The following is a 57,671-nucleotide window of genomic DNA, read 5'->3' as shown; positions in this document are numbered from 1 at the left end:
CCCCGGGTCAGCGTGACCTCGCCGGCCTTCGGCGCGCCGGGCGCCTTGCGAACGGCGAACTTGCCGTCGGCGGTGTTCGACTTGTACTCGATGACGTCCTGCTCCATCTTGAGGCCGGTGACCTCGGTGATCTGGCGGATGACGATGCTGTCCACCTCCAGCCCGAACGAGTGGCCGACGGCGGAGTCGAAATCGGGGAGCGGCACGACTGCCTCCTGACGCTACGGGGACTACTCGTTGACCAGGCTGGTGCCGCCGGACATCTGCGCCAGCTGGAAGATCACGAACTCAGCGGGTTTCACCGGCGCGACGCCGATCTGGCAGACCACCTGGCCGGCGTCGATGCTCTCGGCCGGGTTGGTCTCCCGGTCACACTTGACGAAGAATGCCTCGTCGGGGGTGAGCCCGAACAGCGCGCCCCGCCGCCACTCGTTGATCAGGAACGCGCTGATGGTGCGGCGGACGCGGGCCCAGAGCATGTCGTCGTTGGGCTCGAAGACGACCCACTGGGTGCCGTTGAGGATCGACTCCTCCAGGTAGTTGAACAGCCGCCGCACGTTCAGGTAGCGCCAGGCCGGGTCGGACGACAGCGTGCGCGCGCCCCAGACGAGGATGCCCCGGCCGGGGAAGGCCCGGATGCAGTTGATGCCGCGTGGGTTGAGCAGCTCCTGCTCCGCGCGGGTCAACTGGGTCTCCAGGGCGACCGCGCCTCGGATCGGCTCGTTGGCCGGCGCCTTGTGCACGCCCCGGTTGCCGTCGTTGCGCGCCCACACCCCGGCCAGGTGGCCCGACGGCGGCATGAACCGGTTGGTGCCGGTCAGCGGGTCGAACACCTTGATCCAGGGGTAGTAGAGCGTCGCGTACTTCGAGTCGTAGCCGGCCTGGTCGGTGCGCCACTCCTTCACCTGCTGCGGCGACAGGCCCGGCGGCGGATCCAGGATCGCCATCCGGTCACCCATCAGCTCACAGTGGGCGATCACCGCCGACTGCACGGCCTTCACCGACTCCAGGTCGATCGCGCCGCGCTGGTACGCCCCCATCAGATCGGGCACCGCGACCATGGTCACCTCGTCGACGGCCTCCAAGCCCCCGAAACCGGTACGCTCCGCCGCGTCGCCCACGTATTCGTCCGCCGACACCGTCTCCGGCGCGCCCGCGGCGGGCGGCTCGGCGGTCAGCGCCACCTCGCCGCCGGACGGGCGGGCCAACTGGCCGGCCGGCGCCGCCTCCTCGATTGTGATCAGCTTGGACCGTTCGCGGACCTGGGTCACCACGTTGTCCTTGCCGCGTTTGGTGGTCACCGACTCGAACGTCTCGACCACCTGGCCGCCGCGCTTTACCACCAGGTTGAACCGGTCCTCGGTGGCGCCCTCCGGCGGGTCGGCGACCTCGACCGTGATGTCGTCCGGGGTGCCCTCGGGCAGGGCGCGGGCGACCACCCGGTAGGTGCCGAGGATCGCGGCCGGCGCGGCGGGCAGGGCCTCCTCGCTGGCCGCGTCGCCGCCGACCCGCACGATGTACGCGGCCCCGCCGCCCTGCATGAAGTAGCCGTAGACGGCGTGGCCCAGGTAGCAGTCGGGGGCGAACTCGCCGAAGATCTGCGAATACTGGCTCCAGTTGGTCACCAGGGTCGGGGTGTTGAACGGCCCCTGCGCGGCGAAGCCGACGAACGCGGCGACCGCTGTGCCGACGCCTTCGATCGGGCGGGAGCCGGACACCTCCTCGACGTACACGCCCGGTGCCAGGTAGTTGGGCATCACGCCTCCTCGTCCCTCGATCAGGGTCGAGTCGAGCGTCCCGCGTGCACGTTGGGGTTCAAACGTCCAGGCGGACGCGTGATCGGGAAAAGGTGCGTGCCCGATGAGGCAGCCTGCCCGACTGCAGGCGTCACTCCCAATCGATCTCGCGCAGCGCGGCTATGCCGTCGTCAAGCTCGGCGATGACCTCACCGTCGCTGCTCTCCCCCGCTAGCGAGAGGATGCGCGGCGACAGCTCGATCAGGGCAGCGATGAAGTCCCGCCAGGTTGCCTCGGACAGCGACGACTGGCTATCGGTGATGAGACCGAGGACCCGGTCCGGTGAGCCGTCGAAGGAGATTGAGAGCTCCGCCAGGTGTTCTTCGGACTCGAAGTCGAAGCGGATGACGTTGACGTTGGGGAGGTAGCGGACTCGGAGCATCGCGTCGTCGTTCTGGTAGGTGTGGTCTACCCAGCGCCACCCTTCACCGCTCTCCGCCTGCCATCCCTGGCTCTCCAGCCGGCCTTGGATGTCATCGATCAGGTCACTCTGCTCGGGCGATGTCGTCATGCGTCAGGTACCAGCCTTGATCGCTTCCATCTTCTCTGCTTCGGCGTTGATATTGTCGACAATGGGCTTGAGGCCGTCAAGCCGTCCCTGCAGGGCTTTCTTCGAGATATCATCCAGTTCTTCGCCACCGTACTCACCCAGCACCTCTGCCAGCGTGGGCACCCTCAGAACATGTCCATCGCTTCGGAGCTTGATCATGGCATCGATGCTGGCCTGCTTCTCTTCAATCGTGCCTTTGCCGCGGTAGAGGCCGATGATTGACAAGCTCAGGTGGACATTTTTGGTGGATGAATACAACTGCAACCGTCCGCCGCACCGCTCGCAGGGGCTCTTGGTGATGGTTACATCGAGGCGGTCTCGCTCGCCCTCTGGTGCGCGGGGCAGTCGGTCCCGGTTTGCTTCGATGAAGGCGGTGAGCACGTCCTCGGCATGGTGATCCTTGTCGAAACTCTCCTGCCGGGGCAAGGCACGGCCGTTCCACCTGCCCACCAACGCCGTGTGCGGAATTCCGGTCGCGCGTCCCGTCTTCTTCGAGACACGAACCGCAAAGTCTTTCTTGAGAAACTTCGTGGCCTTGCCAAACTCGGTCGTGGTGCCCAATTCGGAAGGTGACGCGGCCACGTAGACGTTGAACTTTCCGAACCCGCCCGGTTTGACCTCGATGCTGCGCAGTCCTAGCGGGCTGTTGACGCGGTGGGCGTCCCGCACGGCAGCACTCAGTTGATCCGCCGAACCCACGCCGGAGCCGATCCTGCCACGCAGTTCCCGTGCCGCCTTTGCCTTCACCTCGCTCGGGCTAAGGCGGCCATTGCGTGACGGCTGATCCGGCGACCCTCCGTCGCTTCGCTGCCGTCTGGTCTTCTGCTTGATCTTCGACCAGAGTTTCTTGCCCAGTCCGACGATTTTTCCGACGACCCAGTCGACGGCTTTCATGACCGGCTTGGCGAGGGCCTTGAAGAACTTTTGGACTTTCTGGGCGAGCCCGCCGATGCCGAGCACCGCGGCAAGCACCCCGATCAGCACCGGCACCGAGCGCGCCAATGCCTTCTCGATCAGCGCCGGCACCCCGCCCTTACCGCCGCCGGCGATCGCGATGATGGCGTCGAGGACCGAGTTGACGAACTCGATGATCTGGGCGCCCTGGTTCACGATGAACGTGACGAAGTCGATGATCATCTTGACGGCGCGGATGAACGCCGACGCGGGGTTGAGCAGGCTGATGATCCAGGTGATGCCGGCCATCAGGATGGTCGGGATCAGGTACTCGCTGATCTTGGCGAACAGGTTGGCCTTGAGGTCGCCGACCTTCTCCTTGATCTCCTCCCAGATGCCGCCCAGCCCTTGGGCCTGCACCTTCTGCGCGAGGGGCACGGACGTTTCGACCGCGCTCATCGCCTGCTCGGGCACGCCGCGTTTGACGATCCGGCCCCGGATCGCCGCCCAGGTCAGCCCGAGCAGGGAGCCGATCATCATCACGATGCCGCGTAGGTCGAACTTCGCCGGCAGCTCCAGGCCGGCCCCGGCCATTGCCCCGGTGAGCCAGCCGACGAGGCCCTTCTTCAGGTGTTCGCCGATGTTGGCCAGGAACGCCTGCAGGCCCGCGCCGACCGCGGAGACCAGGTTGCCGAGGAAGCCGATCGGGTCCTTGATGATCGCCATGACCGCCTGTGCGGCCTTGGCCAGGACGCCCATCAGCATGTCCTTGAGCTGCAGGATCGTCTTGATCACGCCGGCAACCGCGTCGACGGCCTTGGCGACGAGGCCCTTGTTCTTCTCCTTCTCGGCGGCGATCTCCTCGTCCACCGATTTCAGCGCCTCGTTGTACTTCGAGGCGAGGGTCTGCACCAGCTCGGTGCCCTTGTTGTTGACCTGCTCGGTCAGCTCGTCGAACTTCCCGGCGAATTCGCCGGCCGCCTCCTTGCCGATCGCCTGCAACTCGGGGGAGAGGCTCTTCACCGCCGCCTGCAACTCGTCGCGGCCGGTGGCGATGCGCTGCTTGGCCCGGGTCAGCTCGGCGCCGATGGTGTCGGCGACGGCGGAGATGACCTGCTGCATCTGGTCGACGTAGCCCTTGCGGGCGACGACGAAGATCTGGTTGGCCTCTTCGGGCAGCCCGGCGAACTTGTCCTTGAGCCACCGGCCCTTGCCGAGGATTCCCGAATACCGCTTGTCCTTGTACTCGTCCATCCGCCGCTTGTGCTCGGCGGTGAACGCGTCCCGGGCGGCCTTCTCTCCCTTGGTGAACTGGTCGTCGACCTGTTTGTCCAGGCCGGACAGGATTCCCTCGACGTCCTTCTTCGTCGCGTCGAAGACTTTCTGCAACTTCGCGGTGACCTCGGCGCGTTTCCGCTCGTCCGCGGACTTGGCGGTCTCCTTGCCCGCCCCGACCTGGGCGCCGGCCTGCTTACGATCGGTCGCCAGCGCGGTCATCGCCGCCGTCCCGGCCGCCCCGGCCGCCGCCTTCGCTCCGGCAAGGGTCTGCGTCTCGGCGGCGCGTACCTGGCCGGGCGCGGTGTCCGCGTGCTGCTCGGCGGCGTTCTTTTCCTTCAACGCCCCGGTGAACTCTGGCTCGTTCGACGTGGCCAGTTGCTCCTCGGTGACCTGCGCGTCGGCCATCTGCTGGTCGACCTGCTTTGGCCCGTCCGAGAAGTCGGTCGCCGCCGGCGGGGCCTTGTCCGGTACGGCCTTCGCCGGATCCGGCATGCCCGGCACGCCGGGCGGCTTGTCCGCCACCAGTGGGGTGACCGGCTTCTCGACCGCCTTCGACGTGTCCGGCGGGGCCTTGGTGGTGGTCTCGATGGCGTTGGCCGACGCCTTCTTGCCGTCGGTGACCTGCCCCTGCACCTGCCCCTTGACCGCGTCGGCCTTACCCGAGTCGCCGAACTTGGCGGCCTCGTCGAGGTTCTTGGGTGCCTGGGCGGCGATGGCCTCGTTGACCGCCCGGACGAACGCGACCTTGTCGAACGCGCCCGGCTTGGCGGCGTTCATTTTCTCCGCGTTCGCCGCCTTGCCCTGCGCCTCCTTGTCGTCCTGCGGCGGCTTGGCCGCACCCTGCGCCTTTGCCGCCTCCGATTTCGCCGGCGGGTGCGCCGACAGCAGCTGCTGTTTGCCCCGCACGTCCGCCTTCAACTCGGTGAACTTCGGATCAGCCTGCGGCCCGGGACGGTGCACCGGCCCGGCGTCGGTCGCCAACCGCTGCACCGGGGCGGCCTCCACCGGCCCGGCGACGGCCGACCCCGCAGCGGGGGCAGCGGAGGCAGACGACGGGCCGGCGGCGGTGCGCTGGGCGGGCACGACCGCGCCGCGCGCCGCGCCACCCGCACGCCTCGCGGCACCCGATCGGGCCGCCGGCGTACGCGTCGTCGCCGCGCGCCGCTGGGCGACCAGCGCCGCCACCGCCCGGTTTCCCGCCCCGGACTGCAACCGCTGCACGGCCGCCCGGCTGAGCGGGCGGGCCTCCGGCTCGCGTACACCGGTGGTGGGCTCCGGGTCGACGGTCGCGCGTGGCGGTGGGGTCGGCGCGGCGCGGCCCGGGGGACTGCCTCGCTCCTCGGCCGGTGCCTTCACCGAAAAGCGCCCGTGAAGCCCCCGGCTTTGGCCGTGGGGAGGTAGAGGCGTTCAGGCGTTCCGCTGGTCTTGGACATACCGTTTGACCGCCTCCGAGGTCGCGCCGCCGACAGTGGCCACGAAGTAACTGTTGGTCCACAAGGTCGGCAGCCGGGTCTTCAACGTGGGGAACTCTTGACGTAGCAGCCGCGAGGAGCGGCTCTTGATGGCTTTGACGAGCCGGTGAACACCGAACTGCGGATCGACAGTGACCAGAAGGTGAACCTGGTCGGGCATCGTTTCGAGTTCGACGACTGGCGCGTCCCGCTCGGCGCACACCTCGGTGATGATCTGCTTCAGCCGGGCGTCGACGGGGTCGGTGATGACGGGCCGCCGGTATTTGGGGCACCACACGACGTGGTAGGTGCATCGGTAGACGACGCTGTTGTTTGACCTGATCTCATCCACAATGGGCAGCATATAGTTCAGTGCAGTATGCTGTCCGATGTGGAGGAAGCGGTGCGCTACACCTACCGGCTGCGCCCCGGCGCGACCGCGGTAGCCGCACTGACCGCCGAATGGCATCGCTGCCGCTGGCTGTGGAACGAAGCCGTCCACCAGCAGACCCAAGGCAACCGCCCGACCGTCACGAAACTGCACGCCCTGTTGACCGAAGCCCGCGCCCACAGCGCGTGGCTGCGGGAAGGGTCCGTGGTCGCCCAGCAGCAGGTGCTGCGGGACTACGCGCAGGCGTTGGCGACCTCTTTCAAGGTCAAAGGCCGGGGCAGGCCGGTCCGGAAGGCGCGGAAGAAGACCCGCCCGTCGTTGAACTACACCCAGCGCGGCTTCTCGATCAAACACGACCGGTTGTGCCTGCCCGGCAAGGTGACCATCCCGGTGGTGTGGTCCCGTGACCTGCCCGCCGACCCGACCAGCGTCCGCGTCTACCAAGACTCCCTCGGCCACTGGTATGCGTCGTTCGTGACCCGCCGCGAACCGGCCCGGCTGGCCGACGCCGACGGCGGAATCGGCATCGACTGGGGCGTCAAAACCGTCGCCAACACCACCGACCCGGGTTTCGACCTGCCGCACCCCGAGTACGGCAGGCGAGCAGCGCGGGCCCTGGCCACGGCGCAACGACGCATGGCACGGCGGGCACCGAAGCCCGGCCAGAAAGCGTCCCGAGGCTACCGCCGGGCCCGCCTCGAAGCCGCGAAGGTGTATGCGAAGACCACCCGGCAGCGGCAGGACACCGCCCGCAAGTGGGCCAGACGAGTCGTAGAAAACCATGCCGTCATCGCGGTCGAGGACTTCAAACCGAAGTTCCTGACCAAGACGAGCATGGCCCGTAAAGCAGCCGATGGGGCTATCGGCGCGACCAAACGTGAACTGATCGACCGTGGTAAGCGGGCGGGCCGGAAGGTGGTGCCGGTGCCGCCCGGCTATACCACGATGACATGCGCCAACTGCCACGCGAGAGCCAAGCAGCGGCTGGTGCTGTCGGAACGGATCTTCCGATGCGAGTCCTGTGATCATGTCCAGGACCGTGACCGGAACGCCGCAAGGGTGATCCTTGCCTCGGCAGGTTTGAACCGAGCTGGTGCCGACGGTGTAAGACACGTCCTCGACTCCTTCGGAGTTGATGCCGTGCTACCTGAGCCAGGAATCCCCCGCCTTTAGGCATGGGGAGCACTCAACACATGCCTCCGGGTCGGGTTCACCCGGCGCGCGGGTCGCTGCTACTCGGCGGGCTCCTCTTCCTCCTCGCCGGCCTCCTGCCGCTGGACGTACGTCTGCGCCGACTCGTCCTCCTCGGACATCTCCTCTTCGCGCTGCACGCTCGGGTGGTCGTGCCCGTCGTGGTCGACGGCCCGCTGCACGGCTGCCGCCGGGGCGGGCGTGGCCGGGGCGGACATCAACCGGTCGGCGTTGGCGACGGCCTCCCGCTCGAAGCGGTCGGACGGGTCGCTGACCTTCACCCCACCGCCGGTGTCGGTGCCGTCCACCGGCCCACTGCGCTGCTGCACCACGTGGGTCAGCTCGTGGGCGAGCATGTGCTGACCGCTGGACGAGGCCGGGTCGTAGCTGTCGCGCTGAAAGACGATGTTCGAACCGACGGTGTACGCCTGCGCGTTGACCGACTTCGCCGAGTCGTGCGCCGCCCCGTCGGTGTGCACGCGCACATCGCCGAAGTCCGCCCCGCCGAAGCGGGCCTCCATGTCCGACCGGACGTCGGTCGGCAGCGGCGACCCGCCGCCGGAGTTGACCACGTCGTGCACGGGGGAGCGTTCCTCGACCAGCTCGCCGACGGCCTGGTTGCCCACCGCCCGTTGCAGGCCGAGCAGCCCCGACGCGCCGAGGACATCGGGCCGGCCGGTGGTGGCGGCCTGGTACATCAGCGCGTCGTTGTCCCGGTCGACCGGGCCGATCCGATCACCGCCGGGGCGTACTGACGCCTCGGAGTCGAATTCGCGATGTCCGCGCATGCCGGGCCTCCTCGCTCGGGCGAGCCGACCCGTCCGACGGCCGGACCTCCCGCGTCGACCGTCCCTTGCCGGCGGTCCTGCCACAAGCCACGCCGGGCCGTCCGTGAAGGCAGCCCGAGCTGCCCATCTGGGCAGCGCTGCAACGTTGACCGGGTTCGCTCTTGCCGATCATGAAGTTGTGGTGCCAGGGAAGTGGTAAACGTCCACTTTGTCAGGTGCCACAACTCCATGATCGACGCATGGCCCTGCGGCGGTGACCTGCTCTACGTGAGCGAGCGGAGCAGCGGTCGCGTCTCCGAGTCGGTCAGACGGCCAGCCCGAGGTAGGGGCCGAACTCGCTCTCCAGCGTCAGCCGGCCGAGCTTGCGGTATTCCCGGCCGACCGCGCCGATCAGCTCGGCCATGCCCACCGGCCGGCCGGCCTCGGCGGCCAAATAGCCGGCGGTGATCGCGGCGGAGCGGATATGCCCGCCGGCCAGCTCGAACGCGCCGGCCAGGAAGGCCAGGTCCAGGTCGGGGGCGCGGGGCACCCGGTCGCCGAGGCAGCGGTCCCACAACGCCCGCCGGGCCGGCTCGTCGGGCACGGGGAAGTCCACCACCACGTCCAGCCGCCGGGTGAACGCCTCGTCCAGGTTGGCCCGCAGATTCGTGGCCAGCACCGCCAGCCCGTCGAACGTTTCCATCCGTTGCAGCAGGTACGCGCTCTCGATGTTGGCGTACCGGTCGTGCGCGTCGCGTACCTCGGAGCGTTTACCGAAGATCGCGTCCGCCTCGTCGAAGAGCAGCACCCCGTTGACCCCGGCCGCCTCGCCGAAGATCCGCTCCAGGTTCTTCTCCGTCTCACCGACGTACTTGTCGACCACCGTGGCCAGGTTGACCGTGTACAGGTCCAGCCCGAGGGTGCCCGCCACCACCTCGGCCGACATCGTCTTGCCGGTGCCGGAGTCCCCGGCGAACAACGCCGTCACCCCGTGCCCGCGCCCGCCGCCGGGACGCATCCGCCACTCGCGCAGCACCCGATCCCGGTGCCGGGCCCGCCCGGCCAGCTCGCGCAGCAGCGACATCGCCGGGGCGGGCAGCACCAGGTCGTCCCAGCCGACCTGCGGCACGATCCGCCGGGCCAGCCGCTCCAGGCCCGCCGCGTTCTGCGTACGCGCCCCCGCCCGCAGGTGCGCCTCGCCGACCGGCTCGTCGGACGCGGTGGCGAGCTGCACGGCCACCGAGGCGGCACGCTGGATCGCCGGTGCGCCCAGTACGAACTGTGCGGTGGCGGCGGCCGGGTCGAGCCCGTCGGCGAGCCGGTCGGGCAGCGCCGCCCGCCACACGGCGGCCCGGTCCGCGGCGGCCAGCGGCGCGACCTCCACCTGCAGCGGCGCCAGGGCCGTCCACGCCGGATCCCACGGCTGCGTTCCGTAGGCCAGCACCCGCACCGGGCCGGCGATCAGCCGGGACCAGATGGCCCACGGCTCGCCGCCGTGCACCGGCCCGACCACCAGGCCCGCCCTGGCGAGCAGTGCCTCCCGTACCAGGATGGTGGCCAGCTCCGCCGGCTGCGCCTCGGCCGCCAACCGGGGCAGATCCACGGCGAGCGCCCGCTGCCCGGACCGGTGGAGCGCGGCCGCCGCCAGCGCCACCGCGCTGCCGCCCGGGCTCTCCCGCAGGTACGCCAGGCGAACCCCGGCCCGCTGCAGCGCGCGACCGAGCGGCTCCGCGTCGGGCGGGGACGGTGCGGACGGGGCGACCGGCTCGGCGAGGCCGACCAGCAGCGGCTCGGGTGCGTCCGCGCCGAGCAGCCAACCGCCCACCCGGTCCGGCACCCACAGCCCTCGGCTGAGCACCGGCCGGTCGGGGGAGTCCACGCGCAGCAGCGCCAGGTCGATCAGCGGCGCGCCGGCGGTGAGCCGGAGCCGGGCCGACGCGGCCGCCTCGGGCAGCCCGCAGAGCCGCAGCGCCAGGCCGATCGAGGGGCGGCGGCGGGTGACGTCGTCGTTGAGGTATCCGTAGAACTGCTCGAACCGGCTGTCCACGTCGGGGGCGAGCGCGACCAGCAGCAGCGCCTCGTCCAACGGGGCCAGCCCGGCGGCGGCGGCCAGCGCGGCCAACCGGTCGCCGGTGGTGTCGGGCATCCCGGTGGCGTCGAGTGTTGGGGCTGTCGGATCGTCGGCCGGGTCGGTGGGCCACGGGTCGAACGGTTCGCGGGCCGCGGCGAGGGCCGCGTCGACCGCCTCGTCGGAAAGGTAGAGGCCGCGGAACGGGTCGTCCGGCTGCGGGTCGCCGTCCCGGCGGTGCGCCACCGCCGCGCGTACCGCCAACTCCACCCGCTGCAGACGGCGCAGCAGGGGCACCACCTCCTCGACCACCGCTCACCCTCCGCTACGAGCCGGGCGGTGCCGGATTCGGTCGTCGCCGTCGCCGGTGCGGTCGGCGACCTCGGCGACCAGGCCCTCGCGGGCGGGCGGCCCGACCGGCACCTCGCGGCCGCTGTCGACCGGGGTGCTGACCACCACGTCCAGGGACGGTTTCAACTCGCCGCCCAGCGCGGTCCAGACGTCGGCGAAGGCGCGGTCCTCCGGGGGCGGCAGTGCGACGGTCATCGGCACCGGCATGTTGATCGCGGCCACCGAGCCGGTCAGCACGGCCGGCGGCAGGGCGTCGAAGCGCAGGAGGCACAGCAGGAGCGAGGAGAGCAGCCGATGCTCGTCCTCCGGCCGCTGCGTCCACGCGGTGACCAGGTAGGACAGCTTCACGTAGCGGGGCGGGGCGACCCGACGGATCACCTGGCCACGCTCGTCGTACTCGTTGATCAGGCCGCGCGAGCGGCGGCGGAGGTCCTCGCGGATGTCGTAGAGGTAGAGGTTGATCGTGGGCGCGTTGCGGCGGGCCGCCCACTCCTTCGTCGGCGCCTCCAACACGATGTCCACCGTGGCGCTCGGCAGGGCCTCCTCGCGGATCAGCCGGCGCAGCGCGTCGTCGATCTCGTGGATCATCCGGTCACCCCCGGCCGGCGAAGGCGGGCGGGCCGAGCCCGCGCGGCACCACCAGGAACGGTTCGGGTGCCCGCACCGGGGCGAAGGCGTGGCCCGAGACCCGGCCGGCAGTCAGGTCCCGCAGCCCGAGGGCATCTTTGCGCAGCACCAGAACCTGGGTACGGAAGCTGCCGTCCGCGTCGGCCACCGCGTCCGGGGTGGTGGTGATCCCCGGTGCCCAGCGCAGCCGCACCCGCGCCCCGGGTGGAAAGTCGGTGCCCACCGCGGCGGTGACGAAGCCGGGCGGGCCGATCGTCGTCTCGAGGCGTACCTGCGGCGCCCGCACCCGGATCGGCGCCTGCGCGGTACGCGTCGCCGGCACCCCTCGAACGGTGGCGCTGAGCCGGCCGGTGATCGTGGCGGTGACCGCCGCCCGCGCGGGCAGCACCACGGTGATCACCTGCTGTGCGCCGGGGCCGAGCGTGTCGAGCCGGCAGAGTCGACCGTTGGCGGTGCAGCGCGGGTCGACGGTGAGCGGGGGCAGCAGCGGCGCCGGCGCGGTGACGTCCAGCCAGATGTTGTCGGCCGGCAGGCGAGTGGTGTTGCGGACGGTGAGGGTGACCGGGATGGGGTCACCGCCGAGATAGCCGGGTTGGCCGCCCACCGAGACGGTGAGGCTCAGGTCGGGGACCGGCAGCCGCTGGAACGTGGGCTCGCTGCCCACCTCCCGGATCACCGTGGTGGCCGGACCCCCGCCACTGGGCAGCAGCACGATGTCCGAGGGCTCGGCCATCGGCACGGCCAGCGTCCAGACGCGTTGCAGCGCCACCGCGATCCGACGCCCGTCCGGGGACCAGGCCGGATCCTCCGCCCATCGGCCGTCCCGGTCGGCCGCCGCGAGCGGGTGCCGGGCACGGGTGCCGTCCGGCGCCACCACGCACAGGTCGTGGCCGCTGTCGACGAACGCGATCGCGGTGCCGTCCGGTGACCAGGCCGGAGCATTGTCGGCGGATCGGCTCGGGCAGGGCTCATCCACCCGCGCGCTCAGGTCCCGTTGGTCGGTGACGGTCAGGGCGTCGGCGATGTTGCCGTCGAGGCGGGCGAGCCAGATCCGGCTGCCCGATATCTCCGGGTCGGCCACGACGATCAGCGCCGTGTCGGATCCGGTGCGGCCGGCGCTGTCGGTCGCTGTGCAGGTCACCACGGTCTGCCCGATCGGGAACAGGGAACCGGACGGCGGGTCGCACCGCACCGGCAGCGGCCGGCCGTCGGCGTCCACCGCCGACGCCTGGTATCTCACCCGCGCGCCGTCCGGCCCGGTGGGTCGCACCTGCACGTCGTCGACGCGGACCAGTGGCCTGTCGGGCGGGGCGACCCGGACGATCAACTCCTGTACGGCGTCGGAGCGGGCCTCGGGCGGTTCGAGGTCGAAGCGTACGGTGCAGCGCAGCACCGAACCGGGCACCGCGGTGGGTGCGACCGAGACGTTCTCCTCGAAGACCGCCGGCTGGCCGGCGGTCGCCCGGGCCGGGTCGGGGCTGAACCCGACGGAGAGCCCATCCTCGCAGGTGGCGCTGGGTTTCACGGTGATGCTCAGTTCGCGGATGGCCCGCTGCACCGCGTCGATCATGTCGGCCGGGTCGCTGTTGGCGGTGAGCCGGCCACCGGTGGCTGCGGTGATCCGTCCGGCCGCGCCGTCGTAGTTGAGCCCGCGTTCGAAGTCGGCGCCGACGATGGGCACGCCGATCAGCGCGATCCCGGCCGCCTGCAACTCGCGGATGAGATCGGCCTCGGCGATGGTGCCGTCCTCGGACGCGGTGATGCCAATCCTGGGTGGTGAGACGGGGACCGTCTTGTCGACACTGTCGGTGTCGCTGATCAGCACCACGACCTTGCTGCTGTCCGGGCGGAAGTTCATCCGGTCGTTGCGGGCGAGTTGCCGCAACGCGTAGAACCAGTTCTCTGTGCCGTACGGGCTCTGTGCGGTCAGGTCACTGACCGCCTTGTAGACCGCGGCGTCCTGGTCGGTCAGCGCCTGCCGCGGGAAGTACATGAGCTCGTCGTAGTTTCCTCGATTGTCGAGTCCGGTGAACGTGGCGAGGCCGAAGCGGGCGTCGGGGCGGCTTTTGCGGACGCTGCCGATCACCTCGGGCAGCCGCGCCTTGAGCTGCCCGATGACGCTCGAACCGCCCTCGCCCGGCTGGGACATCGAGGCGGTGTCGTCGACCAGGAAGACGATGTCCGGCCGGGGGGGAATGTCCGGGGTGCGCACCGACTGCCGCACGTTGAACGTGTCCCCGGGCCGCGCGGGCCGGTCCACGAGGGGGGCGGCCAGGTCGCTGTCCCGGGTCGAGGCGTTCCGGGCGAAGGCCAGCTGCCGGCCGTCCGGCGACCAGGACGGCTCGGTGTCGTCGCCGGTGAGGTATGCCGGCATCGGCACCTCGGCAAGCAGCCGCGCGTCGGCGACCGCGGCGACCAGGATGCGGGACGATTCGTAGCCCTCCGACGGCTCCCGGCTGAAGGCGATCGCGTCCCCGTCCGGCGACCAGGTCGGGTCGGTGTCGCGGTCGCTGTCGACGGTGCCGGGCGGGGCGAGGATCTGCGGGTTGGCGCCGGTGGCGTCGGCGACGACGATGCGCGCGCCACCGTCGGGCTGGTCGGCGCTGTAGGCCAGCCGGAGGCCGTCCGGGCTGAACGCCGGACCGGTCTCGGACCGACCGGGCCGGGCGGTGTGGTTCCGGCGGTCACCGCCGGCGGCGTCCGCGCTCCACACGTCGGTGGTGTAGTCGGCTTCGGTGGCCGTCCAGAGCAGGTCGTTGCCCTGCCAGGCGGGCTGGTGCTGCGGCAGCGGGCCGGTGGCGACCGGGACGACCCGGCCGTCCCGGAGCACGTAAACGTCGCCGGCCGGGTCGTCGCGGGTGGTGGTGAAGGCGAGCTGGCGGCCGTCGGTCGACCAGGCCGGCTCCGCGGCGTCGCCGGGGCCGGGCACCGCCCGGGTCACCGGGCCGCCCGTCGCGGCCACCGTCGCCACCGTACGCAGGCTCGGGCTGGCGGTCGGGGCGAAACGGGTGGTGGTGAAGGCGAGCCGTCGACCGTCCGGCGACCAGGCGGGTTGCCCGTCGGCGGCCGGGCCGTCGGTCACCCGCACCGGGGTGCCACCGGCCGCAGCCATGAGCCAGATGTCGCCGGCCGGGTCGTCGCGGGTGCTGGCGAACGCGATCTTCGTGCCGTCGGGGGACCAGGCCGGCCAGGTGTCCTCGGCCGGGTGGTCGGTGAGCCGGCGCAGCCCGCCGCCGTCGACGCCGACGACCCAGATGTCGGCGCTGCCCGCCCGGTCGCTGCTGAAGGCGACCCGCCGGCCGTCCGGCGACAGGGCGGGGTGGGTGATCGTGCCGGGGCCGCCGACCAGTCGCAGCGGCCTCGACCCGGGCCGGCGCAGGTAGAGCCCGCCACCCAGATCCGCGCCCCCGTCGGCCGCCTTCCGCCCCACCCAGACCACCCGGCCGGCGCGCGCGTCGGCCTCCTGCTCGCCGTTGCCGAGCTCGGCGTCAGCCAGCAGCGGCCGTGGTTCTCCCGTGCCGGCCCGGCTGATCATCAGGGTTGGGCGCTCGGGGCTGGTGTAGCCCAGCCGGTAGTCGACCTCGGCCGAAGGCGACGTGGGGGAGGGCGGCATCGGCGGGACCGGGGGCTCGGGGGCGGCCACGGCCGGCCCGGCCAGCAACGCGAACACCACGGCCCCCCAGCGGCGGTTGCCCCAGCGCACGACACCTCCCGTGGTCACCCGTGCCAACACGGTGGCTGCCCACGCGCGGTCAGGTGGTGACAGTCGGTGCCGGCCTGCGGGCAGGGTGGCTTGCCCGAACGGGCAGCGCGGCTCAGATCAGACCGTTACGCAGCGCGTACGCCACCGCGTGGCAGCGATTGCGCAGGTGTAGCCGGTTCGTCACGTCGTGCAGGATGTTCTTGATCGTCCGCTGCGAATAGGACAGCTTCGCGGCGATCTCCGCGGTGTCGAAGCCGTCCGCGACCAGGCGCAGCACCTCCACCTCCCGCTCGGCCAGCCCGGAGAAGGTCAGCCCGCGCGGCCCGAGCACCTCCCGTTGCAACGCCCCGACCTGCTGCAACAACCGGCCAAGCAGGTCCGGCGGCACCGCGCCCTCGCCGGCCGCGGCGGCCCGGATCACCGCGACCAGCCGGTCCGCGTTCGCCTCCGACCTGCGTACGATCCCCGCCACCCCGTGCTCCACTGCGGCGACCAGGCCGGCGTCGTCCACCTGGGTCACCACCAGGACCAGGGCCGACCTGCTCCGGCTGCGCAGCGCACGCAGCGCGCGCAGCGTTGGTTCGTCGATGCTGTCGCTGATGACGACGGCGACGGCGGCCTGGTCCGCTTCGGACTCGTCGAGCAGCAGCACCTCGGGGCGGGGCCGGAGCTGGCTGACCACGCCGGCCCGGGAGATCACGTCGGTGGAGTAGAGGTGGACGGGCAGACGTCGCATGCGTTCCCCCAACAGCGGTTGTCCGGACGGCCATCGCGCTGAGTATCGCCGCGCGCACCAATCGTGCAGTCAACGTGGGTTCAACGGCCCTCACACGTTGCCCCAACGTCTTCCTCTACGCCTGATTGATCCGATGGGGTCGCTCCTAGAGTCGCGGCCATGACGACCGACGCGAACCTGGATACCGACCTCGTCGAGGTCAGCCCGGGCGGCGAGGCGAGCTGCCGGCTGGAGGTCCGCAACGGCGGCCCGATCGTCGAGGCGTACGTGATCGAGGTGCTCGGCGAGCCGGCCGGCTGGGCCAGCGTGGACCCGCCCACCGTCTCGGTCTATCCGGGCTCCGCCGAGTCGGTCACCGTCCGCTTCCACCCGCCCCGCTCGGCCCAGGTGGTGGCCGGCGAGCGGCCCTTCGCGGTGCGGGTGATCCCGACCGAGACCCCGGACGCGCAGGTCGTGCCGGAGGCCACGGTGCGGGTGTTGCCGTTCGCCGAGATCGCGCCGGAGATCCTGCCCCGTACCTCCCGGGGCCGCCGGGGTGGCCGTCACGAACTGTCCGTGGCCAACCGGGGCAACGTCCCGCTCGGTCTGGCGTTAGGCGGTGGCGACCCGGACAACCGGCTCACCGTCACGATCCGCCCGCCGCAGGTCACCGTCGCTCCCGGCGCGACGGCGTTCGTCCAGGTGCGGGCCCGCACCCGCCGGCTGCTCTGGCGCGGCCATCCGGTCACGCTGCCCTTCCAGGTCGGCGTCACCTCCGACGACACGCCGCCGGCTACCCTCGACGCCGCCACCGTGCAGGAGCCGGTGTTCCCGCGCGGGCTGGCCCGCATCGTGGCGGCGCTGCTGGTGCTGGCACTGCTGGGCGTAGGTCTCTGGTACGCGTTGCTGCGCCCCACGGTGAAGTCCCTGGCCGAGGAGGCCGCCCAGCAGCAGGTCGCCCCGGTGGCGCAGCAGGCCAGCGCCGCCGACGCCCGCGCCCAACAGGCGGACAGCAAGGCCCAGCAGGCGGTTGACGCGGTCGGGCCCGGGGGCGCCTCCCCGCTGCCCACCCCGAGCAACCCGGTGCGACCGCCCTCGCCGACGCCCAGCGCCGGCGTGCCGGGCATTCCCGCCGGTGGTGATTCCTTCAGCCGGCGGCTCGCCGTCACCGCAGGGGTCGGCGCCACCCGTACCGACCAGTACACCGTGGCGGCGCGTCGGGTCTTCGTGCTGACCGACATCTTCCTGCAGAACCCGCAGGGCGACGAGGGACGCCTCGACCTCGTGGTCGACGGCAACACCGTGCTCACCGTGGCGCTGAACAATTTCCGCGACCTGGACTACCACATGGTCTCGCCGATCGAGGTGCCCGCCGGCCGCGTCATCAGCCTGCGGTCCGTCTGCCGACGAGCAGGTGCCACGTTGGACGGCGCCGGGGGCGGGGGCGGCCAGTGCCGTGACTACGCCCTGCTCAACGGCTACACCCGCAACGCGAGCCCCGCCCGGCCGTAGCTCGTCGCCCCGCCCGGCCCTCTTGGCCAGGTAGTGGCGGGCCGCACTCCGGCCGTCGGCAGCGGGCATTATGACCCGTCGGCGATCGGTCCACACTGGTCGGACGGGCGGGTTTGGATGCGTTCGGGATCGGATTTCCATCCGCCCAGATCTGGCCCCTGCAGAAGGATGTCGATATCGTTACCGGCCAATTGGACGGCGGATGATCAATTTTCGTCGGCCGTCCTTTCGCCCCGCCCGAGAACAGGAGGAGCGCTCGTGGCCTCACCCGTCGATTCGACGGTCGCCGGCGACGACGTCGAGCCGCAGCGGCCCATTCCGCGATTTCTAACCGAGTTCACGCCCACCCGGTGGCGGCGTCGGCTGAGCCCTTTTTCCCGCGTACCGAAGCATTCGAAAATGGGCGAGACCTGGCACGTGGCGGCGAAGACCGCCCCGGACGAGTTGGTCATCGTCGACCGCCCGCCGGACATCGACCCCGACGGCGCCGAGGCTCGCACGTACACCCAGTGGGCGGAGCTCGTCGATCGCGCTGCGGCCTGGCTGCACAAGGCGGGCGTGCGACCGTGGGACCGGGTGGCGATCCTCAAGGCCAACCACCTGGACATCGTCATCCTCGGGTGCGCCGTCGCCCGCATCGGCGCGATCCCCTGCATGTTCTCTGGCTCGTACGGCCCCGAGGCGATGATCCCGATGCTGGAGCGGCTGGAGCGGCCGTTCCTGCTGACCGACCGGAAGCACCTCGACAAGTGCGGCATCACCCCGGAGGTGGTGGCGGAGCACACCGTACGGACGATCAGCGTCGACGCGGCCGCGGACCGCCCGGACGTGCCGCACCTGGACGAGTTCAAGGACGCACCGCCGGTCCAGCCGAACATGCGCGAGCTCAAGGAACCGGTGGTCATCACCCACACCTCCGGCACCACCGGCGTGCCGAAGTTGGTGATGCACTCCGCCGAATCCATCTACGCGATGGCGATCGTGGAGACCGAGCGGTGGCCCCGGTTCGGGCTGCGCCGCAGCGACACGGTGGCGTTCTGCGATCCCTACACCCACGAGCGGCTCACCACGATGCAGCTGGCGATGGCCACCGTCGGTCCCCGGGTGCTCTTCCTGTCCGACCCGTTCTCGCCCCGCGTGCGGGAGCTGTTGGCCGAACACAAGCCGACGCTGGTGGAGGCGCTGCCGAACATCTACCTGGCCTGGGAGCCGCTGACCCGCGACCCCGCCGGGCTGTTCAGCAACGTGCGGGAGTACGTCAACTCCTTCGACGCCATCCACACCCGCACGATCCGAACGTTCATGGCCGCCACCAAGCGCCGGTTTCCGATCTGGGTCCAGTCGTGGAGCCAGAGCGAAAATGGCGCGCTGTGCATCCGCCCGTTCTTCCGCTTCGTGGTACGCCGCAAGGCGCACCGGCCGCCGCCGACGCAGCTGATCGGCTGGCCCATCCCGTTCCACGCCAAAATGCGCGCGGTGGACCCGGAAACCGGCGAGGAGGTCCCGCGCGGCCAGGTCGGCCTGATCGAGATCGACCAACCGGGGCGGTGCCTCGCCTACGTCGGCGAGCAGGACCGGCACGACCTGAAGTGCAACGGCAACTGGTGGAACACCGGCGACCTCGCGGTCATCAACAAGTGGGGGGCCGTGCGGATCGTGGACCGGGAGATCGACCGGATCCCCGGCGGCAGCGCGATCGAGTTCGAGGACCTCATCCTCGACCGAATCGACTACACCACCGAGGTCGTCATTCTTCCGGTCGCCGGTGACCTGCCGGTGCCGGTGGTCAGCACGACGGACGATGTCCCGCTGGACATGGGCGACTGGGCGCGGGCGGTCGCCGACCTGACCCCGATGGCACCACCGATCCAGATAAGGTGGGACGAGTTCCCTCGTACCGGCACTTGGAAGATCCGGCGGGTCGCGCTTCGGGAGCAGTTGCTCGCCGATGCCCAGGCGATCGGCATCGGACGCTGGACCTGACCTTCTGATCACCTCGACCGTGGTGCCGGTGCTGACTGTGCCGGCGCCACGGTCGTACCGCCGACCACCCGCCGCCAGCGAAGGGCACGCGCGATGTTGGATCTCCTCGGCCGGCTTGCCCACCGGGCGCGTTGGTGGGTGATCGCCGGTGCCGCCGTGTTCCTGGTCGCCGCGGGCGTCTGGGGCGCCGGCGCCTTCGACGACTTGGCCGTCGGCGGGTTCACCTACCCGGCGAGTGAGAGCTCCCGCGCCGACCAGGTCGAACGGGCTCGGCTCGGGCGTCACGACGCCGACGTCGTCGTGCTGTTTCACAGCGACCGCGTGACAGCGGACGATCCCGCGTACGCCGAGGCCGCCCGGCGGGTGCTCGACGGCCTCCCGGCGAATCGGGTGGAGGGGGTCACCGACTACTGGCGGGCGGGAGTTGCGGCCCTGGTCAGCGCCGACCGGCAGGAGAGCTTCGCGGCGGTGCGGGTCGCCGGGGCCACCGAGAACGAGCGGCTCACCAACTTCCTGGCCATCCGCGACAGCCTGACCAGCCCCGACCTCGACGTTCGGGTCGGCGGGCCGCTGGCGCTGATCGACGACGTCAACACGCAGAGCAAGGCGGACCTGACCCGCGCCGAGGCGTTGGCGATGCCGATCCTGTTCCTGCTGCTGGCCCTCATTTTCCGTAACCTGCTGGCGGCGCTGCTGCCGGTCGCGGTCGGCGGGCTGGCGATCGTGGGCTCGCTGGCCGGCCTGCGGCTGCTGGCGCAGTTCACCGATATCTCGATCTTCGCGGTCAACGTGGTGACCCTGCTCGGCCTCGGGCTGGCCGTCGACTACAGCCTGTTCATGGTCAGCCGGTTCCGCGAGGAACTCGGCGCGGGCCATCCGGTTCCGGCGGCGTTACGGCGGACGATGGTCACCGCGGGCCGCACGATCGTCGTGTCCGCGGTGACCGTCGCGCTCGCCCTGGCCAGCCTGGCCGTCTTCCCGCAGGTGTTCCTCCGGTCCATCGCCGTCGGCGGGGTCGCCGCGGTGCTGCTGGCGGGCTTCTTCGCGATGACCGTGATGGCGGCGCTGCTGGCCCTGTTCGGGCAGCGGCTGCGGAGGCGCCGCCGCCGGCCGGTCGACACCGACCCGGACTCCGGGATGTGGGCGCGGATCGCCCGGACGGTGATGCGCCGACCCGTACTGGTCGGAGGCGCGGTCATCGTCGTGCTGGTGGTGCTGGGCCTGCCGTTCCTGCGCATCTCCTACGGCTGGCTGGACACCCGGGTCCTACCCGCCTCGGCGGCGAGCCGGCAGGTCCAGGACGCCATCGAGCGCTCGTTCCCGGACAGCGTCACCCGGCCGATCGAGGCCATCGTCACCCTGCCCGGCCCGGCGACCGGGTCGGCCGGCCAGGAGGAGCTCACCGCGTACGTGGACCGGGTGGCCGCGCTGCCCGGTGTGCGGCACGCGGACGTCACCGGCCTGGCCGGCGACACCGCGCGGGTAACCGTACGGTTCGATGCGCAGCCGATCTCCCAGCAGGGACGGGATCTGGTCGCCGCGGTGCGGGGTGTCGCGCCGCCGCCGTCCGGCACGGTGCTGGTCAAGGGCGACGCCGCCGGTTTCGCCGACCTGATGGACATGCTCAAACAGCGGTTGCCGTGGATGGCGCTGCTCGTCGTGGTCACCACGTTCGTGTTGTTGTTTCTGTCGTTCGGCTCGCTGGTGCTGCCGGTCAAGGCGATCCTGATGAACGTGCTGAGCCTGACCGCGGCGTTCGGCGCGGTGGTGTGGATCTTCCAGGATGGCCACCTGGACGGGCTGCTGCGGTTCACCTCCACCGGCAACATCGACGTGGTGCAACCCATCCTGATCTTCGCCGTCGCGTTCGGGCTGTCGATGGACTACGAGGTGTTTCTGCTCTCGCGCATCCGCGAGCACTACGACTCGAGCGGTGACAACACCGAGGCGGTCGCGGTCGGGTTGCAACGGTCGGGTCGGATCATCACCAGCGCGGCCCTGCTGCTGGTGGTGGTGATCGCGTCGTTCGCGACCGCCAGCGTGCTGGTCGTGAAGATCGTCGGTGTCGGGCTCGCCCTCGCCGTCGTCGTCGACGCGACCATCGTCCGGGCGCTGCTGATGCCGGCCACCATGCGGCTGCTCGGTCGGCTCAACTGGTGGGTGCCCGGGCCGCTGCGACCGGTCTACCGACGGTGGGGGATCCGCCCGGAGACCGACCGACCGGAGCAGGCCGTTTAAAAGATCAGCGCCCGGCCGAGGCCCATGTCGGTGAGGCGGGTGGAGTGCACGATGCTGGTGACTTCGACGGCCTTCTGGATGCGTTCCTCCGGCGAGGTGTCGACCAGCCGCCGCCCGTCCCAGATCTGGTAATCCCCGATCATCGCCCGGTGCGGCGCGATGCCCTCCTGGAACCAGTTCTCCCAGCGGGTGAGCTGGTCGGCCACCGGCAACTGCTCCCACAGCCGCATGCCGGCGCGGATGAGCTCCACGAGGCGATCCCGCTCCTCGGGGTGCCGGCTCAGATGCTCGCGGATGATCGACGTGCCGACGGCCAGGTGGCGTACCTCGTCGATGGCCGCGCCCTTCTCCATGTCCGCCATCCGGGGGTCGATCGGTCGCCACTTCCGCTCGCTCAGCTCGAACGACGGGGCGAGGAACCCTTCGACCAGGATCGTCAACAACACCACGCCGCCGACGAAGTCCTGCTGCTCGCGCACGATCGGCATGCCGAGCTCCTCCAACGGATCGAGGATGGTCGCCTTGTCGGTCGCGGTCTGCTCGGCGATCACGGCAGCGACATCGTTCTCGTCGACGCCGAGGTTCCGCAGGTGGTTGCGGAAGATCATCGAGTGTCGGGTCTCGTCCATCAGCTGCGTGGCGTAGAACTCGGCGGTCGTGGAGTCCGGCGCGCACGCCACGAGGTGACCGATCGCGCGGGCTGCCCGCTCCTCGGCCAGTGCGCGGAACGCGACCTCCTGCACGAGCGCGTCCCGCAGCGGACCCGGCTCGTGGAGGAAGTCCGGGGTCACCAGCTCCGGCGGGTAGCCGACGACGTTCCCGCGCAGCGTACGCTGCGGCACGTTGGCGAACCAGTACCGCAGGTCGCACTCGCCAGCGGTGAGCCGGATGCCCTCCGCACCGTCGAACAACGAGGACGCCTGATCCCAGTCGGCGGCGTCGTCGGCCGTCACCCCGGACCGCTGCTCGGCGCGAGGTGCGGCCGGCTGCGGAGCGTACGTGACCGCCTGCGGGCGCGGGCCGGGCGCGGCGACCGGCGTCGCCCGGACCGGTTCGGGCCCGGCGACCGGGGCTGCGGCCTGCGCCGGTTCGGGTGCGGGTACGGGCCCGGACGCCTCGACCGGCGGGGCCACGGGCGGCTGCGCCGATGGCGGCTGCGCCGATGGTGGCTGCGCGGCGGGCGCCGCCGATGGTGGCTGTACGGCGGACGCCGGGGTGCCGTCGGCCATGATGAACGGGCCGGTGCCGTCGAGATAGTCGACCAGCGGCGCCGCGACGCTGGCCCGCGACGGCGGGTGGAACGCGACGCACTGGCACGCCGCGACCAGGTAGGCCACCTCGGGGGAGCGGATGAACGACATGCCCCCGAGCATCTCGACCGCCTGCCGGGCGGCGTCGGTGATGGCGTCCTGCGCGCCGTAGCGGGCCATCAGGACCCGGGCCAGCGCGTCGTTGTCGGTGTCGCCGTCCCGCATGGCGCGGGCCGCGCCCTCCAGCAGCTGCGTCGCGGTCTCCAGCCGGGTGCCCAGCGCGGCGCGGTCGCTGATCGCGCCGCGCCCGGCGGCCAGCGCGCGTTCGACGAGGGCGCTGGCCATGCCCAGGTACGAGGCGGTGATGAGCAGCTCGAACCAGATGAACCCAACGGTCTGCAGCTCGTCGAGCATCCCGTCCGGGCCGTTCTCGGTCGGGATGACCAGCTCTTCCTCGATGAATACGTCGGTCAGCCGGACCTCGTCGCTCTCCGCGCCGGCGAGCACGTTGCTGCCCCAGAACGGGTGCCGGGTGACGCCGCGCAGCGTGGCGGGCATGAGCAGGAACGCCGTCTGCTGACCGCCGTCCGGCGCGGGCACCGCCACGCTGGCCGTCAGCAGGTCCATCGAGTGGCTCAGGCTGCACGGCTTCTTCGACCCGTTGATCCGGTAGCCGCCGTCCACCGGCGTCGCGGTCATCGTGGGGGAGAGGATCCCCTGGGCCGGGCGCCCCTCGGCGAAGCCCGACGAGACCAGCAGGTTGCGGCTGGTGATCGCCTCCAGCAGGGCCCATTCCATGCCGGAGTTCTTGATGCTCTCGGCGAAGGTGAACAGCGTGGCCACGGAGAAGTGGTGCATCGTGGTCGCGACCGCCAGCGACGGCGCGTGGGCGCCGATCGCACGGGTCACCCGTACCGCGTCCAACGGGCCGGCGCCGAGCCCGCCGTAATCCTTCGGGATCACCAGGCTCGGGCCGCCGCTGGCCCGGAACACCGGCAGCGTGTCGCCGCCCGAGGCTTCCCGCTGCGCGAACGGGACCTTCGACAACCCGTCGAGCAGCCCCGGCAGGTACGACTCGCAGAGGGCGCGGGCCTGGTGGAGCGATCGCACTGGGATACCTCCGGGGGCGGGCGGTCAGTGGGGGAGAAGCGCGCGGGCCGCCGCACGGCGCAGCTTGCCCGACGGGGTCTTCGGCAGGCTGCCCGGCGGCAGCACCACGACCGACGCCGGACGGGCGTCGACGTCGGCGACGATCCGGGCGGCGACGGCGTCGGACAGCGCCCGCTCCGCCGTTGGGTCACCGGCGAGCCGCGACTCGACCAGCACCGCGAACGACTCCCGCGCCACGCCGTCACCGGCCATCCGCCGCACCGCCGCGACGTTGCCGTCCCGGACGCCGTCGACCCCGGCGGCCGCGCGCTCGATGTCCGTCGGGTAGATGTTGCGGCCGCCCATGATGATGACGTCCTTGCGCCGCCCGCAGACCACGATCTGACCGCCGGCCAGGTAGCCCTCGTCGCCGATGTCCAACCAGCCGTCGTCGTCCAGCGCGGGGGTCGGGCCGTCCTCCGTGAGGTAGCCGATGGTCACCGACTCACCGCGCAGCTGCAACCGGCCCACCTCACGGTCGCCCAGTTCGGCGCCGGAGTCGTCGACCACGCGGACGGCGACGCTCGGGAAGGCACTGCCGAGCATCGGCAGCCGGCGGACGCCGCTCGGATGGTCGTCGCGTACCGGCACCGCCCGCCGGTTCTTCTCCAGTTCCAGGGCGTCGACGGTGTCGAGGAGCATCGGGTCGGACAGCGCCGACAGCGAGATGACCAGGGCGCTCTCCGCCGCGCCGTAGCAGCAGTTCACCGCCGTGGGCCGCAGGCCGAACCGGGCGCCGGCCGCGACGAACGCCTCCACCGTGGCCGGGTCGATCGGCTCCGCGCCGTTGCACAGGGCCTTCAACCGGGACAGGTCGAGCGATCCGGCGTCGGCGCGCGCGAGCTGCCGGGCCAGGATCGCGTACGCGAAGTTCGGCGCCGCCGTGATCGTCCCGCCGTACCGGCTCATCAGTTCCGCCCACACCATCGGACGGCCGAGGAACTCCGCGGGCGTGACCATGACCAGGTCCATGCCGGTGAACATGGGCAGCAGCAGGCAGCCGACCATGCCCATGTCGTGGAAGAGCGGCAGCCAGCTGACCACCACGTCGTCGTCGCCGCACCGCAGGTGGGTCGAGCTGTCCACGAGGTTGGCGTGGAGGTTGCGGTGGCTGATCCGCACCGCCTTCGGCTCGGCGGTCTCAACTGCAGCAGCGCGGTGTCGTCCTCGGCGGCGGGCACCACGGTGAACTCCCCGTCGCTGTCCAGGTCGCCGATCATCCGGTGGGGGATGCCCCGCTCGCGGAGCACCCCGGCCATCGCCTCGAACGGGGCGCCCACCAGCACCAGGCGCGCGTCGATCATGCGCAGCACGCGGAGCGTGTCGTCGCGCCAGACCGACAGATCGGTACGCGGGGTCGGCTGGTGCAGCATCGTCACGCTGCCACCGGCCAGCCACGTACCCTGGGCGGCCCGCGCGACCTCCGCCGGGTCACCGGCCAGGACCGCGACCGCCTGCCGGCCGGTCAAGCCAGCCGCGACCAGCGCCGCCGCCGTGCGTCGCGCCGCCTCGTGCACCTGCCCCCAGTCGCGTCGCACCGGGTTCGCCGGAGCGCCGGTGACCATGCCGCGCGGCGACCGGGCGGCGGCGTCGACGAGGGTGTCGACGAACCGGCTCACATCAGTCTCGCCAGAATCATGGGCGACAGCGTAGACAGGGCGATCGACGAAGACCATAGGTCCTTTGTGGAGACCGTACGGGCGATTGTGTCGGCTACCGTCGACGACGGACGATGGATCGCCGCCCGGTGGGTGACCGCGGCGCTGAGATTGAAGATCGCGGAAGGCGGCCGCCCATGGGTGACTCGCAATGGTGGTTGGAGCTCGTGCGCACCCAGGCGGCCGAGGTGCTCGGCCGGCCCCGGGGGGACGTCTCTCCCAACGGCGCCTTCGTCGACCTGGGTTTCGACTCACTCACCGCGCTCGAACTGGCCGACCGGCTGTCCGAGGCCAGCGGGTTGCCCCTGTCCGGCACCCTCGCCTTCGACTACCCCAACCCCGCCGCCCTGGCCGAATACCTGGCCTCGCAGGTCGGACGCCCGGCCCCGGAACGCTTCGCCGCCACGCGGGGACCGGCCGGCGAGCCGGCCGACCAGCCGGCGGGCGCGTCGGAGCCGATCGCCATCGTGGCGATGGCCTGCCGTTTCCCCGGCGGAGTGGCCACCCCTGAGGATTTCTGGGACCTGCTGGTCGACGGCCGCGACGGCATCGGACCGTTCCCGACCGACCGGGGCTGGGACCCGGCGGTGTTCGATCCCGACCCCGACCGGCCCGGCTTCACCTACGCCCGGCACGGTGGCTTCCTCTACGACGCCGGCGACTTCGACGCCGGGTTCTTCGGCCTGTCGCCCCGGGAGGCGCTGGCCGCCGACCCGCAACAGCGGCTGATGTTGGAGATCACCTGGGAGGCGTTGGAGCGCGCCGGCATCGACCCGCGCACGCTGCGCGGGAGCCGCACCGGCGTCTACGCCGGCGTCATCGCCGGCGACTACGCGCCGCGCCTCGGCGCCGTCCCACCGGAGGTCGCCGGCTTCCTACTGGCGGGCAACGCGTCGAGCGTCGTCTCCGGCCGGGTGTCGTACACGTTGGGCCTGGAAGGGCCCTCGCTCTCGGTGGACACGGCCTGCTCCTCGTCGTTGGTCGCGCTGCACCTGGCCGCCCGGGCGCTGCGTACCGGCGAATGTGACCTCGCCCTGGCCGGCGGGGTGAGCGTGATCGGGACGCCGCTGGTGTTCACCGAGTTCAGCCGCCAGCGCGGGCTCTCCCCGGACGGGCGGTGCCGGTCGTTCGCGGCGTCCGCCGACGGAACCGGGTGGGCCGAGGGCGCCGGGGTGCTGGTCCTCGAACGGCTCGCCGACGCCCGCCGCCACGGCCGGCGCGTCCTGGCGGTGCTGCGGGGCAGCGCGGTCAACTCCGACGGGGCGTCCAACGGTCTCACCGCGCCGAACGGTCCGTCCCAGCAAGGGCTGATCGCCGACGCCCTGGCCGACGCGAGGCTCGACGCGCCCGACGTGGACGCGGTGGAGGCACACGGCACCGGCACCCGGCTGGGTGACCCGATCGAGGCGAAAGCGCTGATCGAGGCGTACGGGCCCGGCCGGCAACGTCCACTCTGGCTCGGGTCGGTCAAGTCGAACATCGGACACGCCCAGGCGGCGGCCGGCGTGGCCGGCGTCATCAAGATGGTGCTGGCGCTGCGGCACAGCCGGCTGCCCCGCACGCTGCACGTCGACGAACCCACCCCGTACGTGGACTGGTCCACCGGCCCGTTGCGGCTGCTCACCGACGAGCAACCCTGGCCGGCCGGCGCCCGACCGCGCCGCGCGGCGGTGTCGTCGTTCGGGATCAGCGGCACCAACGCGCACGTCATCGTCGAGGAGGCGCCGCCGGGCGAGCCCACCGCCCCGGCCGACCACGCGGGCGGGCCGGTGCCGCTGGTGCTCTCCGCGCGGACCGTTCCCGCGCTGCGCGAACAGGCCCGGCGCCTCGACGCGTTCCGCTCCGCTCACCCCGACCTGCCGGCGCGCGCGGTGGCGGCCGCGTCGGTCCGGCGTACGACCTTCGAACAGCGCGCCGTCCTCCTCGACCGTGACGGCCTCGCGGCGCTCGCCGCCGGGCAGGACTCCCCGGCCGTGATCACCGGCACGGCCGCCGAGGGCGGGCTGGCCCTGGTCTTTTCCGGTCAGGGAGCGCAGCGGCCCGGGATGGGGCGGCAACTCGCCGCGACCGAACCGCGGTTCGCCGCGGCTCTGGACGAGGTCTGCGCCGCGCTGGACCGTCACCTGGACCGTCCCGTCCGCGCGGTCATCGACGGCGACCCGGACCTGCTGGACCAGACCGAATACACCCAGCCGGCGCTGTTCGCCGTGGAAGTGGCGCTGTACCGGCTGCTGCGGCACTGGGGGGTCCGGCCGGACTTCGTCCTCGGCCACTCGATCGGGGAGGTCACCGCCGCCCACGTGGCCGGCGCGCTGTCGCTGGACGACGCCGCCCGCCTGGTCGCCGCCCGGGGCCGACTGATGCAGGCGCTACCCGCCGGCGGCGCGATGGTGGCGATCCAGGCCACCCCGGACGAGGTCGAGCCGTTGCTCGCCGATCCGGCGGCGCGGGTCGGGCTCGCCGCCGTGAACGGCCCGACCTCGGTCGTCATCGCCGGCCCGCAGGACGCGGTGCGGCGCGTCACCGACGTGTTCGCCGCGCAGGGCCGCCGGACCAGTCGGCTCCGGGTCAGCCACGCGTTCCACTCCCCGTTGATGGAGCCGATGCTCGCGGATCTCGGCAAGCTGGAGGCGGACCTCACCCACCGGCCACCGCAGATCCCGCTGGTCGCCAACGAGACGGGCCGGACGGTGGACCTGATCACGGCGGGGCACTGGAGCCGGCACGCGCGGCAGCCGGTGCGGTTCGCGCAGAGCGTGCGCCGGCTACGCCAGCAGGGGGTGACCCGCTTCCTGGAGGTCGGGCCCGGCGGCACGCTGTCGGCCATGGTGCTCGACTCGGTCGCCGACCTGGACGACGCCGACGACTCGACCGCCCCGACCGTCGCCGTGCCGCTGCTGCGTACCGGGCGCGACGAGCGGGGCTCGGCCCACGAGGCCGTGGCCCGCTTGTTCGCCGGGGGCGTGGACGTCGACTGGGCCGCGCTGATCGGTGACGACGTCCCGCCCGTCGAACTGCCCACCTATCCGTTCCAGCGCAGCCGATACTGGTTGACGCCATCGGCCCGGCCCGTCGAGACCCCGGAGTCGCCGGGCGGGCTGCTGCTGACCGGTGAGCTGTCGCTCGCCGCCCAGCCGTGGCTCGCCGAGCACCGTGTGGGTGGCGCGGTCGTCGTACCGGGTGCGCTGCTGGCGGAGCTGGCGGCGCGCGTGGGTGACCACGCCGGCTGCCCCGAGGTGGTGGAGCTCCTGCTGCAGGCGCCGCTGGTGCTTCGGGAGGCCGGCGGCGTCGAGACCCGGGTGGTCGTCGCCGGGGCGGCCGGCGATCCGACCCGCCCCCTGACGATCCACGCTCGCCCGCCCGGCGGCACCTGGACGCGGCACGCGACGGGCACCGTCGCCCCGGTGCGGGCCAGCGACGCCACCCGGCTGCGGCTCTGGCCGCCGCCGGGCGCGGCGCCGCTGGACACCGACGGGTTCTACGACCGACTGCGGGCCGGCGGCTACGACTACGGCCCGACCTTCCGCGGCGTCGACCGGGCATGGCAACGGGGCGACGAGATCTTCGCCGACGTGACGCTGCCCGACGCCGACGCGGCCGAGGGGTACCTGCTGCATCCGGCGCTGCTCGACGCGTCGCTGCACGCCCTCGGTCTGCTCGGCGACGCTAGCGGCGCCGGCGGGATCGCGCTGCCCTTCTCCTGGGCCGGCCTGCAGGTGCACGCCCGGGGCGGCACGGCGCTGCGGGTGCGGCTGACCCGCGACGGCGACGGCGTCGAGGTGGTCCTCGCCGACCCGTCCGGTGCGCCGGTCGCCACCGTGCGGCACGTCGCGCTGCGGCCCATCACCCCCGACCGCCTCGCCCTCGGGCCGTCCGCCGGTGATCCGGTCGGCGGGTACGAGCTGCGTTGGGTGACCGCCGCCGCAGGCCCAGCCGACCAGCCCGTGGTCTGGCTCGACGAGCTGGCGGCCACCGACCCGGTGCCCGACGTCGTCTGCGTCGAACTGCCCGCGGGCGGCGACGACCCACACCGCACCGTCGTCGCCGCGCTCGACCTGGCACAGCGCTGGTTGGCCGACCCGCGCCACAGTGCCGCCCGGCTGGCGGTGGTGACCCGAGGGGCCGTCGCCGACGAGCCCTGCGACCTGGCTCAGGCGGCGGCGTGGGGGCTGCTGCGGTCGGCGCAGTCCGAGCAGCCCGGCCGGTTCACGTTGATCGACCTGGACGACGACCCGGCGTCTCGGCAGGCGCTCGCAGCGGCCGTCGCCACCAGCGAACCGCAGGTCGCTGTCCGCGCGGGTGCGCTGCTGGTGCCCCGGCTGCACGCCCCCGACAGCCCCGCTTCGGAGACCCGGGCCGCCACCGAACCCGGGCCGCGACCGTGGCACCCGGAGGGAACCACCCTCGTCACCGGCGCGACCGGCGCCCTCGGCCGCCTCGTGGCGCGACACCTGGTGCGCCGGGGCAGCGCCCGGCATCTGGTGCTGGCGTCCCGGCGCGGACCCGACGCTCCCGGCGTCGCCGACCTGGTCGGCGAGCTACGGGTGCTCGGCGCGGCGTCGGTACGCGTCGTCGCCTGCGACGTCGCCGACCCGGAGGCCCTGACCGACCTGCTGGCGTTGATCCCCGCCGAACACCCGCTCACCGCGGTGCTGCATCTGGCCGGGGTGCTGGACGACGGGGTCGTCGAGTCGCAGACCCCGCAGCGGGTGGCCGAGGTGCTGCGGCCGAAGGCGGACGGCGCACGACAGTTGCACGAGCAGACCCGGGACCGCGACCTGGCCGCGTTCGTGCTCTTCTCCTCCGCCGCCGGTCTGTTCGGGTCGCCCGGGCAGTCGGGTTACGCGGCCGCCAACGCCTACCTCGACGCCCTCGCCCGGCACCGGCGCGCGCAGGGGCTGCCGGCGCAGTCGCTGGCGTGGGGCCTGTGGGAGCTGCCGGACGGGATGGCCGAACAGGTCAGCGCGACCGGCCTGCGCCGCATGCGGAGAATCGGGCTGACGCCGCTGTCGGCGCAGCGCGGGCTGGAACTGCTGGACCGGGCGCTCGACACGGACACGCCGACGCCGGTCCTCGTTGACGTGGACCGCGCGCTGCTCGACGGGCACGACCGGCGGTCGGTGCCGACCGTGCTGCACGACCTGATGGCCGCGGACCGCGTACCCGATGAGGACGTTTCCGGGGCTGCGCGGCCGGCCACGGTCGACCCGGGTGCCGGCACCCGGCCGGGAGGTACGGATCTCGCCCGGGTCCTGTCCGGGCTCGCGCCCGCCGAGCAGGACCGGTTGCTGCGCGAGACGGTGCTCACCGAGGTCGCCCGGGTCCTCGGCCACGCCTCGGCCGCCGACCTGGACAGCGCCCGGAGCCTGCCCGAGCTCGGATTCGACTCGTTGACGGCGGTGGAGCTGCGCAACCGCCTCGCCGCCGCGACCGGGCTCACGCTGCCCGCGACGGTGGCCTTCGACCACCCGAGCGTACGCGAGTTGGTCGGCTACCTGCGTGGTGAGCTGCTCCCCGAGCAGGCGTCCACCGCGCTCGGTGTGCTGCAGGAACTGGCCCGCCTGGAGTCCAGCCTGACCAACCTCGCCATGGACGGGGTGACCCGCCAGCGGCTCGCCGACGCCGTCAACCGCCTGCTGCCGCTGGTCGACACGGCGCCCGACCGGGTCGACGCGGCGCAGGACGATTTCTTCGACCTGCTCGACTAAACGAGTAGTTCCGAAGTCGGCGAGGACCTCGCGACCCGCAGCCGGCCGCCACCGAGTCGCGAAATGGGGCCTTGAATACCGGAGCCGACCGAGGCCACCTCGCCGGCGATGTCCCAGCCCAGCAGGAAGGGCGGTGGCACCGGACCACCGGGGATCATCCCGGCGCGGGCTGCGAGGTCGGCGGCTGTACGCAGACCGCCTGCACCCGGATCCACGTCGACCATTCCGAAAGTGTCGGAAACTCTGTCAGTCCTCGTCGGTCGGGCGGGGCTGGCGGTACTCCTTGATCCACTGCTCGATCTCCTCGGCCAGCCACACCTTCATGCCGCGCAGTTCCTGATACGGCTTTGGGAAAGTGGGATACCGGGCGAGCTGCTGGAACCGCTGCCGCGAGACGCCGAGGCGCTGAGCGATCTCGTAGGGCCCCATGAGCTGCCCTGGCCCTCGGTCCATTCCCTGAAAGTAGGCAGACAGCTGCTAGTCTAATGGCTATTGCCAGTTGACTAATCCATCGGTTGACCAGGAGCATATCTCTATGCCGCGAAAGCGCCTATACCGGGATCTTCTGGCCCCGGGTCAGGGGGAGAGCCGATGACTGACCATGGACCGGTTCTGCCCGTCTGGACTTGCGCCGGGTGTGGCGCGCCCTGGCCCTGTCCCACACGTCGCCGTGAGCTGCTGGCCGAGTACGACGGCGCTCGGGTGTCCCTGTCGATCTACATGGCCTCGCACTTGGTGTCCGCCACGCAGGACATGGGCTGGGCTCCCGCCGGCGCACTGCACCGCCGGTTCCTCGGGTGGGTGCGGTCTTGAGCCGAGTCGATCCGGGAGACGAGAAGTTCCACTACTCCGACAACTCGCACAGATGGATACCGCCGGACCCCGCCTTCCCCCAGGAGGTGTGGGATGAGATGGTCCGGCGCACAAGGAGAAGCACCTCCGGCCGCCGACCCGACCACGCATCGTGCGCCGTTCGATCTGACGATTACCCCGGCACCCATCGCGGGCACCGGGAGGTCGCTGGTAGAGGCGCTCAGGTCGCCGTAGAGGCGGAGAGGCCTACCAAGAGGCGTAGGCGTTGAACAGGCAACGGAGGTTCATGCGCCGGCGCCAGGCGCGGCACGGTCGGCTGCCTGCTCCCACAGGTCGAGCAGGAGCCGATTCACCTCGTCGGGCCGTTGTTGGTGTGGCGCGTGATCCGCGCCTGCGATCTGGTGGAAACGGGCATCGATCCGCTCGGCGATGACTCCTGCCGTGGCAACCAGTGCGTCTCCGGTTGTTGACCGATAGTCCGCTGGCGCCGTCTCCCACGTACCGGCCAGCACCATCTTCGGGTAGCTGGTCGGGCGGAGAGCGTTGACCGGCACGTCGGCTTCCCAGCACGGCCGCTCCCGCATGGCTGTCCGCGCCGCCCGCAGGGCGAACTCCCGTGGCTCGGGCACCCTCTCGTCGCCCGCGCCGTACGACGCGCGCAGGTAGTCCTCTGCCGTCGTGGACTGCGAAGCGGCCACGTAGCGCCGGTTGGCTTCGAGTGCGGCGGCAACAGTGGGATGGTCGGCAGTCACGGCGAGCGCGGCCGGCTCGATGAGCGCCAAGGAACTGACTCGTTCCGGGCGGCGAATCGAGGCCAGCATCGCGACCAAACCGTCACGTGTATCGGCAGCACAGCGATGATCGTACCGGGCGTCGAGTTCGGCGCACCCTCGTCCGATCTGCTGTGGACAGCCGGTCCGGACCGCTCAGCCGAGCGGGGCGGCCTCCACCACGATGACCTCGATGCCGGAGCCGAACAACCCGAGCAGGATGTCCCGGATCGAGTCGCGCATCGCCGCGCACGCCACCGGGTCGATCAGGCTCGCCAGGGAGGCGATGCCGAGGTCGAACCGGCTGTCGAACTCGACCCGCACCCCGTCGTCGGTCTCGACCACGAGCCACGTACCGGAGAACGTCGCGAAGTCACCCGTGACCTGATCGAAAACGATCCGGCGGTTGACCGGGTCGATCTCGTCGCGTTCGGTCCAGACCAGGATGCCCCGGCGGAAGTTCACCTCCCACTTCGACTCCACCTCGGTGGAGCTGACCCGGGTCACCCCGACCGTCCGCACGGCGTCGGTGAACTCCGGGTACGCGGCGAAGTCGGCCAACCGGTCGAACGACTCCTTGGCGTCCGCCCCGGGCAGCAGGGCGTGCATGATGACCGAGCACTCCATCGCTGCGGGCCTCCTCAGGTCGGGTCGACGTTCACGGCTTCAGCCCCCGGATCAGGTGACGCAGGCTGACCCGCCACGCGTCCTCAACCTGCGTCGGGGTCATCGCGTCCGGTCCGCCGGGGATCGTCCCGAACGACGTCGGCAGCAGCTCAGGAATGATGACCAGCCCGCAGACCGCCACCACGCCGTCCAGCCGAGCCAGGTCCTCGGGGGCGAGGACGTCCGCGAACGCCGGCCGGACCAGCCGATCCACGATCGACGGATCGGCGATCCGGCCGGCGGGAATGTCCCTGCCGCACTCGCGGGCGGTCTCCGTCACCAGTTCGAGGTAGCGCTCGACCGGGAGGCCGGCGGGTCCCGCGGTCAGCCAGTACTCGCCCGTGCGCAGGTCGGCGTCGACCACGGCGCGGATTCCCCGCGCGACCATGTCCTGTGGGACGAGGTCGAAGAACGTGCCGGGATGCGCCGGGATGAACGGCAGCTGCTGGGTCACCAGGTATTCGGCGAGCAGGTGCACCCCCTGGTGCTGCCGGATGGCGCCGGTGCGGGAGTCGCCGATGACGATCGCCGGCCGGACGATCACCGCGTCGATGCCGCTGTCGCGGACCATCCGCTCGCCGAGGTATTTCGAGGTCACGTACTCGTCGGTCCGCGCGGCCACCTTCTCCGTGCCCAGCCGGCCGCCGCCACCGGCCTGGCCGTACCGGGACACGTAGGCGGTGCTGACGTGCACCAGCGTCGCCTCGGCCTCAGCGGCGAACTCCATGACCCGGCCGAGGCCCTCGATGTTGAGCCGGTCCACCTCCGCCTGGTCGGCGGAGAAGTTGACGATAGCGGCCGAGTGGATCACCACGTCGACCTCCGTGCACAGCTCGCGGTAGGCGCGGCGATCCAGCCCGAGTGCAGGCGCGTGCAGGTCCAGCCGGACCACCCGGTCCGAGCCGGCGGGCAGCCGCCGGTGGGCTCCGGCGATCACGTCGTAGCCGGAAAGCTCGGCCAGGACGGCGGTGCCCACGACGCCGCTGGCCCCGGTGACCAGGACCGTACGCCGGGTCATGCGGATGGTTCGCTTTCCGAGGCGGGGAAGCGCGCGGCCAGGGCGACGCTGGCCCGCTCGAACCCCGCGACCAGCCGCGCCTCCTCCTGCGGGGTCATCGTGGCGGGCGGGGTCAGCCGCAGCACCGGGTGCGCGTTCATCGAGTGGTTGACGAGCACGTCGTTGTCGAGCAGATCCATCAGGAACTCCGCGGCGTGCAGGCCGGAACGGAACTCCACGCCGATGAGCAGCCCGGCCCCGCGTACGTCGGCCACCAGGTGCCCGATCGGCCACAGCCTGTCGGTGATGGCCGCGAACAGCCGCGCGCCCAGCGTGGCCGCCCGGTCGACCAGCCGTTCCCCGTTGATCACCTCGACTGTCGCGCGGACCGCGGCCATCGCCAGGGGATTCGCGGAGAACGTCGACGTGTGCAGGTAGGGGTCCTTGTCGAACGGCGCGAACGCCTCCTCGGTCGTGACCGTCGCCGCGACCGGCACCAGCCCGCCGCTGAGCGCCTTGCCGACCAGCAGGACATCCGGCCGTACGCCGTCGCGATCCGCTCCCCACCAGGTCCCGAGCCGCCCCAGCCCGGTCATCACCTCGTCCAGGACGAGCAGCCCGCCCCGCTCGCGGCAGAGCGCCTCGACCGCCTTGAGATAGCCGGACTCGGGGATGATCACCCCGCCCTCGCTCTGCACCGGCTCGACGACCACGCAGACGTCCCGGTCGACAACGGCGGCCAGTTCGTCCAGGTCGCCGAAGCTGACGTGGGTGACCTCAGGCAGCAGCGGGCGGAACGGATCCTGATAGAGCGACCGTGCGGTGAGCGACAGCGCACCGACCGTCTTGCCGTGGTAGCCGCTGTGCATGGACACCAGCCGGTGTCGCCCGTTCGCCCGGGCGATCTTGATCGCGGTCTCCACCGCCTCCGCGCCCGAGTTGGAGAAGTGCACCTTGACCAGGCCCTCCGGCGTCACCGAGGCGAGCGCCTCGGCGGCCCGGGCGGCGGGCTCGTTCAGCAGCACGCGGGTGGACAACGCCTGCTGTTCGAGCTGGTCTCGCACCGCGTCGAGCACGGTCGGATGCCCGGCGCCGACGAAGAACACACCGTAACCGGCGCAGTTCACCAGGTGACGCCCGTCCGCGGTGTGCACCAGCGCGCCGGTGGCGCCGACCTCCAGTGGTGTGTCGAGCATGGCCGCGACCCGCCCCAGCCCTTCGCCGAGATGGCGGCGGTAGAGATCGAAGACACTGGAGGTCACGGGCGGAAGTCTGCCCGAACGGAGGCACCTGAACAATTGTCTACTCAGGACGAAGCCGATGGCCGAACAGCCGAGCTGCTTGCACTGACCGTGCTCTATGGTGCCGGCGTGGACACGTACTGCGAGATCACCTACGCCGTCTCCGATCGGATCGCCACGATCTCGCTGAACCGCCCCGAGGAGCGCAACAGCTACACCCCGCGCATGGCCGACGAACTCGCCCACGCGTTCGACCGCGCCGACCACGACGACGACGTCCGGGTCGTCGTCCTCACCGGCACGGGGGAACACTTCTGCGCCGGGCTGGACATGTCCCTGACGGAGTTCGACACCCCCGACGACCCGGACGCCGACTGGGCGGAGCCGGCGGGTCGTTGCTCGATGCGCATCTTCGCCATGAACAAGCCGGTCATCGCCGCGATCCGGGGCGCGGCCGTCGGCGCGGGCGCCACCATCATCCTGCCGGCCGACTACCGGCTCGCCGCCACCGACGCGCGATTCGGGTACGTCTTCAGCCGACGCGGCATCTACGCCGAAGGCGCGTCCACCTGGTTCCTGCCCCGTCTGGTGGGCCTGGGCCGCGCCCTCGACTGGATGATCAGCGGGCGGGCCTTCGACGCGGCCGAGGCGCTCTCCGCCGGTCTGGTGCACAGCGTCCACGAGCCGGAGCACCTGCTCGACAAGGCCTACCAGCTCGCGCGGACTCTCGCCGCCAGCACTGCGCCGGTGTCCGTGGCGGTCATCCGGCAGATGCTCTACCGCACCAGCGCCCTGGACTCGCCGTACCCGGCTCACCGGCTGGACTCCCGGCTCTCCGCCGAGGCGCTGCGCAGCCCCGACGCGCGGGAGGGCTTCGACTCCTTCCGGCAGCGCCGCGCCCCGGTCTTCACCGGGCGGGTCAGTAGCGACCTGCCCGACCACCTGCCCTGGAGAAGCTGATGAGCCCGGAGGCTGCCGGGCCCGGCCCGGAGATCGCCGAACAGATCACCGTCGCGGCGTCCGTGGCCACGGTCTACGCGGCGGTGGCCGACGTGCGGCGGATCGCCCGGTGGAGCCCCGAGTGCGTCGCGATCTGGGTCACCCGACGCGACGGCGGGCAACCCCGACGCTTCGTCGGCTGGAACCGGCGGGGCCCGTACCTCTGGTTCACCACCTGCCGGGTCGTCACCGCGACGCCGAACCGCGAGTTCGCCTTCGACGTGACCACCTTCGGCCAGCCGGTCGCCCGCTGGGGCTACCGCTTCACCGAGACCGACGGCGGCACGCAGGTGACCGAATACTGGCAGGACCGGCGCAACCAGGTGGCCCGCGCCCTCGGTCGGATCTTTACCGGTCGGGTGGCGGGGGATCGTCCGACCGTCAACCGCGACGGCATGCGGGAAACCCTGCGCAGTCTGAAGCGGGAGCTGGAAACGGCCTAACCGACCCCGTGCGCGGCCGCAGGCGACCCGTCGAGCCGGGTGCCGATGAGGTCGGTCTCGGTTTACCCGGGTGTGCCGTGGGTAAGGCGCGCGGGTGCGTCAGGGACCTCTCGCAGAAAGCTACCCGGGGGCCGTGGCCCTCGTGGTCTGTTCCCTGGTCCCGTACCTGGTCCTGACGGTGGCCGTGCTCCCGCTCGGCGAGGCCATCTCGACGAGCCTCGGCATTTCCCGCCCCGCGTTGGTGGTGACGGCGAGCCTGTCCGCCGGCGCGTACGCGGTCGGCACTCTGCTGGCCGCGCAGTTCGCCATGCACTTCCCGCCGCGACGCATGCTCGTCGGCTACGAGGTCTGCTTCTTCGTCGCGTCCATGCTCGCGGCCTGGGCCCCGAACGCGGCGGTGTTCATCGCGGCGTTCATCGCCCAGGGGCTGCTGACCAGTCTGATGCTGATCGCCGCGGTCCCCCCGCTGGTCACCGCCTGGCCGGCGACCAAGATGCCGGTTAGCGCCGGCATCCTGAACCTGTGCATCTTCGGCGCCGTGGCCGTCGGTCCGACCATCGGCGCACTGCAGGCCGCCGCCGGTAACTGGCGGGTGCTGTTCTGGAGCGTCGCGGCGGTGGCGGGCCTGGCGCTCCTGTTCTCCGTGCTGACCTTCCGCGACACCCCGCCCCAGGACCGCAGCGCACCGTGGGACATCGTCGCGCTGACGCTGGGGGTCACCGGCTGCGGCGCGGCCTTCTACGGCGCGGGCCGACTACAGGCCAGCATGAGCGCTGACGTGCTGTCGGTGGCCCCTCTCATCGTCGGAGTCGCCCTGATCGCGTACCTGGTCGTCTACGAATACCGGCTGGCCAACCCGCTCGTGCCGGTCAAGGCGCTCGCCACCTCGGTCCCGCTGGCGGGGATCTTCGCCGCGCTCACCGCCAGCGCCGCCGCCTTCGGCGCCATGGAACTGCTCCTGGTCGTGCTGCGTACCGCCAGCACACCGGTAACCGCCGCGCTCATCTTCCTCCCCGAGTTCATCGCCGCCATCGCCGTCGCCGGGCTGTTCGCGGCACTGTTCCGTACCCGGTTCACCCCGCTGCTGATCGTGGCGGGGCTGCTGATGGTGGTGGCCACTGCGGCGCTGCTGCTGGGAACACTGCCGGCGATCGGTCCCGCCCTCGCGGGGGCCACCGGCCTGCTCGGGCTGGGCGTGGCAGCGGCGGTCTCGCCAGCACTTTTCCTGGCGGGCCTGTCCCTGCGGGCGAACATGCTGCAGCGGGTGTTCGCCCTGATCGAGCTGCTGCGGGCGGTGACCGCCTTCCTGACCGCCCCGATCCTCGTGTTCCTCGCCGCGACCCTGGGCAGTGACCAGACGTCGGGCACCCGTGATGCGCTCTGGATCTGCCTCGCCATCGCCGCCGTCGGGCTCGCCGGCGCCACCGCGCTCTACCTGTCGGGCCGCCCGCGACTCGAAACGCCGGACCTGGAACGCTGGCAGGGCCGCGGAGAACCCGCCTGGGAATCCCCGCCCCTGCTCAGCGCGCTGCCGCGCAAGCGGCGGTAGGCGGGTAGAGGACACCGGAGACCGGTCCTTACCGTCGCCCGTGGCGGCGGCAGTCGCCGGTGGCATGATCACGAGATGAGCGCCTCCCACGACCGCGATGACCGCCAGCCGGAGTGGGACGCCGTCCGGGCCGAGGACGACCGCTACGTCGGCTGGCGTGACCTGACGGCATGGCGGAGCACGCTCGGCCGGCTCATGGTGACGCTGACCCGTCGGGCGGCACGTCGCGTCGGCAGGTACCCGGCGCTGGCACTGACCCTGCTGATCGGCGTCGTGCTCGTCGTCGCGCTGACCGCCGCGTCGGTGGAAATCTATGAAGCGGTTGCCGAGGCGGACGGTGTCGCAGGCCTTGACAAGCCGGTCCTGCAGGCGGCCATCGCCGCTCGCACACCGTCGCTCGACACGGCGGTCACCGGGTTCACCACCCTCGGCGGTCCGGTCGTCATGCCGATCCTCGCCGCCGTCGCCGTGATCGGTCTGGCGATCCGCCGTCGGCAGGTCAGTCCCGTGCTGCTCATGGCGGTGGCCGCCGCCGGGTCACTGCTGATGACGATCGTCGGGAAGTCCCTCGTCGGGCGGGTCCGCCCACCGCTGGCCGACGCGGTGCCACCGTACGAGACCTCCGCGTCGTTTCCCAGCGGGCACGCCCTCAACGCGGTGGTCATCGCCGGGGTCGTGGCCTATCTGCTTGTCCTGCGCCAGCGGCGGTGGTACACCCGGACGGTCACCGTCGCCGTAGCGATGTTGTTCGCTGTCGCCATGGGCCTGAGCCGGGTCTTCCTCGGCCACCACTGGCTCACCGACGTGCTGGTGGCCTGGACCCTCGGGCTGGCGTGGCTGGCTTTCGTCATCACCCTCCACCGGCTGTATCTGAGCGTGCGGGACCTGCGTCCCCGGTCCGGGCGGTGAGCGTCACCGAAGGTGCCTCAAGTAATGCTCAAATCCGGGGCACGTCAGCGATCGATGTCACGTATGCACATACGCTCACCGAATCCGGCTCGCCCACGGCCTCCCGATTCGCCTCACGACGGTGACCATCGCCGTACCCGGGATCGCTGTTCGCGGGCTGATGTAACTGTCCTTTATGGACATGATCGGCGCGCGTCAGGGTCGGTCACCAATTAGACGTCACAAGCAGAAGGAGGGGAGAATGCGACGCAGACAACGGCGCATCGCGCTTCTCGCGCTGCCCGCACTGATGGGGAGCGTCCTCATGACGACCGCGCCCGCGGGCGCCGACCCCGCGGGACCAGCCACGGCGGGCCCGGTCCGATCCCACCTCGAGGATCCGGACTCGGCAAGCCTCGTACGCATCCAGCTGACCGGCAGCGACATGCTGGACGAGGTCGTCGCCGCCGGTTTCGACCTCGAGCACGGCCTCACGCGCGTGCCGGACGGCATCGAAGGCGAGGCGGTGCTGACCGCCGAGCAGGTCGCCGAACTCGAGGCGATGGGTGTCAAGATCCTCGGCGACGACGAGGGCTTCGCCTGGAGCGAGGAGGCCGATGGCGGCCTCCAGGCCCCTCGCCTGCAGACCGTCCAGGCGCTCAGCCAGGAGGCCACGGTACGGATCGCCCGCGCCGACTGGTTTACCACCAAGGGCCAGGGTTTCCTCTACGTCGAGGCCCGGACCACTCAGGGGCAGCAGGCGAACCCGCTCGTCACGATGCAGTTGGAGAACGACTCGGGCTCGGGTACCTCGTTCGGCTACGCCCGGACGATGAGCCGGTTCGTCGACTCCGGCCAGTACATGTTCCACCGCAACCTGTTCAAGCTCGCCGCCCGCCCGAGCCAGATCCGGGTCACGAGCTCGACCGGCGGCGTGGCCACCGGCTACGTCTCAGACTGGCTCGAGAACGGCGCGCCGCCGCTGACGGACAACCCCAGCTACCAGCGGGACTTCATCGACGGCTACAAGACTCCGCAGCAGCTCTACCGCCGCGCCGAGGAGATCGCCCGCCAGTACCCGAAGATCGCCGAGATCGTCTACCTGCCAAACAAGACGAACGGCTACCAGCGTAAGGCGCAGGCCACGATCGGCGGCACCGGGCAGGCCGCGGTCGTCGTCAGCTCGGCGGCGTGGGGCCACGAGGGCGGCAACGACATCACCGTCGAGTTCGTGAACCGGCCCGGGGCGAACCTTCCGCTCGCCGTCGAGGTCAACGGCAAGGCCGTTCGCGTGCTGCTCGCGAAGAACGCATCCGGGGCGCTCGCGAGCACCGCGGCGCAGGTGGCGAACGCGCTGAAGACGCAGTCCGGCGGCCTGATCGATCGGGCTCACCCGTATCGCACCAACGCGGGCACCGGCATCGTGCAGGCGACCCCGGCCCCGGTGGCCCTGACCGACTTCCTCGACGAGAAGCGCGTCGGCGCCCCCGAGGGCGACGTGCCGCGTGGCCCGGCCACGATCCCCGTCCTGCGGATCGGCAAGCACCGCGACGGCAAGAAGCCGGGTGTCCTGATCCAGGCGCAGGACCACGCCCGCGAGTGGGTGCCCGCGACGACCTCGCTCGAGGCGGCCGAGCGTCTGGTGCGCAACTACGACACCGACAAGGAGACGAAGAAGATCGTCGACAACACCGACGTCTTCCTCATCCTGTCGAACAACCCCGACGGGGCGAACTACAGCTTCTACAACTACGCCTCGCAGCGCCGTAACCTGACGAACCACTGCGCGGACGCCGACGCCGATCCGGCCCGGCGTAACTCCTGGGGCGTCGACCTGAACCGGAACTACCGGGTCGGGTCGGGGCACGACGGCTACTCGGGCGGCTCGACCAGCTGCATCAGCGACACCTATCAGGGCCCGGAGAAGCTGTCCGAGCCCGAGTCGAAGAACATCATCTGGCTGGTCGAGAAGTACCGGAACATCAAGTTCATGATGTCCGTGCACTCCAACGGCGGCCAGCTGTTCTGGCAGCCCGGCGCCTACATCGCGAACGGGCGGATCACCACGCCGCGCCCGCCGCTCGGTGACGAGGCGTTCTACTGGCAGTCGGCCGCCCGGATTCTCTCTCAGGTCAAGGCGCACCGGGAGACCGTCGTCACGCCGGAGAACGTCGGCGGCTCGTCGGACGTTCTCTACTCCTCCGCGGGCAACGTGCGCGAGGACCTCTACCACACCTACGGGATCTACGCCTTCGGCTGGGAGGTCGGCGGCTCGATCTACAACCCGGCCACCGGCAACTGGCAGGGGGGCTCGTTCCAACCGGCCTGGGTGGGCAACCCGGAGCTCGTCAGCGGCCACGCCGAGACGATGGAGTACGCCAACGGCATCATGGAAATGTTCCGGATCGCGGCGGAGTGGGGCAAGGACAACAAGAAGCCGACGTCCGAGCTCGTTCCCGGCGCCGGGAAATACTCCGGGTCCGTTGACGTGCACTTCGAGACCAGCGAGCCGGCCACGATCTACTACACGACGGACGGCAGCCGGCCCACGCTCGAGTCGCCGCGCTACGAGGCGACGGAGTTCCGGGAGCCTGGGCAGGTGTTCCACCTGACCGAGACGACGACGTTCAACTGGTTCTCGATCGACGCCGCGGGCAACATCGAGAAGGGCTACGACCCGACGAAGAACGACACGCGCAACAACTACCGCACGGCAACGATCACGATCGTCAAGTAGCGGACGTACGCCAGATCGGCATCCCGCGATCACTGCCTCGTCAGGGGGGCTTCGGCCACCCCTGACGAGGCAGTGTCGCGCCTGGTCCAGGGGCATGGCGAATTGGGCGGCCGGACCACACCGAACGTTCGATGCCTCCGTTGCGTCGAGGTGGCACACTCCCCGGCGACGGTCTATGGACGCGCATAGAAGGAGAGCCCCGTGGCGGAAACGGGCGGATTCATAGCGGTCATCGGCGGGCTGATGTGCCTGTTGATCGTCGTTGTGCTCGGGTGGACGATCGCGATCTACAACCGCATCGTACGACTGCGCAATCAGGTCGACGCCTCATGGGCCCAGATCGACGTGCAGCTCAAGCGACGCTCAGACCTGATTCCGAATCTCGTGGAGACCGTCAAGGGCTACACCGCGCATGAGAGCACCACGCTCGCGGCGGTGACCGCGGCGCGTACCGGGGTGGTCGCGGCGGCGAACGCCGAGCCCGCCGCCCGGGCCCAGGCGGAGAACGTGCTCACCCAGAGCCTCGGTCGGCTCTTCGCGGTCGCGGAGGCGTACCCGGACCTCAAGGCCAGCCAGAACTTCGCGGCCCTGCAGGCCGAGCTCGCCACCACCGAAAACAAGATCGCGTACGCGCGGCAGTTCTACAACTCGGCTGTGCAAACCTACAACACCGCCGGGCAGACCTTCCCGACCGTGCTGATCGCCGGCCTGGTCGGGTTCAAGACGCGACAGTTCTTCGAGACGGCCGAGGGCGAGCGCGGCCCGGTGCAGGTGCGGTTCTAAACATGAGCCCCGTCGTCCTCGAGATCGGTGCCATCGGCGCGTCCCTCGCGCTCTTCTTCGGCGCGTACGGGTTGCTGCTGTCGATCACCAGGCCGCGCCACATCCACGCCGCACCGCCCTCGCAGGACCTGCCGGAGGAGCCGCCCGCCGTGGCGAGCCTGCTCGGCACCGGCTGGCAGGTCACCGAGGACGCCGCCGAGGCGACGCTGCTGGATCTGGGCGCGCGCGGCTACCTGGAGTTCCGCCAGCCCGACAACGACCCCTACCACACCACGGTCCACCTGACGAGCGCCGTGCCGACCGGGCTGAACGCGTACGAGACTCGGGTCTACGAGCGGGTCAAGGAGCTGGCCATGGACGGCGTGGTGCCGCTGACCGCGATGACCTTCCGGGACGCGAAGGCGGCGAAGTCCTGGTGGAAGGCGCTGCGCAGGGAGGTCATCGCGGACAGTCGGGCGCGCGGCCTGTCGCGCCGCCGCTTCGGCCCGGCGATCGTCGTCTTCCTGGTGATCGTGGCCGCTGTCGCCGCGGCCGGAATCACCTACGGCTTCGGCCACTGGGCCATCCGTACGCCGGGCAAGCACGACGACGACATCGAGGGCATCTTCTGGGCGTACGTCGTCGGCTTCGCGGTGCTGTCGACGTACGCCGGCCGCTACAACGGGGAGCGGGACACCGCCACGGGGCGGCAGGCCGCAGGCCGGTGGCTGGGTGTGCGTGACTGGCTGCGCGGGCACGACGCGTTCGCGGATCTGCCCCCGGCCGCCGTCGGGCTCTGGGATCGCTACCTCGCCTATGGCGCCGCGCTCGGGGCGACCCGCACGGCGAGCACCGTCATCGACATGGGCATGGGTGACCGTACCCGGGTGTGGTCCACCTTCGGCGGCACCTGGCACCGGGTACGGGTGCGCTATCCGAACAGCGGACGGTACGGGGAAACCGCACCGATGCTGGTGTTCCGCGGCGTCCTGCTGGCCGTCATCGGCTTCGTCATCGCCCGCTACGGCCACATCGTGGTGGACATCGCGATGCAGATCGACGCGGTGTCGGCGAGCGCCTTCGCCCCGTTCGCCGGCCTCACCTCGGCCCTGATCACCGTGGCCGGCGTGCTGCTGCTGCTGCGCGGCTGCTACACCGTCGCGCGTACGATCACCGACCTCGCGGCGCCGAGAGCGGTGACCGGTCAGGTCCTCTGGTTCGCCGTGTGGCGAACGCAGACCTCCAGCAGCGACGACAGTGGCCCACCGCAGCCGATCACCTACTATCTCGCGGTCGACGACGGCACGAGCGACCACACCGTGGCGTGGGCCCTTCCGTTGGCGCTGGGGGGCAGTTGCGCGACCGGCGACACGATCCAGATGACCGTCCGGCCCTGGTCGCGGCGCGTCATGGCGGTGAACGTCGTCGAGCGGGCCACGAGCCACGCGCCGCAGCCGGACGTGCCGACCGACAACCTGGTTCTCGCCGCGATCAACCGGCACCCCGGCGGCGGCAGCGCGGCACCGGTCTCGGCTGCGGCCCGCAACGTCACGCTGCTGCACGGGGAGGAGGTCGCGAGCGCCCTGCAGTGGCCGTCACCGGTCACCGTGCAGGGGACGCCGGGGCCGGGCGGGCTCGTGCAGTTCTCCACACCGGAGGGCCCGGTCCTCATGCTGCTCACGGCACACGGCCTCTTCGGCTCGATGACGTGGCGGGCGGCGCGCCAGGGCACACCGCTGCCCGGCATCGGCGACGCCGCGTTCGCGCGTGCCCAGTCGGTGTTCGCCCGCGTCGGCGACAACACTGTGCAGGTGGCGCTGATGCCGGCCGCCGCGGGCCGCGAAGCGGCGCTTCCCGGCCTGCTCAAGCTGGCCGTGCAGCGGTTGCCGCAGGAGTGAGGGTGAGCGCGTGAGTGCGGGAGCAGCAGCGGGCGAATCGGTCGTCGAGCAGTCGCTCGCGCTCAGCCACGTCGACTTCATGCAGGTCGCCGGTCTGCTCGGGGAGCCGGTGCCGCGTCACCTGCGCGCGTCGGTGGCGGTGTATCCGCGCCGGCGCCGGGAGGAGGCGCTCGCCGCGTCACGGCAGTCGCTCCTGGACCGCGCCGTCGTCCTGCCCGGCGACCCGCCACGCGTCCCCCTGTCCGTGGTACGCCTGACGCAGGTCGTGTGCCGCCCCGCGCTGACGGTCGAGCTGCACCGGGCGGCCGGTGGCCGGTGGGCGCCGCCCATCCGGTACGCGGCCGCGGGTGACGCGGCTGTGGAGGTGCTGCCCGAGTCCGACGGCGTACGGCTGACCCCGTTCCACAGCGACGGCCTGCTGCCCCGATTGGTGTGGCGGGCCGGGGTCGAGAAGCTGCCCAAGCCGGCCGGCGGCCCGGTGAACGTTCCACTGAGCGTGCTGCGCTCGGCGGCGACCGCGCGGGAGGCGCTGGCCGCCGTGGGCGTACCGGAGGATGCCGGTGCCGCTCTCGCGGGCGGTGACCTGGGTGCGGTGAGCGTCCTGGTGCGGACCGGGGCCGGCCGCACCGGCGCGGAGCTCGCATGGGCCGCCGGCAGCGGCTACTGGCTCGTGCCCGCGCTGTTGACGCCGCTCGCCGACGACCGCGGCGCGGAGCCCGACGATGATGCGACAGTGCAGCTCGCCCCGCTGGACGGGGTCGAGCTGATCGATGCCCTCTACCACTCGTTCACCTTCGACCGCTAGGAGCAGACGCCATGCCGATGATCGGTGGAGAGCTCGACCAGCTCGCCGCGCTGAAGGCCACGTTCGACCGGCAGGCCGGCATGGTCGCGGACGTGCTGAGCACGATCCGCAGCCAGCTCGGCAACACCTACTGGGAGGGGCCGGCCGCGTCGCGCTTCCGCGAGTCGTGGCAGAGCGACTTCGAGCCCATGTTGCAGCGCCTCCAGCAGCAGATGGGCGAGGCGGGTGCGGAGATCGCTCGCCGCCGCGACGCCCTCATGAAGGCCGGCTCCTAACCCGTGGCCATGGATGCGGCGCGGCTCGAGGAGTTGGCGCGGCTGCTGCTCAACCGCGCCGACGACGTCTATTACGTCGGCCAGCAGTTGGTCGGCAAGGGCGACAGCGCGGACTGGCGGTGCGCGAAGGCCGACCGGTTCCGCGAGGCGATGCGTGGGCGGCGAGGCGAGGCGGTGCGGGTCGCCACGCAGCTACGCGACCTCGGCCGCCTGCTGCGTCAGCACGGCCGGGAGCTGGCAGGCGGATCGTGACCGATCGGGTACGCATCAACACCGATGATCTTCGGCAGTTGACCCGGACGCTGCAGGGTGCCCTGCAGCAGCTTGCCGACGTCCGGATGGAGCTGCTGCGGGCGAGCGCCGAGCTGGGCGAGGACCCGGCGTTCTTCACGGCCTATCAGCAGATCCTCGGCGGGCTCGACAGCCTCGGCGGCGCGATCACCACCGACCACGACAACCTCGCCGAGCATGTGCTCGGCATCGAGGCGGAGGAGGGGCAGCCGCCGGCCGCCGACCCGCCGCCCCCGCCGCCCGCCACGCCGTCAGGCCCTCATGGCGAGTTGCTCCCGTTCCCGATCATCCTGCGCTTCATCCCGCGCTCGCCGGCGCCGCAGCCGTGGGACACCCAGTGGGTCAACGCCGATGGCAGCCTCCCGCCGCAGGCGAGCGCGGAGGCGCGTGCCGGGTTCGGCGGTTCCTGGCAGGCGCGCGGCTCGTTCGACGGCGGTGTCGTCTCGGGTTCCGGCTTCGTCTCTGCCGCCGGTCGGGGCTGGGCCTACGGGGAGGCGGACGCGGGCGTCGACGAGAAGGGCAACGCCCACGCGCACGCCAAGGCCGGCGTCGGCGTCGAGGCCTCGGCGCACGCCGAGGGCAGTATCGACGCGGGCCCGGTGCACGCCCAGGGGCAGGCCGACGCGTCGGTCCGCGCCCAGGCCGAGGTCGAGGCATCCGCGTCGGCCGGGCCGGACGGGGTCAGCGCCGCGGCCCGCGCCGAGGCTTCGGCGGAGGCCAAGGCCAGCGCGCAGGGCTCGATCGGCGTCGACGGCGTCGGGGACGCCAGCGGGCACGCCGAGGCCGAGGCCGGTGCGCACGCGAGCGGCCACGGTGAGGTGTCCGTCGGCAAGGACGGGGTCTCGGTGGGTGCCGGCCTCGGCGCGGAGGCCGGCGCCTCGGCCGGGGCGGGCGCCACCATCGGGGGCAGCGCCGGGAGCGCGACTGTCGGCGTCGAGGGCAAGGTCGGCGTCGGCATCGAGGTCAGCGGCAGCGGCACCGTGTCGTGGGACAAGGTCGGCTTCAAGGTGGACGTCGGCGCGGCGCTCGGCATCGGCGCCGGTTTCTCGCTCGACCTGTCGATCTCGCCCGCAGAGATCTTCGGCGCCATCGGCGATGCCATCACGGATCCCATCGGCACGCTGGAAGGCGCGGTCGACCTGGTCGGCGACGCGGTCTCGTCCATCGCGGACGCGGCGGTCGACGTCGGCGACGCGGTCGCGGACTTCTTCGATCCCCCCGCGCTGGCGGATTCGTTGCTCGACGGCGCTGGGGCGCTCAGCGATGCGGGGGCGCTCGGCGATGCCGCAGGTGCTGCCGGCGGTCTTGCCGATGCGGCGGGTGCCCTCGGGGACGCGGCGGGCGCGGCGCAGGATGCGGTCGACGGCGCTCAGCAGGTCGTCGATCAGGCCAGGTCGGCGGCCGACGCGGCGCTCGGCGCCGTCGCCGACGCCGTGGACAGCGCGGGTGCCGCGGCTCAGGGGGCGATCGACAGCGCCGGGCAGGTCGCGCAGGGGGCGGTGGACGCCGTCAGCGGCGCGGCCGACGATGTGCTGGCCCAGGCGTGGGACGCCGCACGCGATACGGTCGGCCAGGTAACCGGGGCCGTTCCCGCCGCTCCGGATCTGTCCGGGGCATACGCCGCCGTCACGTCACCCGATGACGCCGCGAGCAACGCGACCAGCGCCGCAGCTCGCTTCCTCGCTGGACCGGTCGGAGGACCACCATGGAACTGATCTACCCAAGTGCCCTCTCACCGGCCCCGCCGGCCTTCCGGCTGAGCCTCCCGGACAACTGGGAGGCACGTCCCCATGCGACGGCGTCGGCGTTCGCCGTCGACACGGGCTCGCCCGCCGACTTCACCGTGAATCTCGTCGTGTTGAGTACGCGGGTACTGGTGGCGGCGACGCTGGACGAACTGGTCGAAACCGCCGCTGCGGCACAGGGGACGAAGATGCTCGACCCGCAGGTGTACGGGCGGCGGCACGAAACCATCGACGGGCACGACGCGGTGCTGTCGGCGGTCACCTTCCGCAGCGATCGGCTGGCGTTCCCCCTTTTCCAAACCCAGGCGGCGCTGCTGACCGGACAGGGCACGAAGCACCTCATCCACTGCTACGCGACCTGCCCGGCCGCCTTCGCCGACGACTACGCGATCACTTTCCGGGCCATCTTCGCCTCGCTCAAGCTTGCTTGATCATTCCAGAGCCGGTTGCGGAGAGTGTTCGCCTGCTTCCGCCGAGCTGATCTGCACGTAGTCCACGTCGCCCCGGCGTACCAGGTAGGCGCGGCCGGGCGGGAAACGGCGGCTCGCCTTCTGCGGCAGGCGCAGCCCGAACAGCTCACCGTCCACGTCGACCTCCGGCCGCAGCAGCAGGCCGTGCTTGGCCTTGCGCAGGTCGGTGAGCCAACCGCCGAACGAACGGTGCACCGCGTAAACACCGGCGGCCGCGAGCAGCACCAGGCCCGCGTCGCGGCCCCGGCGGACCAGCGTGGACAGCGCGGACGCGCCCAGCGAGTCGGCCATCTCCTCGCCGTCGTCGATCACAACGAGCCACGGTGTGCCGGGGCCGGCGGCGCGCTCGCGTACCAACTCCTGCAACTGCCCGGTGAGCACGTCGCACGCGTCCAGCCCGACCGCCGTCTCGGTCCACCCGGGCAGCCGCAGCAGGGACGTACGCCGAGGGGCCAGCAGGTACGCCTCCAGCCCCGGTAGCCGCCCCTGCAGCCCGTGGACAACAGTGGACAGCGCCGTGGAACGGCCGGACCGGTCAGGTCCGAAGACCGCGAAGACGGGTACGTCGTCGAGGTCGACGTCGACGATCGAGTGCGTCACCCCGGAAACCCCCACCGGTACGCGCAGCGGCCCCGGCTCCACGTCGGTGAGGGGAACGGAGTCGGGCAGGACCGTGACGGCCGGTGGCGTGGTCGGATATGCGGTCGAGTCGAGGGCGGCGAGCGCCGCCGCCTGGGCCGCGCCGGACGCGTCCGGCCCGAGCACCGCGACCTGCACCTCGTCGCCGTCGAAGAAGCCTCGGCCGGGCGGCAGCTCGGTCTGGGCGACCGACATGGGCAGGCCGAGCGCGGCATACTCCTCGGCGTCGGCCATCCGCAACACCAGCCGGGCCGAGATCGCCCCGGACAGCGTGGACGGGATCGCGTTGCGCCGGTCGGCGGTGATCACGAAGACCACGCCCGCCGACCGGCCGTCGGCGATCTGCCGGGCGAGCGTGTCGACGAGTTCACCCCGGTCCACGTTGAGGTACGTGTTGTGGAACGCCGCGTACCCGTCGAGCAGCACGACGTAGAACGGCAACCGCTCGCCGGTCTTGTGCCGGTGCTCGGCGATGGAGGAGGAGCCGGTGGTGCCCAGCAGCCGCTTGCGTTCGGCGATCACCCCGTCGAGCATCGCGAAGAGACGATCAACCCGCTCGGGCTCGTCGGCGCCGACGACGCCGCCGCACTGAGGCAGCGCGGCCAACGGCCGAAGGCCTCCGCTCGCGAAGTCCACCCCGTAGATGTGCACGTCGGAGGGGTCGAGACGGTTCAGCCCGGCGGCGAGCGTACGCAGGGCTTGGGTCTTGCCCGAACCGGCCGTGCCGTAGACGAGCAGATGGCCCAGGTCGGTGAGGTCGACGAGCCACGGCTGCTGCGCCTGCCGGTGCGGTAGGTCGACGACGCCGAGCGCGACGGCGAAGCCGTCGCCGGGGAGGGAAGCGACGTCGTAGTGCCCGGCCAGGGTGTCGAGCCATGGTCGCGGCTGATCCGGCACGCCGGCCAGTTGGTGGGCCGCGCGGACCGCCGAGACGAGACGCTGCAGGTCGGTCGGGCGGTCGTCGCCGGCATCGCTGGACCCCCGGGCGACCGGCTGTTCCCGCAGGCCGGAGCCGGGCGGCGCGAGCATGACCAGCGTGGGCGCGGCCTGGCCGCCCGCCGAGGTGCGCGCGTTGGCGTAGGCGCTCTGGACGAGGCTGATGTCGCTGTGGCCGATCCGCACGTAGCCCCGGCCCGGCAGGCTCTTGGGGATGCGGGCGGCGTCGGGCCGGTCGAGAACGTCGTTGCTGTCGCCCTCGTCCGCGACGCGCAGCGCGATGCGCAGGTTGGTGTTGGCGCGGATGTTGTCGTCGATGACACCCGCCGGCCGCTGCGTCGCGAGCATCAGATGCACGCCCAGCGACCGCCCACGCTGGGCGATGTCGACCACCCCGGCGACGAATTCGGGCAGTTCCTTCTTCAGGAACGCGAACTCGTCGATGACGATGAGGAGGTTGGCCGGGGCGTGCCGGGGGTGGCGTTGTTCGAGCTCGATGAGGTCCTTGACGCCGTGCTCGCGGAGCATCTCCTCGCGGCGGCGCAGCTCGGCGTTGAGCGAGATGAGCGCGCGCCGGGCGAGGTGGGCGTCGAGATCCGTGAAGAAGCCCACGGTGTGCGGCAGTCCCACGCAGTCCTTGAACGCCGCGCCGCCCTTGTAGTCCACCAGGACGAACGTCAGTCGGCTCGCCGGATACGTGGCCGCGAGCGAGCCGATCATGCTCTGCAACAGCTCGGACTTGCCCGCGCCGGTGGTGCCGGCGGTCAGGCCGTGCGGGCCGTCCCGGCGCAGGTCGATCGTGAACCGCCCACGCGGGCCGTGGCCGATCGGCGCACCCAGGCCGTCGTCGCCCAGGGTGCTCCAGCGGCGGACGACGCCGGCCCCGTCCGGCTCGGGCAGGTCGAGCAGGTCCAGCAGGAGCACCTGACGCGGCAGGTCGCCGGTGACCGCCGCGGCGGAACTGTCCTGCACGGGCGCGAGCCGCCGGGCGACGTCGGCGGCGAGTTGCGGTGCGACGCCGTCCACCACGATGTCGCCGATGGTCCGTCCGGTCAGGGTGACGGTCACCGAGGTCTCGTGGCCCGGCCCGGTCCGCACGATCGCCCGGCACTCGCCCGGCAGTGTCTCCGCCGTCGGCGCGGTCGCGACGGCGTACACGCCGAGCTGCGGCCCGTCGGCCAGCACGCGGGACAGGGCCGAACGGGGCACGCCCGCGTCGCCCGCCACGATCAGCAACACGTTCGGCAGCCACGCGCCCGGGTCACCCCGCCGCTCCAGGATGATGCGCCGCTGCTGCACCAGGTCGTCGACCATCTGCAGGACCGCGCGGGCGTCCTCCGGGTCGAAGGCCACCGTCCGTACCCCCGGCAGCCCGGCCGTCAACGTCTCGGTGTGCGGCAGCCAGCGGGTCCACGCCCACTCCTGCGACGAGGCCAGCACCACGATCGCCAGCTCGCGCGGGCTGGTCAGAATCGCGTACTGGAGAAGCAGCCACCGCAGCAGCGCGTCGCGCTCCGAGCCCGCGACGCCCAGGACCCCGACGGTGCGCAGATCCGCGTCGACCGGTGCGGCCTGATCCAGCGCGTACGCCCGGATCAGCGCCGCGGCGTGCTCGTCCGGCTCCCGGTCGGACTCGGGGCGCAGCGTCAGATGGCTGGGCAGGTCGGCCGTTCCGACGCGTACGGTCAGGAAGTCGGTGTCGGCGGCCCGGCGTTCCCACAGGTCGGCTGCGTGGCGCAGCGCCCTCGCGGTGAGGTCGGCGGGGTTGGGCGCGGCGGCCAGACGCGCCTCGTGCAACCGTGCGTACGCCTGCGCGGCCTGCTCGCTGACCGTCGCCATCTCGGCGGTGTACCGCTCGCTCGCGGCCTGGAAGTCCCGGCGGCCGCTGCGCTTGTCCTCCCAGACCGCGACGCCGAGCATCACCGGGCCGAAGAGCGCCATGAGCAGCATGATCGGGCCCATGACGAAGGCCATCCCGGCCCCGAGGAGCACCGGAACGATGGCGGCGACGAGCGGGACGCGCCGCTTCGGCGGGGCAGCCGGGGCGATGGGGACGGTCAGCGTCTGCGGCTCGATGGGGCGCTGGACCCGAGGCGGCCGGGAGAACGTGATCCGGCCGTCCCGCGCGGTCGCGTCGTCGGGGGGCGCCGGGCCGCCGCGCGCGACGGTCAGCGTGGTCGTGCCGACGGTGACGACCTGCCCCGGCTCGACCGGGACGGTGCCCTCGATCCGCCTGCCGTCGACGAACGTCCCGTTGCTGGAGCCCAGATCGGTCACGGCGACCTGCCGCGAGCCCGCCCCGATGTGCAGGTGCCGGCGGCTGACCTCCACGTCGTCCAGGACGATCTGGCAGGCGGAATCGCGTCCGAGGTAGATACCCGCGCCGGCCGCCGTCGGCAGACGCCGTCCGGCCTGCGGGCCGCCGGTGATGAGAACCTCGAAGGCGGCCTTCACCCCCGCCGGCATCAGCCACGGCGGCGCGACCGGCCCGGTCAGCAGCAGTCGGTCGCCCATGCGCACGCCCAGCTCCGCGAGCGTACGCCCGGCCTCGACCTCGCCGCCGGTGCGTTCGAGGAACGTGCGCTGGCCGGCGGCCGGGCCCGGCAGCGCGCGGTGCACGGCGTCGAGCAGGGTGCGTGCGTCGGCGCTCGGCTCCGCCACGAGGCGGATGTCGTGTTCGGCGGCCGTGGTGTCCACGACGGTCAACAACAAGTCCATGATCACCACTTCACGGTGGCGTCGCGGGAACCACCGGGTACGCCGTTCTTGTACGCCACCGCGCGGAGGAAGAAGCTGGTCCCGGGCGTGCAGGTCCAATAGGCGGTGCCGCTGCCGTTCGCCGCCCCGGAGAGGCCGACGAGGGAAGTGGCCAGGTCGCCGTTGTAGTAGACGCGTACCTCGTCGGCGCCCCGGCTCGACCACCGCAGCTCGAGATTCGCCGCACTGCCGTCGCACTCGAGCTTCTTGACCGTGAAGGCCGTGACCCGCGCCGAGTCGGGCCACCGGCCCTGGTAGTCCTTGTGCGGCCCCGAAGTCTGCCCCAACTGTGGGACGGCGTGGAGCAGGAAGGTGCCGTTCGACGTGCACGGGAAGGCGAAGGTCGCCTCGCCCGAGGCGCCGTCGAACCCGCCCAGGAACGCGCTCGCCGTCGGGCCGTACAGCTGCACGTTGTCGGCGCGGACGGCCTTCCACGAGACGTCGAACTGCCCCTCCCATGATCCGTCCGGGTTGAGCGCGCAGGTGATGTTTTTGAGGACGATGCTGGTCATCGCGGGGCCGGTCGGCTTGGTCACCGGTGCCGGGGCCTGCGACTGCGGGGCCGACCCGGTGGTCGGGGCCGCGGACGAGGCACCGGGCGTGGGCTCACTGCTGCCGCTGGGCGCGTCGCTGGGCGCGGGTGCGGTGTCGCCGCTGGCCGTGACCTGCGGCGTGCCCTTGTCGTCGGGCTTGCCGGCGAGGGTCATGGCGGCGTACCCGCCGGTGCCGAGCAGCGCCGCGAGCGCGACGACAAGGACCGCGATCAGCAGGCCTCGGCGTTTCTTCGGCGGGGGAGCCGCCGGAGCCGCCGGAGCCGCCGGAGCCGGTGGCGGCGGTGCCGGTGGCGTGGGGGGCGGGCTCCCGAGCCGGGTCGCCGCTCCCGCTGCCGGGGCGGCCGCGAACGTCATCCCCGGTGGCGGGGGAAGGACCGTCGCGGCGGGGCCCGCCGAACCCGCAGGCGGCGTCCCGCCACCGACCGGCGGCGGAATGGTCGGGGCCGGCGGCAGGATCGTCGCCGCTGGGGCCGGCGGTGGTGGCGGTGTGTCCGGCGTGGCCGGCGCCATCACCGGCAGGTTGTCCACCCGCAGACCCAGTTCCTGTTGTACGCCGCGCAGCGCCTCCCCGAATTCCGCGGCGGTGGCGTACCGGTCGGTGGCGGCTTTGGCCATCGCTCGGCGCAGCACGCCCAACAGCGACTCCGGCAGGTCGTCGCGGGGCGGCGGGGCTTCGGAGTTGAGCACCTTGTCAACGAAGACGGCGAGCCCCGCCGAGCCTGACATGGCGAACGGTGGATGCCCTGCCAGCAGCTGATACAGCGTGGAACCGAGGTTGTAGACGTCGGCGGCGACGCCCGCAGGCTCCCCCCGCAGCACCTCCGGCGGAGCATGATTCGGCGTGTACGCCTGCGTGTTGCGTGTCATGGACCGGTGATCCGTGACGGTCGCGATGCCGAAGTCGGCGAGGGCCGGTTCACCGATCGCGGTGATGAGGATGTTCTCCGGCTTGATGTCGCGGTGGATGATGTCGACCCGGTGCGCGGTCTCCAACGCACCCGCGATCGTCACCCCGACGTGCAGGACGTCGGCGAGCGGGAGCGGGCCCTCGCGGGCGACGCGGTCCGCCAGTGACCCCTGGGGGCACAGCGCCATCGTCAGGAACGGCCGCCCATCGGCCAGGAACCCCGAATCCAGGATCGTCACGATGTTCGGATGGCCGGTCAACCGGCCCGTGGCCGCCCGCTCGCGCTGCAGCCTGCGGCGCAGCCCCTCGTCGTTGATGCCGACGTCGAGCACCTTGACGGCGACCCGGCGGTCGTAGTCGACCTGCCGAGCGGCGTAGACGGCGGAGAAGCCGCCCCGGCCAAGCAGCCGAAAGTCGTCGTAGCCGGGAATGCTGACATCACTCACCGGATGCCCCTGTTCGCCTACACCGTTGCGCGGACTTTGTCGGATCATGGTGGCGGCGCAGCCCGGCGGTTTTCAAGGCCCGGTCGGGCACACGTCAACCCTCGACCTGGTCACCTTTTGGATTTCCGGTGCGCGCCGGGAGTATCTCCAGCATCAGCGGGAAAGCATGGGCATGGCGTCTCCGGACAGCCGTGACCGGGGACCGGGCCACTCGGTGGGAAGCTACGGTCCGGCACGATTGCTGCCGGCCGCGCGGCGGTTCCTGGGCCGCCGGCAGTTGGTGGCGATTCTGGTCATCGCCGTCCAGGGCGGGTTCGCCACGACGGTCGCGTGGATCATCGCCAAGGACTACCTCGGCCGCGACGCGCCGGTCTTCGCGCCGATCGCCGCGCTCGCCACCATCGCCTCCGCCGCCGGGCAACGCGCCAGACAGACGATGGAACTGCTCATCGGCGTAGGGCTGGGCATCAGCGTGGCCGACGCCCTGCTCTACCTGGTCGGCACCGGAGCGTGGCAGATCGGCGTGGTCGTTTTCTGTTCCATCGCGCTCGGCCTGCTGGTGGCCGGCCGCAGTGGCGCCCTGGTCAGTCAGGCCGGCGCCACGGCCACCCTGTTCGCCACGCTCGCGGGGAACCAACGAAATCTCGGGCTACCCCGGATCATCGACGCCGCAGTGGGTGCGTCGATCGGCTTCCTCACCGTGGCACTGCTGCTGCCCCTCGACCCGTTGCGGGCCGTCGACCGGGCGGCCAGTCCGTTCTTCACCAACCTCGCCGACGCCATCCACACCACCGCGCGGGCCCTGGCCGCCGGCGACCAGGACACGGCCATGCGGGCGTTGGAGCGGTTCAACACCACCGTCACCACCGACACCACCCGCCTCGACGACGCCCTGCGGGCCGCGGAGGAAACCGTGACGATCGCCCCCTGGTGGCGCCGACGGCGCGACCGCTACCGGCACTACCGGATGGCACTCGACCGACTCGCCGCCTTTACCACTGACGTCAGGGTGATGGCCCGCCGGGTCGCCACCCTGCTCCAGTACCACGAACCCGTCCCGCCCCCACTGCATCAGGCCGTCGACGCCCTCGGCGACGCCCTGACCCACCTCTATCGGGACACCAGCACCGGCCGGGCGACCGGGCGGCCCCGCCAGAGCGTCCTGGACGCCGCACGACTGGCCGGACAGGCCAGCAGACAGCAGATCGGCACGTTCGGCGGGACCGTCATCCTGCAGATCCGCAGCGCTGCCAGCGACCTGCTCCGCGCCACCGACGTCAGTCCCCAGGAGGCCAACCACCTTGTCCGCGACGCCGCCACCGCACCTGATGACGGCCGGTAGGTGGGCGTCACCTGGCGCTGGTCGGCTGCGGGCTCAGTGGGCGGGTACGGTCTCGGTGCCGACGGCCTCCGGCTTCGGTTGCGGGTCGCCGGGCGCCTCGGGCGGCGGGGCGGGGCGCCCGACCGCCTTCACCACCGCCACGGCCACCAGGGTGGTCAGCGGGATGGCGAGCACGAGGCCGATGGAGGCGACCAGGGTGCGAACGATCTCCTCGGCGATCTGCGCGCTGCTCAGTACGGCGAGAATCGGCCGGTCGTAGACGTTGACCAGCAGCATGATCGGCAATGCGGCGCCGGCATAGGCGAAGGCGATGGTGTAGACCGTCGAGGCGATATGATCTCGACCGATCCGCATCGCGCTGCCGAACAGTTTTCGGGCCGGGGTCCGCGGCGCCAGCTCGTACAGTTCCCAGACCGCCGACGACTGGGTGATGGTGACGTCGTTGAGCACGCCGAGCCCCGCCACGATGATTCCGCAGAGCACGATGTCGGTCATGTTGACCTGATGGTTGAGCACCGCGAGGGTGATTCCGTCGCGGTCGCCGAGACCGGTCAGGTGCGCGGCCCCAGCGGCCCAGACGCCGAGGCCGGCGGTGGCCAGCAGCCCGAAGAGGGTGCCGACCAGGGCGGTGGTGGTCCGGGTCGAGAAGCCGTGGGCCAGATAGAGAACGACGAACATGATGGCCGCGGCGCCGACCACCCCGACGAGCAGCCCGGAGCTGCCGACCAGCAGCGCGGGCAGCATGAACTTGACGATGATCAGGCCGGCGATGCCCAGGCCGATCAGCGCCCGTAGGCCGCGCAGCCGGGCCACCCCGACCACCACCAGGGCGTACGCGGCGGCGAGGAGAGCGAGTGGCAGGTTCCGCGCGTAGTCGTGGAAGGCGTACACCGCCGGCCCGCTCTGGTGGTTGAAGATCCGGACCACCTTGATCCGGTCCCCGGTCTTCAGACCGGTGCGCAGGGACTCGGCCGGCACGTCGACGGTGACGATGCCATCCCGTTCCGGTCCGGTCTCCAGCCGGGCCTGCACGGTGGCACAGGTCGTCACCGGGATGTTCCCGTTTTCGTCCGGGCGTCGGTTGGCGACGGGGCATTCGTACGGGGCGATCGCCACGACGGTCGCCTCCGGATAGCTGAGGTTCCGGGTATCCGTGCTGGGGCCGGCCGAGGAGACCTGATCGGCCCTGGGCCAGAGCAGCACCATGCCCAGCGCGGTCGCGAGCGCCAGGGGAACCAGGATCAGCGTCAGGAGTACGAGGGCCCGGCGTCGGCTCGCCGGATCGGTCGAGGCGGCACCCGGGGCGGGCGCGTCTGCGGGCCGACCGTCGGTGTGGTGGTGGGAATGCATGTACGGCTCCGGCCTGGGTGGGGTCAGGTGGGGTTGAGGGAGGCGTGGCCGCCGACGGGGTCGCGGTCCTGACGGTACGGCCGTGGCGGCGGCTGCTCTACCAGCCGGGTC

At 71.7% G+C, this 57,671-nt stretch carries 39 protein-coding genes (1 of these 39 running past the window's edge); 19 read left to right on the top strand and 20 right to left on the bottom strand.

The genetic code is table 11. The features are described 5' to 3' along the window. The 4 genes from ABZ671_RS13530 to ABZ671_RS13515 form a co-directional block, all read right to left on the bottom strand. On the bottom strand, nucleotides 1-206 hold the 5' end (the start) of the coding sequence (locus tag ABZ671_RS13530) for a phage tail protein (protein WP_357856263.1). Its footprint begins 238 nt before the window's first position; the window shows 206 of its 444 coding nt (coding positions 1-206); its start codon is at nucleotides 204-206; its stop codon lies beyond the left edge, outside the window. Nucleotides 207-230: 24 nt separating this feature from the next. Further along, nucleotides 231-1,757 (bottom strand): phage tail sheath subtilisin-like domain-containing protein, encoded by a 1,527-nt coding sequence (locus ABZ671_RS13525; RefSeq protein ID WP_357856261.1) that lies wholly within the window; start codon nucleotides 1,755-1,757, stop codon nucleotides 231-233. 130 nt (nucleotides 1,758-1,887) lie between these two features. Next, nucleotides 1,888-2,307 carry a hypothetical protein gene (locus tag ABZ671_RS13520; protein ID WP_357856258.1) on the bottom strand — a complete coding sequence of 140 codons (420 nt, stop codon included), beginning with the start codon at nucleotides 2,305-2,307 and terminating at the stop codon, nucleotides 1,888-1,890. Between the two features lie 3 nt (nucleotides 2,308-2,310). Continuing rightward, nucleotides 2,311-5,499: a hypothetical protein gene (locus ABZ671_RS13515; protein WP_357856255.1), complete on the bottom strand. Its 3,189-nt coding sequence runs from the start codon at nucleotides 5,497-5,499 to the stop codon at nucleotides 2,311-2,313. A gap of 85 nt (nucleotides 5,500-5,584) precedes the next feature. Between ABZ671_RS13515 and ABZ671_RS13510 the strand changes: the two genes are divergently transcribed. After that, nucleotides 5,585-5,890 (top strand): hypothetical protein, encoded by a 306-nt coding sequence (locus ABZ671_RS13510; protein ID WP_357856252.1) that lies wholly within the window; start codon nucleotides 5,585-5,587, stop codon nucleotides 5,888-5,890. Between the two features lie 35 nt (nucleotides 5,891-5,925). On the opposite strand, the gene tnpA is transcribed toward ABZ671_RS13510, so the two are convergent. Continuing rightward, entirely contained in the window at nucleotides 5,926-6,324 is a 399-nt protein-coding gene (gene tnpA / locus ABZ671_RS13505; protein ID WP_357856436.1) for an IS200/IS605 family transposase, read from the bottom strand. Between the two features lie 24 nt (nucleotides 6,325-6,348). On the opposite strand from tnpA, the gene ABZ671_RS13500 reads away from it, so the two are divergent. After that, nucleotides 6,349-7,533 carry a transposase gene (locus ABZ671_RS13500; protein WP_357856249.1) on the top strand — a complete coding sequence of 395 codons (1,185 nt, stop codon included), beginning with the start codon at nucleotides 6,349-6,351 and terminating at the stop codon, nucleotides 7,531-7,533. A gap of 59 nt (nucleotides 7,534-7,592) precedes the next feature. On the opposite strand, the gene ABZ671_RS13495 is transcribed toward ABZ671_RS13500, so the two are convergent. The 5 genes from ABZ671_RS13495 to ABZ671_RS13475 form a co-directional block, all read right to left on the bottom strand. After that, nucleotides 7,593-8,339 (bottom strand): DUF4157 domain-containing protein, encoded by a 747-nt coding sequence (locus ABZ671_RS13495; RefSeq protein WP_357856245.1) that lies wholly within the window; start codon nucleotides 8,337-8,339, stop codon nucleotides 7,593-7,595. Between the two features lie 304 nt (nucleotides 8,340-8,643). Continuing rightward, nucleotides 8,644-10,698 (bottom strand): ATP-binding protein, encoded by a 2,055-nt coding sequence (locus ABZ671_RS13490; RefSeq protein WP_357856242.1) that lies wholly within the window; start codon nucleotides 10,696-10,698, stop codon nucleotides 8,644-8,646. Nucleotides 10,699-10,701: 3 nt separating this feature from the next. Then, nucleotides 10,702-11,325 carry a DUF4255 domain-containing protein gene (locus ABZ671_RS13485; protein ID WP_357856239.1) on the bottom strand — a complete coding sequence of 208 codons (624 nt, stop codon included), beginning with the start codon at nucleotides 11,323-11,325 and terminating at the stop codon, nucleotides 10,702-10,704. Nucleotides 11,326-11,329: 4 nt separating this feature from the next. Then, entirely contained in the window at nucleotides 11,330-15,085 is a 3,756-nt protein-coding gene (locus ABZ671_RS13480) for a VWA domain-containing protein (protein ID WP_357856236.1), read from the bottom strand. Nucleotides 15,086-15,179: 94 nt separating this feature from the next. Beyond that, nucleotides 15,180-15,803 carry a response regulator transcription factor gene (locus ABZ671_RS13475; protein ID WP_357856233.1) on the bottom strand — a complete coding sequence of 208 codons (624 nt, stop codon included), beginning with the start codon at nucleotides 15,801-15,803 and terminating at the stop codon, nucleotides 15,180-15,182. A gap of 159 nt (nucleotides 15,804-15,962) precedes the next feature. Between ABZ671_RS13475 and ABZ671_RS13470 the strand changes: the two genes are divergently transcribed. The 3 genes from ABZ671_RS13470 to ABZ671_RS13460 all read left to right on the top strand — a co-directional run bounded on the left by ABZ671_RS13470 (nucleotide 15,963) and on the right by ABZ671_RS13460 (nucleotide 21,515). Then, entirely contained in the window at nucleotides 15,963-17,294 is a 1,332-nt protein-coding gene (locus ABZ671_RS13470; RefSeq protein ID WP_357856229.1) for a hypothetical protein, read from the top strand. A 258-nt stretch (nucleotides 17,295-17,552) separates the two neighbouring features. Then, nucleotides 17,553-19,277: a class I adenylate-forming enzyme family protein gene (locus ABZ671_RS13465; RefSeq protein WP_357856225.1), complete on the top strand. Its 1,725-nt coding sequence runs from the start codon at nucleotides 17,553-17,555 to the stop codon at nucleotides 19,275-19,277. 93 nt (nucleotides 19,278-19,370) lie between these two features. After that, nucleotides 19,371-21,515, top strand: coding sequence for an MMPL family transporter (locus tag ABZ671_RS13460; RefSeq protein ID WP_357856222.1), 2,145 nt, complete (start codon nucleotides 19,371-19,373; stop codon nucleotides 21,513-21,515). Here the strand turns inward: ABZ671_RS13460 and ABZ671_RS13455 are convergent. Beyond that, a complete protein-coding gene (locus ABZ671_RS13455; RefSeq protein WP_357856219.1) occupies nucleotides 21,512-23,875 on the bottom strand; it encodes an acyl-CoA dehydrogenase family protein in 2,364 nt (787 codons plus the stop codon). The genes ABZ671_RS13460 and ABZ671_RS13455 overlap by 4 nt on opposite strands. A gap of 24 nt (nucleotides 23,876-23,899) precedes the next feature. Next, a complete protein-coding gene (locus ABZ671_RS13450; RefSeq protein ID WP_357856216.1) occupies nucleotides 23,900-25,000 on the bottom strand; it encodes an AMP-binding protein in 1,101 nt (366 codons plus the stop codon). Between the two features lie 709 nt (nucleotides 25,001-25,709). Here ABZ671_RS13450 and ABZ671_RS13445 point away from each other — a divergent pair. Next, complete coding sequence (locus ABZ671_RS13445; RefSeq protein ID WP_357856213.1) at nucleotides 25,710-31,280, top strand: type I polyketide synthase; 5,571 nt, start codon at nucleotides 25,710-25,712, stop codon at nucleotides 31,278-31,280. Nucleotides 31,281-31,526: 246 nt separating this feature from the next. Here the strand turns inward: ABZ671_RS13445 and ABZ671_RS13440 are convergent, their stop codons facing one another. The 5 genes from ABZ671_RS13440 to ABZ671_RS13420 all read right to left on the bottom strand — a co-directional run bounded on the left by ABZ671_RS13440 (nucleotide 31,527) and on the right by ABZ671_RS13420 (nucleotide 35,788). Continuing rightward, complete coding sequence (locus ABZ671_RS13440) at nucleotides 31,527-31,733, bottom strand: hypothetical protein (protein ID WP_357856210.1); 207 nt, start codon at nucleotides 31,731-31,733, stop codon at nucleotides 31,527-31,529. A gap of 644 nt (nucleotides 31,734-32,377) precedes the next feature. Further along, entirely contained in the window at nucleotides 32,378-32,923 is a 546-nt protein-coding gene (locus ABZ671_RS13435) for an alpha/beta hydrolase (protein WP_357856208.1), read from the bottom strand. Between the two features lie 96 nt (nucleotides 32,924-33,019). Further along, entirely contained in the window at nucleotides 33,020-33,490 is a 471-nt protein-coding gene (locus ABZ671_RS13430) for an SRPBCC family protein (protein WP_357856206.1), read from the bottom strand. 31 nt (nucleotides 33,491-33,521) lie between these two features. Continuing rightward, nucleotides 33,522-34,547, bottom strand: a complete 1,026-nt coding sequence (locus ABZ671_RS13425) for an SDR family oxidoreductase (RefSeq protein WP_357856203.1) — start codon at nucleotides 34,545-34,547, stop codon at nucleotides 33,522-33,524. Next, nucleotides 34,544-35,788: an aspartate aminotransferase family protein gene (locus ABZ671_RS13420; protein ID WP_357856200.1), complete on the bottom strand. Its 1,245-nt coding sequence runs from the start codon at nucleotides 35,786-35,788 to the stop codon at nucleotides 34,544-34,546. The genes ABZ671_RS13425 and ABZ671_RS13420 overlap by 4 nt, the downstream gene beginning before the upstream one ends. 108 nt (nucleotides 35,789-35,896) lie before the next feature. On the opposite strand from ABZ671_RS13420, the gene ABZ671_RS13415 reads away from it, so the two are divergent. The 12 genes from ABZ671_RS13415 to ABZ671_RS13360 all read left to right on the top strand — a co-directional run bounded on the left by ABZ671_RS13415 (nucleotide 35,897) and on the right by ABZ671_RS13360 (nucleotide 48,590). Continuing rightward, entirely contained in the window at nucleotides 35,897-36,727 is an 831-nt protein-coding gene (locus tag ABZ671_RS13415; RefSeq protein WP_357856196.1) for an enoyl-CoA hydratase-related protein, read from the top strand. Continuing rightward, the gene (locus ABZ671_RS13410; protein WP_357856193.1) at nucleotides 36,727-37,209 is read left to right on the top strand and encodes an SRPBCC family protein; all 483 of its coding nucleotides are present in this window, start codon (nucleotides 36,727-36,729) and stop codon (nucleotides 37,207-37,209) included. Before ABZ671_RS13415 ends, ABZ671_RS13410 begins: the two co-directional genes overlap by 1 nt. Nucleotides 37,210-37,303: 94 nt before the next feature. Next, nucleotides 37,304-38,758, top strand: a complete 1,455-nt coding sequence (locus tag ABZ671_RS13405) for an MFS transporter (protein ID WP_357856191.1) — start codon at nucleotides 37,304-37,306, stop codon at nucleotides 38,756-38,758. A gap of 75 nt (nucleotides 38,759-38,833) precedes the next feature. Continuing rightward, nucleotides 38,834-39,667 carry a phosphatase PAP2 family protein gene (locus tag ABZ671_RS13400; RefSeq protein WP_357856188.1) on the top strand — a complete coding sequence of 278 codons (834 nt, stop codon included), beginning with the start codon at nucleotides 38,834-38,836 and terminating at the stop codon, nucleotides 39,665-39,667. A 241-nt stretch (nucleotides 39,668-39,908) separates the two neighbouring features. Beyond that, the gene (locus ABZ671_RS13395) at nucleotides 39,909-42,383 is read left to right on the top strand and encodes a M14 family zinc carboxypeptidase (RefSeq protein ID WP_357856185.1); all 2,475 of its coding nucleotides are present in this window, start codon (nucleotides 39,909-39,911) and stop codon (nucleotides 42,381-42,383) included. A gap of 201 nt (nucleotides 42,384-42,584) precedes the next feature. After that, nucleotides 42,585-43,166 (top strand): LemA family protein, encoded by a 582-nt coding sequence (locus ABZ671_RS13390; protein WP_357856182.1) that lies wholly within the window; start codon nucleotides 42,585-42,587, stop codon nucleotides 43,164-43,166. Between the two features lie 2 nt (nucleotides 43,167-43,168). Then, the gene (locus ABZ671_RS13385; RefSeq protein WP_357856179.1) at nucleotides 43,169-45,043 is read left to right on the top strand and encodes a hypothetical protein; all 1,875 of its coding nucleotides are present in this window, start codon (nucleotides 43,169-43,171) and stop codon (nucleotides 45,041-45,043) included. Nucleotides 45,044-45,053: 10 nt separating this feature from the next. Beyond that, nucleotides 45,054-45,848, top strand: a complete 795-nt coding sequence (locus tag ABZ671_RS13380; protein ID WP_357856176.1) for a hypothetical protein — start codon at nucleotides 45,054-45,056, stop codon at nucleotides 45,846-45,848. 11 nt (nucleotides 45,849-45,859) lie between these two features. Then, complete coding sequence (locus tag ABZ671_RS13375; protein ID WP_141721382.1) at nucleotides 45,860-46,123, top strand: WXG100 family type VII secretion target; 264 nt, start codon at nucleotides 45,860-45,862, stop codon at nucleotides 46,121-46,123. 9 nt (nucleotides 46,124-46,132) lie between these two features. After that, a complete protein-coding gene (locus tag ABZ671_RS13370) occupies nucleotides 46,133-46,375 on the top strand; it encodes a hypothetical protein (protein WP_357856173.1) in 243 nt (80 codons plus the stop codon). Continuing rightward, entirely contained in the window at nucleotides 46,372-48,129 is a 1,758-nt protein-coding gene (locus tag ABZ671_RS13365; protein WP_357856170.1) for a hypothetical protein, read from the top strand. Before ABZ671_RS13370 ends, ABZ671_RS13365 begins: the two co-directional genes overlap by 4 nt. Then, nucleotides 48,120-48,590, top strand: a complete 471-nt coding sequence (locus tag ABZ671_RS13360; RefSeq protein ID WP_357856167.1) for a hypothetical protein — start codon at nucleotides 48,120-48,122, stop codon at nucleotides 48,588-48,590. Before ABZ671_RS13365 ends, ABZ671_RS13360 begins: the two co-directional genes overlap by 10 nt. Here ABZ671_RS13360 and ABZ671_RS13355 read toward each other — a convergent pair whose 3' ends face one another. Then, nucleotides 48,591-52,922: an FtsK/SpoIIIE domain-containing protein gene (locus ABZ671_RS13355; RefSeq protein WP_357856164.1), complete on the bottom strand. Its 4,332-nt coding sequence runs from the start codon at nucleotides 52,920-52,922 to the stop codon at nucleotides 48,591-48,593. 2 nt (nucleotides 52,923-52,924) lie between these two features. Continuing rightward, nucleotides 52,925-54,868: a protein kinase gene (locus ABZ671_RS13350; protein ID WP_357856161.1), complete on the bottom strand. Its 1,944-nt coding sequence runs from the start codon at nucleotides 54,866-54,868 to the stop codon at nucleotides 52,925-52,927. Between the two features lie 214 nt (nucleotides 54,869-55,082). Here ABZ671_RS13350 and ABZ671_RS13345 point away from each other — a divergent pair, with 214 nt between their 5' ends. Next, on the top strand, nucleotides 55,083-56,210 hold the full coding sequence (locus ABZ671_RS13345; protein ID WP_357856158.1) for an FUSC family protein: 1,128 nt from the start codon (nucleotides 55,083-55,085) through the stop codon (nucleotides 56,208-56,210). Nucleotides 56,211-56,243: 33 nt separating this feature from the next. Here ABZ671_RS13345 and ABZ671_RS13340 read toward each other — a convergent pair whose 3' ends face one another. Then, the gene (locus ABZ671_RS13340) at nucleotides 56,244-57,560 is read right to left on the bottom strand and encodes a YibE/F family protein (protein ID WP_357856155.1); all 1,317 of its coding nucleotides are present in this window, start codon (nucleotides 57,558-57,560) and stop codon (nucleotides 56,244-56,246) included. Between the last annotated feature and the right edge of the window lie 111 nt (nucleotides 57,561-57,671).

Origin of the sequence: Micromonospora sp. NPDC006766 (genome assembly GCF_040636055.1) — a bacterium.
Lineage (GTDB): Bacteria > Actinomycetota > Actinomycetes > Mycobacteriales > Micromonosporaceae > Micromonospora.
The sequence above is the reverse complement of the archived record's forward strand: the minus strand, read 5'-3'. Positions and strand labels throughout refer to the sequence as shown.

What these genes read in the sequence shown, in the direction of transcription:
- ABZ671_RS13525 (WP_357856261.1), bottom strand. Translation starts at nt 1,757, where the DNA reads ATGCCCAACTACCTGGCACCGGGCGTGTACGTCGAGGAGGTGTCCGGC.
- ABZ671_RS13520 (WP_357856258.1), bottom strand. Translation starts at nt 2,307, where the DNA reads ATGACGACATCGCCCGAGCAGAGTGACCTGATCGATGACATCCAAGGC.
- ABZ671_RS13500 (WP_357856249.1), top strand. Translation starts at nt 6,349, where the DNA reads ATGCTGTCCGATGTGGAGGAAGCGGTGCGCTACACCTACCGGCTGCGC.
- ABZ671_RS13495 (WP_357856245.1), bottom strand. Translation starts at nt 8,339, where the DNA reads ATGCGCGGACATCGCGAATTCGACTCCGAGGCGTCAGTACGCCCCGGC.
- ABZ671_RS13485 (WP_357856239.1), bottom strand. Translation starts at nt 11,325, where the DNA reads ATGATCCACGAGATCGACGACGCGCTGCGCCGGCTGATCCGCGAGGAG.
- ABZ671_RS13475 (WP_357856233.1), bottom strand. Translation starts at nt 15,803, where the DNA reads ATGCGACGTCTGCCCGTCCACCTCTACTCCACCGACGTGATCTCCCGG.
- ABZ671_RS13470 (WP_357856229.1), top strand. Translation starts at nt 15,963, where the DNA reads ATGACGACCGACGCGAACCTGGATACCGACCTCGTCGAGGTCAGCCCG.
- ABZ671_RS13460 (WP_357856222.1), top strand. Translation starts at nt 19,371, where the DNA reads ATGTTGGATCTCCTCGGCCGGCTTGCCCACCGGGCGCGTTGGTGGGTG.
- ABZ671_RS13445 (WP_357856213.1), top strand. Translation starts at nt 25,710, where the DNA reads ATGGGTGACTCGCAATGGTGGTTGGAGCTCGTGCGCACCCAGGCGGCC.
- ABZ671_RS13440 (WP_357856210.1), bottom strand. Translation starts at nt 31,733, where the DNA reads ATGGACCGAGGGCCAGGGCAGCTCATGGGGCCCTACGAGATCGCTCAG.
- ABZ671_RS13430 (WP_357856206.1), bottom strand. Translation starts at nt 33,490, where the DNA reads ATGGAGTGCTCGGTCATCATGCACGCCCTGCTGCCCGGGGCGGACGCC.
- ABZ671_RS13425 (WP_357856203.1), bottom strand. Translation starts at nt 34,547, where the DNA reads ATGACCCGGCGTACGGTCCTGGTCACCGGGGCCAGCGGCGTCGTGGGC.
- ABZ671_RS13410 (WP_357856193.1), top strand. Translation starts at nt 36,727, where the DNA reads ATGAGCCCGGAGGCTGCCGGGCCCGGCCCGGAGATCGCCGAACAGATC.
- ABZ671_RS13400 (WP_357856188.1), top strand. Translation starts at nt 38,834, where the DNA reads ATGAGCGCCTCCCACGACCGCGATGACCGCCAGCCGGAGTGGGACGCC.
- ABZ671_RS13395 (WP_357856185.1), top strand. Translation starts at nt 39,909, where the DNA reads ATGCGACGCAGACAACGGCGCATCGCGCTTCTCGCGCTGCCCGCACTG.
- ABZ671_RS13385 (WP_357856179.1), top strand. Translation starts at nt 43,169, where the DNA reads ATGAGCCCCGTCGTCCTCGAGATCGGTGCCATCGGCGCGTCCCTCGCG.
- ABZ671_RS13375 (WP_141721382.1), top strand. Translation starts at nt 45,860, where the DNA reads ATGCCGATGATCGGTGGAGAGCTCGACCAGCTCGCCGCGCTGAAGGCC.
- ABZ671_RS13370 (WP_357856173.1), top strand. Translation starts at nt 46,133, where the DNA reads ATGGATGCGGCGCGGCTCGAGGAGTTGGCGCGGCTGCTGCTCAACCGC.
- ABZ671_RS13360 (WP_357856167.1), top strand. Translation starts at nt 48,120, where the DNA reads ATGGAACTGATCTACCCAAGTGCCCTCTCACCGGCCCCGCCGGCCTTC.
- ABZ671_RS13355 (WP_357856164.1), bottom strand. Translation starts at nt 52,922, where the DNA reads ATGGACTTGTTGTTGACCGTCGTGGACACCACGGCCGCCGAACACGAC.
- ABZ671_RS13340 (WP_357856155.1), bottom strand. Translation starts at nt 57,560, where the DNA reads ATGCATTCCCACCACCACACCGACGGTCGGCCCGCAGACGCGCCCGCC.